General features: G+C 63.8%; 48 protein-coding genes and 1 pseudogene. 20 read left to right on the forward strand and 29 right to left on the reverse strand.

Annotated features, from left to right (window positions below):
* Both EN885_RS33940 and mutS read right to left on the reverse strand, forming a co-directional pair.
* Window positions 1–122 (reverse strand): annotated as a pseudogene (locus EN885_RS33940) (IS630 family transposase); the annotation flags it as partial.
* A 197-nt stretch (window positions 123–319) separates the two neighbouring features.
* A complete protein-coding gene (gene mutS, locus EN885_RS30635; protein WP_128244374.1) occupies window positions 320–3,070 on the reverse strand; it encodes a DNA mismatch repair protein MutS in 2,751 nt (916 codons plus the stop codon).
* A gap of 142 nt (window positions 3,071–3,212) precedes the next feature.
* Here mutS and EN885_RS30640 point away from each other — a divergent pair, with 142 nt between their 5' ends.
* Window positions 3,213–5,492 carry an NADP-dependent malic enzyme gene (locus EN885_RS30640; protein WP_126103860.1) on the forward strand — a complete coding sequence of 760 codons (2,280 nt, stop codon included), beginning with the start codon at window positions 3,213–3,215 and terminating at the stop codon, window positions 5,490–5,492.
* A gap of 90 nt (window positions 5,493–5,582) precedes the next feature.
* Here EN885_RS30640 and EN885_RS30645 read toward each other — a convergent pair whose 3' ends face one another.
* Both EN885_RS30645 and EN885_RS30650 read right to left on the reverse strand, forming a co-directional pair.
* Window positions 5,583–6,215, reverse strand: a complete 633-nt coding sequence (locus EN885_RS30645) for a hypothetical protein (RefSeq protein ID WP_128244373.1) — start codon at window positions 6,213–6,215, stop codon at window positions 5,583–5,585.
* A gap of 363 nt (window positions 6,216–6,578) precedes the next feature.
* Window positions 6,579–7,571: an adenosine kinase gene (locus EN885_RS30650; RefSeq protein WP_128243805.1), complete on the reverse strand. Its 993-nt coding sequence runs from the start codon at window positions 7,569–7,571 to the stop codon at window positions 6,579–6,581.
* A 222-nt stretch (window positions 7,572–7,793) separates the two neighbouring features.
* On the opposite strand from EN885_RS30650, the gene EN885_RS30655 reads away from it, so the two are divergent.
* A complete protein-coding gene (locus EN885_RS30655; protein WP_128243804.1) occupies window positions 7,794–8,489 on the forward strand; it encodes a sulfate transporter family protein in 696 nt (231 codons plus the stop codon).
* Window positions 8,490–8,636: 147 nt separating this feature from the next.
* On the opposite strand, the gene EN885_RS30660 is transcribed toward EN885_RS30655, so the two are convergent.
* The 6 genes from EN885_RS30660 to EN885_RS30685 all read right to left on the reverse strand — a co-directional run bounded on the left by EN885_RS30660 (window position 8,637) and on the right by EN885_RS30685 (window position 13,132).
* Window positions 8,637–9,632 (reverse strand): proline racemase family protein, encoded by a 996-nt coding sequence (locus EN885_RS30660; protein ID WP_126103857.1) that lies wholly within the window; start codon window positions 9,630–9,632, stop codon window positions 8,637–8,639.
* Window positions 9,629–10,432: an oxaloacetate decarboxylase gene (locus EN885_RS30665; protein WP_126103856.1), complete on the reverse strand. Its 804-nt coding sequence runs from the start codon at window positions 10,430–10,432 to the stop codon at window positions 9,629–9,631. The genes EN885_RS30660 and EN885_RS30665 overlap by 4 nt, the downstream gene beginning before the upstream one ends.
* A gap of 68 nt (window positions 10,433–10,500) precedes the next feature.
* Window positions 10,501–11,349: a hypothetical protein gene (locus EN885_RS30670; protein WP_128243803.1), complete on the reverse strand. Its 849-nt coding sequence runs from the start codon at window positions 11,347–11,349 to the stop codon at window positions 10,501–10,503.
* 86 nt (window positions 11,350–11,435) lie between these two features.
* Window positions 11,436–12,092, reverse strand: a complete 657-nt coding sequence (locus EN885_RS30675) for an HAD family phosphatase (RefSeq protein WP_164897949.1) — start codon at window positions 12,090–12,092, stop codon at window positions 11,436–11,438.
* Complete coding sequence (gene dut, locus EN885_RS30680; protein ID WP_128243802.1) at window positions 12,092–12,577, reverse strand: dUTP diphosphatase; 486 nt, start codon at window positions 12,575–12,577, stop codon at window positions 12,092–12,094. The genes EN885_RS30675 and dut overlap by 1 nt, the downstream gene beginning before the upstream one ends.
* Before the next feature lie 84 nt (window positions 12,578–12,661).
* Complete coding sequence (locus tag EN885_RS30685; protein WP_128243801.1) at window positions 12,662–13,132, reverse strand: Lrp/AsnC family transcriptional regulator; 471 nt, start codon at window positions 13,130–13,132, stop codon at window positions 12,662–12,664.
* Window positions 13,133–13,247: 115 nt separating this feature from the next.
* On the opposite strand from EN885_RS30685, the gene EN885_RS30690 reads away from it, so the two are divergent.
* Entirely contained in the window at window positions 13,248–13,463 is a 216-nt protein-coding gene (locus EN885_RS30690; RefSeq protein WP_095483023.1) for a DUF6356 family protein, read from the forward strand.
* Between the two features lie 221 nt (window positions 13,464–13,684).
* Window positions 13,685–15,058 (forward strand): amidase, encoded by a 1,374-nt coding sequence (locus EN885_RS30695; protein WP_128243818.1) that lies wholly within the window; start codon window positions 13,685–13,687, stop codon window positions 15,056–15,058.
* Here EN885_RS30695 and EN885_RS30700 read toward each other — a convergent pair.
* The gene (locus EN885_RS30700; RefSeq protein WP_128243800.1) at window positions 15,052–16,128 is read right to left on the reverse strand and encodes an FAD-binding oxidoreductase; all 1,077 of its coding nucleotides are present in this window, start codon (window positions 16,126–16,128) and stop codon (window positions 15,052–15,054) included. The two genes, EN885_RS30695 and EN885_RS30700, sit on opposite strands and share 7 nt — an antisense overlap.
* Before the next feature lie 142 nt (window positions 16,129–16,270).
* On the opposite strand from EN885_RS30700, the gene EN885_RS30705 reads away from it, so the two are divergent.
* Window positions 16,271–17,863, forward strand: a complete 1,593-nt coding sequence (locus EN885_RS30705) for a peptide chain release factor 3 (RefSeq protein ID WP_164897950.1) — start codon at window positions 16,271–16,273, stop codon at window positions 17,861–17,863.
* Window positions 17,864–18,110: 247 nt separating this feature from the next.
* Here the strand turns inward: EN885_RS30705 and EN885_RS30710 are convergent, their stop codons facing one another.
* Window positions 18,111–18,584, reverse strand: a complete 474-nt coding sequence (locus EN885_RS30710) for a VOC family protein (RefSeq protein WP_128243799.1) — start codon at window positions 18,582–18,584, stop codon at window positions 18,111–18,113.
* A 255-nt stretch (window positions 18,585–18,839) separates the two neighbouring features.
* Here EN885_RS30710 and ilvD point away from each other — a divergent pair, with 255 nt between their 5' ends.
* Window positions 18,840–20,684, forward strand: a complete 1,845-nt coding sequence (gene ilvD, locus EN885_RS30715; protein WP_095483018.1) for a dihydroxy-acid dehydratase — start codon at window positions 18,840–18,842, stop codon at window positions 20,682–20,684.
* 168 nt (window positions 20,685–20,852) lie between these two features.
* Here the strand turns inward: ilvD and EN885_RS30720 are convergent, their stop codons facing one another.
* Window positions 20,853–22,616 (reverse strand): ABC transporter ATP-binding protein, encoded by a 1,764-nt coding sequence (locus tag EN885_RS30720; RefSeq protein ID WP_128243817.1) that lies wholly within the window; start codon window positions 22,614–22,616, stop codon window positions 20,853–20,855.
* A 317-nt stretch (window positions 22,617–22,933) separates the two neighbouring features.
* Here EN885_RS30720 and EN885_RS30725 point away from each other — a divergent pair, with 317 nt between their 5' ends.
* The 3 genes from EN885_RS30725 (at window position 22,934) to EN885_RS30735 (ending at window position 25,659) form a co-directional block, all read left to right on the forward strand.
* Entirely contained in the window at window positions 22,934–24,220 is a 1,287-nt protein-coding gene (locus EN885_RS30725) for an amidohydrolase family protein (RefSeq protein ID WP_128243798.1), read from the forward strand.
* 120 nt (window positions 24,221–24,340) lie between these two features.
* Window positions 24,341–24,592, forward strand: coding sequence for a hypothetical protein (locus EN885_RS30730; RefSeq protein WP_127205404.1), 252 nt, complete (start codon window positions 24,341–24,343; stop codon window positions 24,590–24,592).
* Between the two features lie 146 nt (window positions 24,593–24,738).
* On the forward strand, window positions 24,739–25,659 hold the full coding sequence (locus tag EN885_RS30735) for a DMT family transporter (protein WP_127205403.1): 921 nt from the start codon (window positions 24,739–24,741) through the stop codon (window positions 25,657–25,659).
* A gap of 2 nt (window positions 25,660–25,661) precedes the next feature.
* On the opposite strand, the gene EN885_RS30740 is transcribed toward EN885_RS30735, so the two are convergent.
* On the reverse strand, window positions 25,662–26,564 hold the full coding sequence (locus EN885_RS30740; protein ID WP_128243797.1) for a phosphotransferase family protein: 903 nt from the start codon (window positions 26,562–26,564) through the stop codon (window positions 25,662–25,664).
* A gap of 160 nt (window positions 26,565–26,724) precedes the next feature.
* Between EN885_RS30740 and EN885_RS30745 the strand changes: the two genes are divergently transcribed.
* Window positions 26,725–27,357 carry a class I SAM-dependent methyltransferase gene (locus tag EN885_RS30745; protein WP_128243796.1) on the forward strand — a complete coding sequence of 211 codons (633 nt, stop codon included), beginning with the start codon at window positions 26,725–26,727 and terminating at the stop codon, window positions 27,355–27,357.
* A gap of 105 nt (window positions 27,358–27,462) precedes the next feature.
* Here EN885_RS30745 and EN885_RS30750 read toward each other — a convergent pair whose 3' ends face one another.
* Both EN885_RS30750 and EN885_RS30755 read right to left on the reverse strand, forming a co-directional pair.
* On the reverse strand, window positions 27,463–29,916 hold the full coding sequence (locus tag EN885_RS30750; protein ID WP_128243795.1) for an FAD-dependent oxidoreductase: 2,454 nt from the start codon (window positions 29,914–29,916) through the stop codon (window positions 27,463–27,465).
* A complete protein-coding gene (locus tag EN885_RS30755; protein WP_095483010.1) occupies window positions 29,913–30,797 on the reverse strand; it encodes a phosphotransferase family protein in 885 nt (294 codons plus the stop codon). Before EN885_RS30755 ends, EN885_RS30750 begins: the two co-directional genes overlap by 4 nt.
* Window positions 30,798–31,232: 435 nt before the next feature.
* Here EN885_RS30755 and EN885_RS30760 point away from each other — a divergent pair, with 435 nt between their 5' ends.
* Window positions 31,233–32,009 carry a DeoR/GlpR family DNA-binding transcription regulator gene (locus EN885_RS30760; protein ID WP_128243794.1) on the forward strand — a complete coding sequence of 259 codons (777 nt, stop codon included), beginning with the start codon at window positions 31,233–31,235 and terminating at the stop codon, window positions 32,007–32,009.
* On the opposite strand, the gene EN885_RS30765 is transcribed toward EN885_RS30760, so the two are convergent.
* Window positions 32,006–32,923, reverse strand: coding sequence for an NAD(P)/FAD-dependent oxidoreductase (locus tag EN885_RS30765; RefSeq protein WP_128243793.1), 918 nt, complete (start codon window positions 32,921–32,923; stop codon window positions 32,006–32,008). The two genes, EN885_RS30760 and EN885_RS30765, sit on opposite strands and share 4 nt — an antisense overlap.
* Window positions 32,913–33,362, reverse strand: a complete 450-nt coding sequence (locus EN885_RS30770) for an Rrf2 family transcriptional regulator (protein ID WP_095483007.1) — start codon at window positions 33,360–33,362, stop codon at window positions 32,913–32,915. Before EN885_RS30770 ends, EN885_RS30765 begins: the two co-directional genes overlap by 11 nt.
* 85 nt (window positions 33,363–33,447) lie before the next feature.
* On the opposite strand from EN885_RS30770, the gene EN885_RS30775 reads away from it, so the two are divergent.
* The 6 genes from EN885_RS30775 (at window position 33,448) to EN885_RS30805 (ending at window position 40,311) form a co-directional block, all read left to right on the forward strand.
* Entirely contained in the window at window positions 33,448–34,374 is a 927-nt protein-coding gene (locus EN885_RS30775) for a LysR family transcriptional regulator (RefSeq protein ID WP_095483006.1), read from the forward strand.
* Window positions 34,375–34,498: 124 nt separating this feature from the next.
* Complete coding sequence (locus EN885_RS30780) at window positions 34,499–35,653, forward strand: ABC transporter substrate-binding protein (RefSeq protein WP_095483005.1); 1,155 nt, start codon at window positions 34,499–34,501, stop codon at window positions 35,651–35,653.
* 181 nt (window positions 35,654–35,834) lie between these two features.
* On the forward strand, window positions 35,835–36,833 hold the full coding sequence (locus tag EN885_RS30785; protein ID WP_095483004.1) for an ABC transporter ATP-binding protein: 999 nt from the start codon (window positions 35,835–35,837) through the stop codon (window positions 36,831–36,833).
* 250 nt (window positions 36,834–37,083) lie between these two features.
* On the forward strand, window positions 37,084–38,049 hold the full coding sequence (locus EN885_RS30795) for an ABC transporter permease (protein ID WP_095483003.1): 966 nt from the start codon (window positions 37,084–37,086) through the stop codon (window positions 38,047–38,049).
* Window positions 38,039–38,854 (forward strand): ABC transporter permease, encoded by an 816-nt coding sequence (locus EN885_RS30800; protein ID WP_095483002.1) that lies wholly within the window; start codon window positions 38,039–38,041, stop codon window positions 38,852–38,854. Before EN885_RS30795 ends, EN885_RS30800 begins: the two co-directional genes overlap by 11 nt.
* A gap of 29 nt (window positions 38,855–38,883) precedes the next feature.
* Window positions 38,884–40,311, forward strand: coding sequence for a gamma-aminobutyraldehyde dehydrogenase (locus tag EN885_RS30805; RefSeq protein WP_095483001.1), 1,428 nt, complete (start codon window positions 38,884–38,886; stop codon window positions 40,309–40,311).
* A 135-nt stretch (window positions 40,312–40,446) separates the two neighbouring features.
* Here EN885_RS30805 and EN885_RS30810 read toward each other — a convergent pair whose 3' ends face one another.
* The 10 genes from EN885_RS30810 to EN885_RS30855 form a co-directional block, all read right to left on the reverse strand.
* Entirely contained in the window at window positions 40,447–40,761 is a 315-nt protein-coding gene (locus EN885_RS30810) for a hypothetical protein (RefSeq protein WP_095483000.1), read from the reverse strand.
* 10 nt (window positions 40,762–40,771) lie between these two features.
* Entirely contained in the window at window positions 40,772–41,134 is a 363-nt protein-coding gene (locus tag EN885_RS30815; protein ID WP_128243792.1) for a nuclear transport factor 2 family protein, read from the reverse strand.
* An 83-nt stretch (window positions 41,135–41,217) separates the two neighbouring features.
* A complete protein-coding gene (locus EN885_RS30820; RefSeq protein ID WP_095482999.1) occupies window positions 41,218–41,691 on the reverse strand; it encodes a carboxymuconolactone decarboxylase family protein in 474 nt (157 codons plus the stop codon).
* Between the two features lie 108 nt (window positions 41,692–41,799).
* Window positions 41,800–43,353 (reverse strand): alpha/beta fold hydrolase, encoded by a 1,554-nt coding sequence (locus EN885_RS30825; RefSeq protein ID WP_095482998.1) that lies wholly within the window; start codon window positions 43,351–43,353, stop codon window positions 41,800–41,802.
* Window positions 43,354–43,480: 127 nt separating this feature from the next.
* Window positions 43,481–43,786, reverse strand: coding sequence for a formate dehydrogenase subunit delta (locus EN885_RS30830; RefSeq protein ID WP_095482997.1), 306 nt, complete (start codon window positions 43,784–43,786; stop codon window positions 43,481–43,483).
* On the reverse strand, window positions 43,776–44,606 hold the full coding sequence (gene fdhD / locus EN885_RS30835; protein WP_128243791.1) for a formate dehydrogenase accessory sulfurtransferase FdhD: 831 nt from the start codon (window positions 44,604–44,606) through the stop codon (window positions 43,776–43,778). The genes EN885_RS30830 and fdhD overlap by 11 nt, the downstream gene beginning before the upstream one ends.
* Window positions 44,607–44,609: 3 nt before the next feature.
* Window positions 44,610–47,486 (reverse strand): formate dehydrogenase subunit alpha, encoded by a 2,877-nt coding sequence (gene fdhF / locus EN885_RS30840; protein WP_095483046.1) that lies wholly within the window; start codon window positions 47,484–47,486, stop codon window positions 44,610–44,612.
* Window positions 47,487–47,496: 10 nt separating this feature from the next.
* On the reverse strand, window positions 47,497–49,056 hold the full coding sequence (locus EN885_RS30845) for an NADH-quinone oxidoreductase subunit NuoF (protein ID WP_095482995.1): 1,560 nt from the start codon (window positions 49,054–49,056) through the stop codon (window positions 47,497–47,499).
* Window positions 49,053–49,532 carry a formate dehydrogenase subunit gamma gene (locus tag EN885_RS30850; RefSeq protein ID WP_095482994.1) on the reverse strand — a complete coding sequence of 160 codons (480 nt, stop codon included), beginning with the start codon at window positions 49,530–49,532 and terminating at the stop codon, window positions 49,053–49,055. Before EN885_RS30850 ends, EN885_RS30845 begins: the two co-directional genes overlap by 4 nt.
* A gap of 187 nt (window positions 49,533–49,719) precedes the next feature.
* Window positions 49,720–50,619 carry a LysR family transcriptional regulator gene (locus tag EN885_RS30855; RefSeq protein ID WP_095482993.1) on the reverse strand — a complete coding sequence of 300 codons (900 nt, stop codon included), beginning with the start codon at window positions 50,617–50,619 and terminating at the stop codon, window positions 49,720–49,722.
* Between the two features lie 166 nt (window positions 50,620–50,785).
* On the opposite strand from EN885_RS30855, the gene EN885_RS30860 reads away from it, so the two are divergent.
* Together EN885_RS30860 and EN885_RS30865 are read left to right on the forward strand one after the other, a co-directional pair.
* Entirely contained in the window at window positions 50,786–51,427 is a 642-nt protein-coding gene (locus tag EN885_RS30860; protein ID WP_095482992.1) for a DUF47 domain-containing protein, read from the forward strand.
* A gap of 3 nt (window positions 51,428–51,430) precedes the next feature.
* The gene (locus EN885_RS30865) at window positions 51,431–52,435 is read left to right on the forward strand and encodes an inorganic phosphate transporter (RefSeq protein ID WP_095482991.1); all 1,005 of its coding nucleotides are present in this window, start codon (window positions 51,431–51,433) and stop codon (window positions 52,433–52,435) included.
* 42 nt (window positions 52,436–52,477) lie between these two features.
* Here the strand turns inward: EN885_RS30865 and EN885_RS30870 are convergent, their stop codons facing one another.
* Window positions 52,478–52,855 carry a VOC family protein gene (locus EN885_RS30870; protein WP_095482990.1) on the reverse strand — a complete coding sequence of 126 codons (378 nt, stop codon included), beginning with the start codon at window positions 52,853–52,855 and terminating at the stop codon, window positions 52,478–52,480.
* 238 nt (window positions 52,856–53,093) lie between these two features.
* Here EN885_RS30870 and EN885_RS30875 point away from each other — a divergent pair, with 238 nt between their 5' ends.
* Window positions 53,094–54,299 carry an Mrp/NBP35 family ATP-binding protein gene (locus EN885_RS30875; protein ID WP_095482989.1) on the forward strand — a complete coding sequence of 402 codons (1,206 nt, stop codon included), beginning with the start codon at window positions 53,094–53,096 and terminating at the stop codon, window positions 54,297–54,299.
* Window positions 54,300–54,334 lie beyond the last annotated feature (35 nt).

The raw sequence follows: 54,334 nt of genomic DNA on the forward strand, positions 1-54,334 counted from the left end.
AACAGCTTCACCGCCGCCGAAGCCGAAATGCCGAACCGTTTGGCGGCAGACCGGCGGCTTTCACCACTCAAAACCGCCGCCACCACCCGCTCGCGAAGATCATTGGAAAGGGGTCGAGTCATCAGATGCTGGCCTCCACTCCAGCCAGCATCTTGAATCACAAAACCCACAAATCTGGAATCCCCTTCGATTCCATCAAGCCGTGAACCGCTCTAGAGAAAAGATGCTGTCTGCGAAGCTGCCAATCTCCCCCCAAGTGGGGGAGATGTCCGGCAGGACAGAGGGGGGCGCCGTAGAGCACTATCGGACGAGGCCAACTCTACTTCCCCGCCATTCCCTTCAACCGGTAAAGCGCCTCCAACGCCTCCCTCGGCGTCATCTCGTCGGGGTTGATCGCACCGAGCGCGTCGCCGAGCGCATCGTTTTTCACCGGCTTTTGCGCTTCCCGCCTCACCGCCACCGAAAACAGCGGCAGGTCGTCGACCAGCCGGTTTGCCTTGCCCGAAACCTCGCCCGCTTCCAGCTGGTGCAGCACTTCCCTGGCCCGCCCGACCACCGCTTCCGGCAGGCCGGCAAGCCGCGCCACCTGCACGCCATAGGAGCGGTCGGCGGCACCTTTGCCGACCTCGTGCAGGAAGACCACGTCGCCCTCCCATTCCTTGACCCGCATGGTGACGTTGTGCAGTCGAGCGAGTTTGCCGGCCAGCGCCGTCATCTCGTGGAAATGGGTGGCGAAGATCGCCCGGCAGCGATTCTTCTCGTGCAGATATTCGACCGCCGCCCAGGCGATCGACAGGCCGTCGAAGGTCGCGGTGCCGCGGCCGATTTCATCCAGGATCACCAGCGCGCGTTCGCCGGCCTGGTTGAGGATCGCCGCCGTCTCGACCATCTCGACCATGAAGGTCGAGCGGCCGCGCGCCAGATCGTCCGAGGCGCCGACACGCGAAAACAGCCGGTCGACGACGCCGATGTGAGCTGATGCCGCCGGCACGAAGGAGCCGGTCTGGGCGAGGATGGCGATCAGCGCGTTCTGCCTGAGGAAGGTCGATTTGCCGCCCATATTGGGGCCGGTCAGCAGCCATATCGCGCCGTTTTTGGCGTCACCTTCCGGCGACAGATCGCAATCGTTGGCGACAAACGGTCCTTCGCCCGAACGCCGCAGCGACTGTTCCACCACCGGATGTCGCCCGCCCGAAATCGCGAAGGCGAGGCTCGCATCCACCAGCGGCCGGCACCAGGCCTCGCTTTCGGACAGCAGGGCGAGGGCTGCCGACACGTCGAGCACGGCGAGCGCTTCGGCGCCGGCGCGGATCGCGTCCGCCTGGCCGACCGCTTCCGCCGTCAGCGTTTCGAAGGCGGCAAGCTCGATCGCCAGTGCCCGGTCGGCGGCATTGGCGATCTTCGATTCCAGCTCGGCCAGTTCCGTCGTGGTGAAGCGCATGGCATTGGCCATGGTCTGGCGATGGATGAAGCGCGCCTTCGCCCCGTCGCTGCCGGTCATGATCGCATGGTGGTTGGCGGTGACCTCGATATAGTAGCCGAGCACATTGTTGTGCCGGATCTTTAGCGAGCGGATGCCGGTCTCGTCGATCAGCGAGCGCTCCAGCCCGGCGATCACCTTGCGCGATTCGTCGCGCAGTGCCCGCATCTCGTCGAGTTCGGCGTGATAGCCGCCGCGGACGAAGCCGCCGTCGCGCTTGAGCAGCGGCAACTCGTCGCCGAGCGCCTGCGTCAGATGCTCGACCAGCGGGCGTGGCAGCGCCTCGATCGCCGCCAGCGCCGCCGCCAGTTCTTGTGGAAGGGTAGTCGCCCCAAACAGTTCGGCGATAGCACCGGCTGCCTCGAACCCCGCACGCAGCGCGCCGAGATCGCGCGGGCCGCCGCGGTTGAGCGCCAGCCGGGAAAGCGCGCGCGGCATGTCGGCGACGCTCTTCAGGCTCGTCCGCACCGCTTGGCACAGCCGCGTCTCGGAGCGGAAGAACGACACCGAGTCCAGCCTCGCGCCGATCGCCGCCGGGTCGGTCAGCGGCGCCATCAGCCGGTCGGCGAGCAGCCTTGCGCCGCCACCGGTCACCGTGCGGTCGATCGCCTTGAACAGCGAGCCTTCGCGGCTGCCGGACAAGGTGCGCAGCAGTTCCAGATTGGCGCGTGTCGCCGGGTCGATGAACAGCGTCGAGCCCTGCTCCTCGCGCTCGGGCCGCGACAGTGGCGGCCGCTCGGCCTTCTGCGTCTTCTCGACATAGGCGATCACACCCGAGATCGCCGACAGTTCGGCGCGCGAAAACGTGCCGAAACTGTCCGGCGTCGCCACTTCGAAGAAACGGGCGATGCGGCCGGCGGCCGACGCCGAGTCGAACAGGCTCGGCGGCTGCGGATTAGCGACGCGGCCGAGCACATCGAACACCGGTTTCAGCTCGGGATCGTAAAACACCGGCTCGGCGACGATCAGCTCGCGTGGGTCGACGCGAAAGACATCGGCGAGCAGCCGGTCGGCGGTGGTCTCGGCAACGCGGAAGGCACCAGTCGAGATCTCGATCCAGGCCAGCGCAAAACTTCCTTGGTTCCCTGTCGCGCTGCCGCGCTCCCCGCCTCTTGGCTCCGCTCCGCCCTTGACCCGGCTAAGCGCCATCAGGAAGCTCGATTCCGACGGCGCCAGCAATTTGTCCTCGGTGATGGTGCCGGGCGTCACCAGCCGCACCACGTCGCGGCGCACCACCGACTTGCCGCCGCGCTTCTTCGCCTCGGCCGGATCCTCGATCTGCTCGCATACGGCGACGCGGAACCCTTGTCCGATCAGCTTCTGCAGGTAGTCGTCGGCCGCATGCACCGGCACGCCACACATCGGGATGTCGAGGCCCTGGTGCTTGCCGCGCTTGGTCAAGACGATGCCGAGCGCCCGGCTCGCCTTCTCGGCGTCGTCGAAGAACAGCTCGTAGAAATCGCCCATGCGGTAGAACAGCAGCGAGTCCGGGTTCGCGGCCTTGATCTCGATATACTGCTCCATCATCGGCGTCGCCGGCGCAAAGGCCGGCGTAGCGCTGTCGCTGCGAATGGGCGTTTCGTCGTTCAAGAAGCTGCTTCCAAAATTTCCCAAGCCATCTGCTTGGCGGTTTACAGCGGCGAAGTGTAGCCTTAATCCCGAACGTTCCACAAAAGAAAGCATTGCACCCGTCTCAACGAGGTGCCGCACGGGCGAGGAAATCGAAAGCATCATGGCCAGGAAAACCGAAAGCAACGGCCCTTCCGTCAGCGCGCAGGAGGCGCTGGAATTCCACGCCATGGGCCGCCCCGGCAAGCTGGAGATCGTCGCCACCAAGCCGATGGCCACCCAGCGCGACCTCAGCCTCGCCTATTCGCCGGGCGTCGCGGTTCCCGTCCTCGCCATCGCCGAGGACCCCAGCCGCGCCTTCGACTATACGGCGCGCGGCAACATGGTCGCTGTCATCTCCAACGGCACCGCCATTCTCGGCCTCGGCAACCTCGGCGCGCTGGCCTCGAAGCCGGTGATGGAAGGCAAGGCGGTTCTGTTCAAGCGCTTCGCCGATGTCGATTCCATCGATCTCGAAGTCGACACCGAGGATGCCGACGAGTTCATCAATTGCGTGCGTTTCCTTGGGCCCTCCTTCGGCGGCATCAACCTTGAGGACATCAAGGCGCCGGAATGCTTCATCATCGAGCAACGGCTGCGCGAATTGATGGACATACCGGTCTTCCATGACGACCAGCATGGCACCGCCATCATCTCGGCCGCCGGCCTGATCAATGCGCTCAAAGTCACCGGCCGCGACATGCAGACCACGAAAATGGTCTGCAACGGGGCGGGTGCGGCCGGCATCGCCTGCATCGAGCTGATGAAGGCGATGGGCTTTACGCCTGAAAACATCATCCTGTGCGACACCAAGGGCGTCGTCTTCCAGGGCCGCACCGAAGGCATGAACCAGTGGAAGTCGGCGCATGCCGTCAAGACCGACGCGCGCTCACTTGCCGAGGCGCTGGACGGCGCCGACGTGTTCCTCGGCCTCTCCGCCAAGGGCGCGCTGACCACCACGATGGTGCAGTCGATGGCCAAGAACCCGATCATCTTCGCCATGGCCAATCCCGATCCGGAGATCACGCCCGAGGAAGTGGCCGAGATCCGCACCGATGCCATCATGGCGACGGGGCGTTCCGACTATCCGAACCAGGTCAACAACGTGCTTGGCTTCCCCTACATCTTCCGCGGCGCGCTGGATGTGCGGGCCACCACCATCAACGACGACATGAAGATCGCCGCAGCGCGTGCGCTGGCCGAACTCGCGCGCCAGGACGTGCCCGACGACGTTGCCGCCGCCTATCAGGGCAACCGGCCGAAATTCGGCCCCAACTACATCATTCCGGTGCCGTTCGACCCGCGGCTGATCTCGGCCATTCCGATCGCGGTCGCCAAGGCCGCGATGGATAGCGGTGTCGCCCGCAAGCCGATCCTCGATCTCGACCGCTACGCCCAGGAGCTTTCCGCCCGCCGCGACCCGATCGCTTCGACCCTGCAGCGCATCTACGACCGCGTGCGCCGCCAGCCCAAGCGCATCGTCTTCGCCGAGGGCGAGGAGGAGCAGGTCATGCGCGCCGCCGTCTCCTATGTGAATCAGCGGCTCGGCACCGCCATCCTGCTCGGCCGCGACGACATCATCAAGGAGAACGCCAGGAACGCCGGCATCGAGCTCGACAGGCAAGGCATCGAGATCATCAATGCCCGGCTGTCGCGCCGCAACGGCGTCTACACCGACTATCTGTACGAGCGCATGCAGCGCAAGGGCTTCCTGTTTCGCGATTGCCAGCGCCTGATCAACAACGACCGCAACCATTTCGCTGCCTGCATGGTGGCGCTGGGCGACGCCGACGGCATCGTCACCGGCGTCACCCGCAACTATTCGACCGCGCTCGACGACATCCGCCGCGTCATCGACGCCAAGCCCGGCCACCGCGTCATCGGCGCCTCGATCGTGCTGGCGCGGGGCCGAACCGTGATCGTTGCCGACACCGCCGTGCACGACATGCCGAATGCCGAGCAGATCGCCGACATCGCCGAGGAAGCCGCCGGCTTTGCCCGCCGCATGGGTTATGAACCAAGGCTCGCCATGCTCGCCTATTCCACCTTCGGCCACCCGCAGGGCGAGCGCTCCGAGCGCGTCCAGGAAGCGGTGCGCATCCTCGACAAGCGGCGCGTCGATTTCGAGTATGACGGCGAGATGGCCGCCGACGTGGCGCTCAACGCGCGCGCCATGGCGCAATACCCGTTCATCCGGCTCACCGGCCCAGCCAATGTGCTGATCATGCCGGCTTTCCACTCGGCCTCGATCTCGACCAAGATGCTGCAGGAGCTCGGCGGCTCGACCGTCATCGGCCCGCTGCTGGTCGGCCTCAACAAGCCGGTTCAGATCGTCTCGCTCAACGCCAAGGATAGTGACATCGTCAACATGGCGGCGATTGCGGCCTATACGGCGGGGGCGTGAGGAGATCGGAGTCCCGCTCCGCCTACAGCAGGCGAAAAAGGCCTCCCCCATGCGGGGGAGGCCAGACACCTCACCTAGCGATGGGACGGCTCATCTCCAGCCGCGGCAGCTCTGATAGGCATGCCGCCAGTAGCGCCAGCCGGTCGTCTTCCATTTCCAGAATTCATAGCCGCAGCCACCATGGTCGGAAGCGACGACCGTCACGCCGCCCCACGCCCAGGAGCCATGCTTGTGGTGGCCATGGTGATTGCCGTGGTGGCCGTCATGGTCCTTGCCGGGTTTGCATCCGAACACCTTGCAATGCAGCTTGGGCCTATGCTTCAGGATCGGCGGCTTGGCTTTGCAGCCAATCACGGCGCAGTTGATTTTCGCATTTATCCTGGGGCGCGACTGCTCGCGGGCGAGGCGCTTATGCGGCGACGCCGAGTTCTGCTTCACGGCCTGTGAAATACCTTGCTTTATCTTGAACTTGCCATCTTCGGCGCGGGCGCCGTTGGTGACGGCCATGGCTCCGATGATCGTCGCCAGCAGCAGGACGATGCCGGCGAGACGACCTTCGATCCTAAACATCGATGTCAGGCGCGCCATGCCTTTGGCGGGCACGGCCGATCTTTCCTGACGCGCGCGAGCCATCGCGCCGGTGTAGAGCTTTTCGTGCTGCGTCGGTGTCAACGCGCCGGGATCGACGCCGCTGAAAGCGTCGACTGTTACGGGAGTAAACATCTTCCTGATCCTTCAGTTGGTTAGCGGCCTCGACCGCGGAGCCGTCCCGACGGGTTCGCTCCATGGCGCGGTTTTTCGCTCCCGGTTGTTTCGGATGAATGCCGAAACTCGACTGAAGTGTTTCAATTGTTGCGGTTCGACCGCGCAGCGCGCCCAATGGCGACGTTGTCGGCGAATTCGGCGTCTAGCCGTCGCGCGCATTCCCCTTCTCCCCCTTGTGGGAGAAGGTGGCCGAGCACAGCTCGGTCGGATGAGGGGTGTTCCAGCTTGGCGCCGACGGCGCTCCGTCCAACACCCCTCATCCGTCTTGGCGCTGCGCGCCAATCCACCTTCTCCCACAAGGGGAGAAGGAAGAAAGGGTACCTAAATCAACCCTGCTTGCTCAGCCTCGTGGCGCAGATTCTGCCTCGGCCTTGGCCCGAGCTGCTGGATGACCAGTCCGGCCGCCAGCGAGCCGAGATCGCCGCACTCCTTCAGGCTGCGCCCTTGCGTGTAGCCGTAGAGGAAGCCGGCGGCATAGAGGTCGCCGGCGCCGGTGGTGTCGACCAGTTCCCGGATTTTTGTCGCGTCGACGGTGACGGTCTCGTCGCCGCGCACGATGACCGAGCCCATTTCCGAGCGGGTGACCGCGGCTATCCTGCAGTCCTTGCGGATTTGAGCCAGCGCCTCGTCGAACGAGGCGGTCTGGTAGAGCGCCTTGATCTCGTGGCTGTTAGCAAAGACGATGTCGACGGTGCCCGAGCGCATCAGATCCAGAAACTCGTCGCGGTAGCGGTCGACGCAGAACGAATCCGATAGCGTCATCGACACTTCGCGGCCGGCGGCATGCGCGAGCTTCGCCGTCTGCCGGATCGCTTCCTTGGCGCGCGGCGGGTCCCACAGATAACCCTCGAAATAGGTGACTGCCGCACCCGAAGCCTTGTCGGCCTCGACGTCCTCAGGCCCGAGCTCGATGCAGGCGCCGAGATAGGTGTTCATCGAGCGCTCGCCGTCGGGCGTGACGAAGATCATCGAGCGCGCCGTCGGCGGCTCGCCGTTGAGTGGCTTGGTATCGAAGGCAACGCCCTGCGCATGGATGTCATGGGCATAGATTTCGCCGAGCGGGTCGTTCGAGACCTTGCCGAAGAAGGCGGCGCGACCGCCGAAGGAGGCGACGCCCGCCGCCGTGTTGCCGGCGCTGCCACCGGAGGCTTCGATGGCCGGGCCCATGCGGCTGTAGAGCAGTTCGGCGCGCCTTGTGTCGATCAGGTTCATCGCGCCCTTGATGATGCCGTTCGTCTCCAGGAACGCCTCGTCGCACTGGGCGATGATGTCGACGATGGCATTACCGATACAAAGCACGTCATAGTTCGGCATCAATGATGTCTCCGCGAAAGAACCACCGGCTTTCTGCCACGCCGGCCGCGGGCGGGTCTAGCGATTTGATGCGGCTTTGCCTAGGTCGTGAATTTATCAATCGGGTCGAAATCGCGTGGCGCCGGATGTGGTGGCGCTTGTGACTTGTCGTGTCTCCGCCTATCTCGCAGATGTCTTGCCATGGGCCCGTTTGAGCCTGTTCAACATGGAATTGGAAACGCCGTGATCCCTAGCGCCGCCCGCGCCGCCGCCAGCCAGCTGTTCTCGCCCGAATTCCGCTCGGTGTTCGTGAAGACGCTCGGCCTGACCTTGCTGGCGCTCGCGGCGCTGTGGTTCGCGATTGAGGGCCTGTTCGAATGGCTGGCCTGGCCGTGGATCGACGCATGGTTGCCCGGCCTGCCGTCATGGGCCGGATGGCTGGGCGTCATCGTCGCCGGGATCGGTCTTGCGCTGGGTCTGGCGCTGCTCATCGCGCCGGTGACGGCAATCATCGCCGGCCTGTTCCTGGACGACGTCGCCGAAGTGGTCGAGCGCAGCGATTATCCCGATGAACCGCCTGGTCGCGCCACGCCGGCGCTGCGCTCGATGGTGCTGGCTTTCCGCTTCTTCGGCGTCGTCATACTCGGCAACATCGTGGCCTTGCTGCTTCTGCTGGTGCCGGGCATCAACATCGCCGCCTTCTTCGTCGTCAACGGCTATCTGCTGGGGCGTGAGTTTTTCGAATTCGCCGCCATGCGCTTTCGCCCGGAGGCCGAGGCCCGCGCGTTGCGCAAAAAACATGCTGTCACGGTGTTTCTCGCCGGGCTGGTTGTCGCTGCCTTCCTCGCCGTGCCGCTGCTCAACCTTCTGACACCGCTGTTTGCCGCCGCCATGATGGTGCATCTGCACAAGGCGGTCTCAGCGCGGGAAGCGGCTTAGGGTGCGCTGATATTCAGGTGATGCCGGCTTGCGAATGGCGGTTTCCTGCGCTTCCGGTACTCACGTACCCAAAAGTACGCTGCGTTCCGGTTCTCGGAGCCCACCATTCTCAGCGCGGCCTGACCTGAATCTCAGCACACCCCGGCGCTAGCGCAGCAGAAAGCCGCGCCCCAACTCGTCGTCGGGCTCGACGATGAATTCGGCCCGGCCGGAGTAGTAGGCGCGGCCACCGACGCGGGCGATGATGGCGTCATGCGGCCCGGCTTTCGCGGTCCTCGCCACGCTGCCGGAAAAGCGCGAGCCTGCAATACTCTCGAACAGCCGCGTCTGGCCGGCGATTTCGCCCTTGGCATGCATTGCCGCCAGCCGCGCGGTGACGCCCGAGCCGGTTGGCGAACGGTCGACCTCGGCCTCGGCAAAGACGCAGATGTTCTTGGTCGGGACATCGGAAAATACGTCCTGTCCGTCGGTCAGGATGGTGCCGTAGAGAAAGGCAAGGTCGGCATGGTCGGGATGCGACAGCGGGAACTCGGCCTTCAGTTTCTCCGTCAACGCCGTCGCCGCATCGACGAAATCGCGCACGCGGTTCTTGCCGAACTCCAGCCCGAACTGGCGGCAATCGGCGAGCGCATAGAAGGCGCCGCCATAGGCGATGTCGAAGCCGATCGCACCGAAGCCCGGCAATTCGATCTCCTGGTCGCGGGCGAACAGAAACGCCGGCACGCTTTCGAACGACACCGCACCGGCCTTGCCGTCTTGCACCTCGACCGAGGCGACGACCAGCCCGCACGGCGCTTCGATGTTGACCGTCGTCACCGGCTCCTGCCGCGCCACCAGCCCCTCGTCGACGGCGTAGCGGCCGAGCGCGACGATGGCGTGGCCGCACATGGTCGAATAGCCTTCATTGTGCATGAACAGCACGGCGAGGTCGGCGCCGGGCAGGTCGGGTTCCACCAGCAGCGCGCCATACATGTCGTAATGGCCGCGCGGCTCGAACATCAGGATTTTCCTGAGATGATCGAGGTGATCGCGCACATAGGCGCGCTTTTCCAGGATCGTTCCTTTCGGAATCTGCGGATAACCGCCGGTGACGATCCGCAGCGGCTCGCCGCCGGTGTGCATGTCGACGACGGTGAGCGTCATGCGTTGGATTCGGCAAACAACGCCTGCAGCTTGCCGAACGGCATGGCGGCGCGGGTGAAGCCGAAAGTGCCGTCCTGCTGGATCTCGCGCGCCGCCGTTTCCAGCATGCCGAAGGCGAAATTGGTCAGCCACGGCCCGAGCGAAATGCGCTTGACCCCTGCCAGGGCAAGATCGGCGATGGTGAAGCCGGGCCTTGCCATGACGTTGACCGGCTTGGTCAGCGCCGAGCAGACGGTCTGCACCGTCTCGATGTCGCCGATGCCCGGCGCATAGAGCACGTCGGCGCCGGCCTTCTCGAAGGCCTGCAGCCGCCTGATCGTGTCGTCGATGTCGGGCCTGCCCCACAGAAAATTCTCGGCCCGCGCGGTGAAGACGAAATCGTGTTTCAGCGCCCGTGCCGCCTCCGCTGCAGCGGCGACGCGCTCGACGGCATGCGAAAAATCGTAGATCGGCTTGTCGGGCTCGCCGGTGTGGTCCTCGATCGAGCAGCCGGCGAGGCCCGCCGCCTCGGCCGCGAAGACAGTCTCCGCGGCACTTGTCGCGCTGTCGCCCTTGCCCTTCTCGAGATCGGCCGAGACCGGCAGGCCGGTCGCCGCCGTCACCTCGCGGCAGTGATGGATCATCGCCTCGAAGGTCACCGCGCCGTCGGGCAGGCCGCGCGAAAAGGCAAAGCCGGCGCTGGTCGTCGCCAGCGCCTTGAAACCGAAGGAGGCCAGCAGTTTCGTCGTGCCGATATCCCAGGGGTTGGGCATGACGAAAATCGAGCTATGCAGGTCGCGAAAGATTTTTCCCTTGTCCATGGATGCTCCCAGAGTGCGAAGCACATTTTATCCCGCCACTGCCCGCCGGGCAAACGAATGCGGTTGGTTCAGAAGCGATTGGCGTTCTCTCCTGCCAATTTGTCCAGTGCGTCGGAATTCTTGACGTATCCGGCCCCGTCCCAATGGTAGGTGACGGAAATGTCGCGCGAGGAAGCCTTGGGCGCCGGATCGTCGCAGCTTTCGCCATTCGGCACCGTGGTATCGGTCACCGTCGCCTTGATGGCCGCATAGGGCTGGCCGTCCGCAAAGGTCCGAAAGGCCAGCTCCTGCGTGCGCTTATAGGCGCACAGCGACTCGTCGAATGTTTGGATCGTATCGATCAGCTCGAACCTGTCGTCGCGGACCAGAAGCAGGGGCGTGCTGACATAGCCCTGGCTCGAATTGAAATGCGTGCTCAGGGTGATGATGGCGTCGTCGCCGGGTCCAACCGGCAGCTTGCCCGGATCGCGGAAAGAGGTGCTCCGGTCGACGGCGACATTGACAGCGTCGAGCAGTCTCGGCTTGCCGGCAAGATCGTAAAGCGCCAGCACCGCGAACCCCTCGGCGCTGTCCGACGAGCTGCCAAGGTCGAACAGCATGGCCAGCCGATCCTTGCCGCCGGCCTTGACGGCGAGCACGCCGGCATTGGAAAGGCCCGACGTTTCGGGCGGCGAGCCACCGCGATCCGGGCCCTCGATATGGCGCATCTCGATCGGCATCGAGCCCCGGTAGAAGCCGTTCTTGTCCCCCGCCAGGTCGGGAATGACCATCCTGGCGAGATCGAGATAGGTCGTGCCCTCGTGGCCAGGAACGGCGCTGCCAAGGTCCGGGAAGCTGACGGCTTGCGCGCCGGCCGTCATCCACAGGCACGGCAGCAGCAAACAGGCGACGACGAAGCGAAGCAGGATGGAACTCATGCGCTGGGCGCCTCCCACTGTCGAGCGTTCGCAAGCTAGCACGAACGGCTGAGGCGTACAGCCGGATAAGAAGCCTGAATATCAGATCAGTGGATCGGCACCAGCCCGGCCAGTTCGCGCATGTCGTCGAACAGGATGCCGCCGGCCTCAGTCAGTCCGTCGCGATCGGTATGCGGGTCGCCGTGGTAGGAATAAACGCGCATGCCGGCGGCAATGCCGGCTAACGTCCCGGCGACGCTGTCCTCGATGACGATGCAGTCGGCAGGGGCGAAGCCCATCGTGCTTGCGGCATGCAGGAACAGGTCGGGAAACGGCTTGCCGCGCGAGACCATGGTCGAGCTGAACAGCGCATGCTCGAACAGCGGCAGCAGACCTGTCTGGCCGAGCGTGATGTGCATTTTCGACACCCGCGCCGATGAAGCGACGCACGTTGCGATGCCGGCCGCGTGCACGGCTTCGATGAACTCCCTGACATAGGGGACGGCTTCGACGCCATGCGCGAACAGGTCCGGCAGGCCGGCGTTCCAGCGTTCGACGAAATCGGCGCCGAGGCTGACGCCGGTCGCCTCGACCTCCTTCTGCACCGAGACCATGGAGCGGCCGGAGAAATTCTTGCGGCAATGTTCGAAGCTTGCCGGGTAGCCGGCTGCGGTTAGCCATTCGGCGAGGCGCCGATTGGCCAGGTTCTCGGTGTCGACCAGAACCCCGTCGCAATCGAAGATGACGAGTTTGGGTATTCTCATCAGGCCGTGCCGGTCGATCCGAACCCGCCGGAGCCGCGCGTCGTGCCGCCGGCCAATGTCCGCTCCTCGACGGTCGCCTGCGTCACCGGGGCGAAGACGATCTGGGCGATCCGCATGCCGCGCGTCACTGCAAAATCCTCGTCGCCGAGGTTGATCAGCAGCACCTTGACCTCGCCGCGATAGTCGCTGTCGATGGTGCCTGGCGTGTTGAGGCAAGTGAGCCCATGCTTGAAGGCAAGGCCCGAGCGCGGCCGGACTTGGCCTTCCACGCCCTCCGGGATCTCCAGGATCAGCCCGGTCGGCACCAGCGCGCGTTTTCCCGGCAGGATCAGCAGCGGCCGGTCGTCCGGCACCGCGGCGCGCAGATCCATGCCGGCGGCGCCCGCGCTTTCATAGGCGGGAAGCGGCAGGCCTTCGCCATGCGGCAGCCTGACGAAGCCGACGGCCGGACCGATGACGGAGGAAGTGTAGATGGCTGCGCGCATGATGCGGATCCTATCGCTATCAACGCCGATTCGGTCAACTCGGCGGCAATGCTATCAACGGCTTTCTTTCAGCGCAGTTCCGCTTCAGCGCAGTTCTACGGGAACGATCGTCGTCTCCTTTATCTCCTCCATGACGAAGGAGGCCGAAACGTCCGACAGCGCCACCTTGGCGATCAGCCGCTGATAGAGCCGGTCATAGGCCTTCACGTCGGCGACGCGGGCACGCAGCACATAATCAAGATCGCCGGACATGCGGTAGACGCCGGTGATCTCGGGAAAACCGGTTACTGCCGCCCGGAATTTTTGCAGCCAGTCCGGATCGTGATTGGAGGTCCGGACCAGGATGAACACCGAGAGGCCAAGGCCAAGCTTGTCCGCATCGACCAGCGCCACCCGGCCAGTGATGACGCCGTATTCTTCCAGCCGCTTGACCCGGCGCCAGCAGGCGTTGCGCGACAGCGACACCCTTTCCGACAATTGGTCGACCGACAGCGTGCCGTCACGTTGCAGTTCCCCCAGCAATCTTCGGTCGATTTCATCGATTTCCAGCGGCATGTGGGATTTTGTCCCAATAATTGGCCAAACACAAGGATGATTTGGGACCGATGAACCGGCGAGGCATGTCAAGATGCGAAAGATCGGGACTTCACGCGCTGAAAAGGGGACCAGCATGACCGCACGGCTCGCAAGACTTTTCACCTCTCATCCGGCATCGGTGGGCGAAACCTATTTCGGCCACATGGCTTTCGCCGCGTGGTTCTCGTCGCGGTTGTTCATGGCGGCATTCGCCGCGCTCATTCACGCCTTCCTGCCGTTCTTGTTCGATTCTACGGCAAGCCGGATCATCCGCGAGCTTTACGAGCGGACGCACAACAGGGGACGTTAGAGGCGAAGTGCGGGCCGGCGGCCTGTCTAGGCGAAGCGGTCTGCCTCGGCATGAGCATTCGCCCCTCTCTCGGGTCGCGGTGAAGCTGGCGCTGGTCGGCTAAGCTCTGCGCAATCCCGATCAAGCGATGCCGGCCCTCGAATGCTGAACTTGGCTTGAAGCCGCGCCGCAACCCGCCATTTGGTAAGACGAGCGCTGCCAGCTAGCCGGGAGCATTGGTCATAGACCTCGTCTTTTCCTCCACCACAGAATTGGCTGCCGCCATTCGCGACCGCAAGACTTCCGCAGTGGAGGCGCTGGACGCGCATCTGGCGCAGGTCGACAGGCACAATGAGGCGGTCAACGCGGTCGTCACGCTCGACAGGGAAGGGCCGCGGCAACGCGCCGAGAAAGCCGACGAAGCGCAGGCGCGCGGCGACGCTCTCGGGCCGTTGCACGGCGTGCCGTTCACACTGAAAGATATGCACCAAACATCGGGCATGAAGACCACGGTAGGCTTTCCGCCCTTTGCCGACTATGTGGCGAGAGAAGACAGCCCGGTCGTTCTCAGGTTGAAGGCGGCCGGCGGCGTGCTGGTCGGCAAGACAAATGTCGCAACGATGCTGGGCGACTGGCAGTCGAACAATCCGCTGTTCGGTCGCACCAATAATCCGTGGGACCTCTCGCGCACCGCGGGCGGTTCCAGCGGTGGCGCTGCCGCAGCGCTCTGCGCCGGGATGACGTCGTTCGAGGTCGGCACCGACATGCAGGATTCGATCCGCCTGCCGGCCGCTTTTTGCGGCGTCTACGGCCTCAAGCCGACAGAGCATCGCGTGTCCTTAGCCGGCGCCTTCCCCGATCCCGGTGGCGTACCGCGCGGCGTGCGGCTGATGTCCTGCATCGGTCCGCTAGCCCGCAATGTCGAAGATCTGGCGCTGATCCTGGCGATCATTGCAGGACCGGATGGCAGCGACACCGATCTTGCGCCGGTGCCGGTCGAGGGCATGCCGGAGCTTGACCTCAAGACCCTGCGCATCGTTTTCGCGCCGGCCTTTCCGGGTTTTCCGGTGGCCAGCGAAATCAGGGCCGCTGTCGAGAACCTGGCAAGGGAGCTTCAGTCTGCAGGCGCGGCCGTCGAGGAAGCAAGACTCCCGACGCTCGACTTGCATGACGATCTGACGCAAGGCGGCGCGCTGATCGGCATGATGCTGGAGGCAGCGCAGCCAGAGCCGCCAGAAGAACCGACACCGGTCTCGCGCTGGTTCGAGGCGCTCGGCCGCCGCGATCAGTCAATCCTTGCCTGGGAGCGTTTTTTCGAAGGCTGCGATGCCTTGCTGTGCCCGGTTGCCATGACCACGGCCTTTCCGCATTGCGAGCCAGGAATACCGATCAAGGTCGATGACAGGGAGCAGAGCTACTGGATGCTGCCGGCCTATGGCGCGGTGTTCAACTACAGCGGCCATCCCGCACTTTCGCTGCCGTACGCGCAGGATCGTGACGGCCTGCCCATTGGTCTGCAGCTGGTCGGCAGACGCTGGTCCGAATCGCGGCTGCTCGGCATCGCCAGGGCAATAGCGCTGCTGAGCAGCGGTTTTCGCCGTCCGCCCGGCTATTGAGCGAAGCGCGCCAGGTCATAAGGCTCGAGCAGCGGATCGCGCTCGCCGTCGAGGATTTCCCGGGCGGCGAACAGGCCGACGGCTGGCGCCAGAGTGATACCGGAATGCATGACCGCGACATAGAGCCCGCTGACGCCCTGAGCGCGCCCGATGATCGGAAAACCGTCGATCGGCGTCGGCCGGTAACCGACCGTGTGGAAATCCAGTTCCAGCCCGTCGGCGCCGCGCAACATGCTCTTCATCGCCGCAAACAGCTCGCGGGCGGTGGCTTCGGCATCCATGCCTGGATCGGCGCCGCCGAAATCCGAGCCGGCGATGATGCGGCCTTCCGCCGTCTGGCGCATGTGCAGCCGGTCGCCGATCACCAGCCCGTTGAGCAGCTTTTCGTAGGGGCGTGAGTGGACGATCAGGCCGGGCGGCGTCTCGATCGGCAGTTTTAACCCGGCCGTCGCCGCAATTGCCGGAGAGCCGGCGCCCGCCGCGATCACCACCTCGTCGGCGGCAATGCGTCCGCTTGACGTATCCACGCCGGCAACCCTGCCATTGGCCTGCACCAGTGCGATGACGGCCGTTCCAGTCAGCACCCGCACGCCAAGACGCTCGGCGTCGGCCAGCAGCGCTTGCGTGGTGGCAACCGGCTCGGCGACGCCTTCCTCGGCGACGTACAGGGCGAAATCGGGAAGCTCGGTCACGTTGGCCTCGATGCGTGCGGCTCGCGTGCGATCGACGCGCTCGATGCCGTAGCCCCAGCCGGAGTGCTCGGCGGCATAGGCCTCGAGCTCGGCCGCCGGCAGGTCCCAGCACAGGCCGCCGCACCAAGCTAGCGGAATGCCCGGCAGGTCCTGTGCCAGCCGCGTCCATTCGGCCATCGAACGGGTGCGCAGCCGGAAATACGGCTCTGGATTGCCCCAACTGGCATTGATCCAGGCAAAGGAATTCGGCGTGGCGACGCCGCCGGCGCCGCTGTCGGCAACGATTGTCACGTTCGCGCCGGCCTTCGCCAGATGCCAGGCGATGGACGCGCCGATGATGCCGGCACCGACGACGATGACTTGCTTGGCTGCGTTCACGGATGGTCCTTTGTCGAATCGGGTCTTCTGATGTCGTTGCGGCGATCCTATCTCAAGACCGGGTGAGGGCATCCGCCCAAAACTGTTCGACAGGCCACAAAAGCGCTGCTAAAAGCCCGCGCACCACATGGGATTCCATAAATTGGCTGAAGACATCACGAACGCGGTGGCGCGCCGCCGTACTTTCGCGATCATCGCGCATCCGGACGCCGGCAAGACGACGCTGACCGAAAAGCTGCTTTTGTTCGGCGGCGCCATCCAGCTTGCCGGCGAGGTCAAGGCCAAGAAGGATCGCATCCAGACCCGGTCGGACTGGATGAAGATCGAGCGCGAGCGCGGCATTTCAGTCGTCACCTCTGTGATGACCTTCGAGTATGAGGACAACGTCTTCAACCTGCTCGACACGCCCGGCCACGAGGATTTCGCCGACGACACCTATCGCACGCTGTCGGCTGTCGACGCGGCCGTCATGGTCATCGACGCCGCCAAGGGCATCGAGCCGCGCACGCTAAAACTGTTCGAGGTGTGCCGGCTGCGCGACATCCCGATCATCACCTTCGTCAACAAGATGGACCGCGAAAGCCGCGACCCGTTCGAAATCCTCGACGAGATCGAGCAGAAGCTGGCGCTGGACACCGCACCGATCACCTGGCCGATCGGCCGCGGCAAGACCTTTTCTGGCACCTATCATCTGGCGCTGAACGCCGTGCGCAAGGGCGATGCCGAGAAGGAGCGCACGCCGGTCAACGGTCCCGATTCCAACCGCGTCGCCGGCCTGTTGCCGGAGAACGAGCGCGAAGCCTTCATCGAGGAGCTGGAGCTGGCGCGCGAAGCCTGCCGTCCGCTCGACATCGACTCCTTCCGCGAGGGTCATCTGACGCCGGTCTATTTCGGCTCGGCGCTGCGTAATTACGGCGTGCGCGACCTGATCGAAGCGCTTGGCGCCTACGGGCCGCCGCCGCGCGCGCAGGAGGCCGACACGCGCAAGGTCGAGGCGACCGAGGACAAGATGACCTCGTTCGTCTTCAAGATCCAGGCCAACATGGACCCTAACCATCGCGACCGCATCGCCTTCGTCCGTGTCTGCTCGGGCAAGCTCGAGCGCGGCATGAAGGCCAAGCTGGTGCGCACAGGAAAACCGATGAGCCTGTCGGCGCCGCAATTCTTCTTCGCCCGCACCCGCGTCACTGCTGACGAGGCTTTTGCCGGCGACGTCGTCGGCATCCCCAATCACGGCACGCTGCGCATCGGCGATACGCTGACCGAGGGCGAGGAGATACTGTTCCGCGGTGTGCCGAATTTCGCGCCGGAAATCCTGCGCCGCGTCCGCCTCGGCGACGCGATGAAGGCCAAGAAGCTCAAGGAAGCGCTACACCAGATGGCCGAGGAAGGCGTCGTGCAACTGTTCTCGCCGGAGGACGGTTCACCGGCAATCGTCGGCGTCGTCGGTGCGCTGCAGCTCGACGTGCTGAAGGAGCGGCTGAACTTCGAATACACGCTGCCCGTCGATTTCGAGATGTCGCGCTTTTCCGTCTGCCGTTGGATATCGGCTGACGACAAGGCCGAGGTGCATCGCTTCATCGAGGCGCATCGCGGCGACATCGCCCGCGACCTCGACAACGACCCGGTGTTCCTGGCCCAGCACGCCTTTTCGCTCAACTACGAGGCCGAACGCTGGAAGGCGATCCGCTTCGCCGCGGTCAAGGATTACCAGGTCCGCGACAAGGCAGCCTGAGCTGCGCCGCTTTTCCTTCTCCCCTTGTAAGGGCCGCGGAAAACCGCTCTGCCGGCCTTCAAAAAGGGCCCCACTGACCACCGAACTCCACTTCGCTCCCCGTGCAAAGCCCTCCTTGTGGGAGAAGGCGACGGATGAGGGGTGTTCCAGGGAACGCTGACGCCTCATTCCGTCCAGCACCCCTCAACCGTCTTGGCCCTGCGTGCCAATCCACCTTCTCCCACAAGACAAGGGGAAGGAAGATCACTCACCCCCTGGCTGCCTCTTCGATCTTGGCGATGTCGATCTTGGTCATCTGCATCATCGCCCGCATCACCCGGTTGGCCTTGGCCTGGTCGGGATCAAGCAGCAGCCTGGGCAACTGCTCCGGCACGACCTGCCAGGACACGCCGAATTTGTCCTTCAGCCAGCTGCACTGGCTGGGCTCGCCACCGCCTTCGATAAGTCTGTCCCAGAAATAGTCGACCTCCTCCTGCGTCTTGCAGTCGATGGAGAGCGAGACTGCCTCGGTGAACTTGAATTGCGGCCCGCCGTTGAGCGCCTGGAACTGAACGCCGTCGAGCTCGAAATAGGTCACCAGAACCTTGCCCTCACTATCGCCGCTGCCCTCGGGCCAGCGCATCACGCTCAGCACCTTCGAATTCTTGAAGATGGACATATAGTGGTTCATGGCCTCCTCGGCCTGGTCGTCGAACCACAGGCAGGGGGTGATCTTTTGCATTTGCTTGCTCCTCGGCTGTTGCAGTTGGCTATCACGGTGAAACGGCCCGGCTTGGCGGTGGTGTTCTTTGCCCTGCCGTTTGCCAAAGGACGCCCGGGCGGCGCGCAATCCGACAGTGTCATCAAATTTTCTTGGGAAAATCTGGCGCATTGCAAAATTGTGGCCAGACCAGGCTTCAGCGTCTATAACGCCTGCGGTCCGAATTCAGCGCCGCCGCGCTCCCATCGAGCGCAGCCAGCCAGCCAAGGAAAATTCATGCCTGCCTATCGCTCCCGCACCACAACCCATGGCCGCAACATGGCCGGCGCCCGTGGCCTTTGGCGCGCCACCGGCATGAAGGATTCCGATTTCGGCAAGCCGATCATCGCCGTGGTCAACTCCTTTACCCAGTTCGTGCCGGGTCACGTCCATCTCAAGGATCTCGGCCAACTGGTCGCCCGCGAGATCGAAAAGGCCGGCGGCGTTGCCAAAGAGTTCAACACCATCGCCGTCGACGACGGCATCGCCATGGGCCACGACGGCATGCTCTATTCGCTGCCGTCGCGCGAGCTGATCGCCGACTCGGTCGAGTATATGGTCAACGCGCACTGCGCCGACGCCATGGTCTGCATCTCCAATTGCGACAAGATCACACCCGGCATGCTGATGGCCTCGCTGCGTCTCAACATCCCGACCGTCTTTGTCTCCGGCGGGCCGATGGAGGCCGGCAAGGTGGTGCTCGCCGGCAAGACGCAGGCGCTGGATCTGGTCGACGCCATGGTCGCGGCCGCTGATGACAAGATCTCCGACGAGGACGTCAAGACCATCGAGCGCTCGGCCTGCCCGACCTGCGGCTCCTGCTCGGGCATGTTCACCGCCAATTCGATGAATTGCCTGACTGAGGCGCTGGGTCTTTCCCTGCCAGGCAACGGCTCGACGCTGGCGACCCATGCCGACCGCAAGCGCCTGTTCGTCGAGGCCGGTCATCTGATCGTCGATCTCGCCCAGCGCTATTACGAGCAGGACGACGACACCGCGCTGCCGCGCAACATCGCCTCGAAGGGCGCCTTCGAGAACGCGATGACGCTCGACATCGCTATGGGCGGCTCGACCAACACCGTGCTGCACATTCTCGCTGCAGCGCATGAGGGCGAGATCAACTTCGACCAGGACGACATCGACGCGCTGTCGCGCAAGGTGCCGGTGCTGTGCAAGGTTGCCCCCGCCAAGGCCGATGTGCACATGGAAGACGTCCACCGCGCCGGCGGCATCATGGCGATCCTCGGCCAGCTCGACAACGCCGGGCTGATCAATCGCGACCTGCCGACTGTACATACGCGAACGCTGGGTGAAGCGCTCGACCATTGGGACATCTCCCGCACCACCAGTCAAAGCGTCCGCGACTTCTTTCTGGCGGCTCCGGGCGGCGTGCCGACGCAAGTCGCCTTCAGTCAGGACCGCCGCTGGGACGAGCTCGATCTCGACCGGGAGAAGGGTGTCATCCGCTCGGCCGAGCACCCGTTTTCCAAGGACGGTGGCCTTGCCGTGCTCAAGGGCAACCTTGCGCTGGACGGCTGCATCGTGAAGACCGCCGGCGTCGATGAATCGATCCTGAAATTCACCGGCCCGGCAAGAGTGTTCGAAAGCCAGGACGCCAGCGTCAAAGCGATCCTGTCCAACGAGATCAAGGCCGGCGATGTCGTCGTCATCCGCTACGAGGGGCCGCGTGGCGGCCCTGGCATGCAGGAAATGCTCTACCCGACCAGCTATCTCAAGTCGAAGGGCCTCGGCAAAGCCTGCGCGCTGGTCACCGATGGCCGCTTCTCCGGCGGCACCTCCGGCCTGTCGATCGGCCATGCGTCCCCGGAGGCGGCGGAAGGCGGGCTGATCGGGCTGGTGCAGGAGGGCGATACGATCGAGATCGATATCCCGAACCGTACCATCCGGCTTGCTGTCGACGACGCGGAACTGGTCGCCCGCCGCGCGGCGATGGAGGCAAAGGGAGCTGCCGCCTGGAAGCCCGTGGAACAGCGCAAGCGCAAGGTGACGATGGCCTTGCGCGCCTATGCCGCGATGGCAACCAGTGCTGCAAAGGGTGCTGTGAGGTACGTGCCGGAGTAGCGCGGTTCTTCCCTTCTCCCCTTGTGGGAGAAGGTGGCCTTGCGAAGCGAGGTCGGATGAGGGGTGTTCCAGGGAACGCCAGCGCCTCACTCCGTCCAGCACCCCTCAACCGTCTCGGCGCTGCGCGCCGATCCACCTTCTTCCACAAGGGGAGAAGGGAACAGAGCCCTACGGCATCAGCTGATATTCATAAAGCTTCTGGTAGAGCCCGCCTTGCCTAAGCAGCGTCCGGTGCGGGCCGCTTTCCACCACTTTGCCGGCTTCCAGAACCACGATCGTGTCGGCCTGGTGCACGGTCGACAGCCGGTGGGCGATGACGATGGTGGTGCGCCCGACCGTCAGCTGCTGTAGCGCGTCGCGAAACAGCGCCTCGGATTCGGCATCGAGCGCGCTGGTCGCCTCGTCCAGCAGCAGGATCTCCGCGTTGCGCAGCATGGCGCGCGCGATTGAGATACGCTGGCGCTGGCCGCCGGAAAGCAGCGCGCCGTTCTCGCCGACCTCCGTGTCGTAGCCATTCGCCATGGCGGTGATGAAATTGTGGGCGTTGGCTGCCTTGGCGGCGGCGATCACGTCCTCGTCGGGCGCGTCCTGCCGCCCGAGACGGATGTTGTGCATCACCGTGCCGGCAAACAGGAACGTGTCCTGGCTCACATAGGCGATCTTCTGCCGCAGTGAGGCGAGTGTGGCGTGCGCAATGTCCTGGCCATCGAACAGCACCTTGCCGCTCTGCGGGTCGTACATACGCATGATCAGGTTGAGGATGGTCGACTTGCCGCCGCCCGATGGCCCGACCAGCGCCGTCATCTTGCCTGCCGCCAGGGTCAGGTCGAACCCTTCGAACACCGGCGGGCTTTCCGGATAGGCAAAGCTAACATTGTCGAAACGGATTTCGCCCGGCCCCGGCCGCAGCGGCTTGGCGTCCGGCTTTTCGGCCAGCGTCAGCGGCCGGTCGGCGAGCTGGAACATCATGCGCACGCCGACGATGCCGGTTTCCAGCGAGATACGCACGCGGGCGAGGCGCTTTGCCGGTTCATAGGCAAGCAGCAGCGCCGCGATGAAGGCCATGATGTTGCCTGGCATCTGGCCCCCCTGCAGGACCAGAAGGCCGCTGACCAGGATGGCGCCGGAGATCGCCAGTCCGGCAAGCGTTTCCATCACCGGGCTGGTGGCAGCCTCCAGTGTAGCAATGTTGTTGGCGCGGTTCTCGACATCCGACACCGCCTTGTGCATGCGCTTGCGCATCGCGCCTTCGAGACCGAACGATTTGACGACACGCACGCCGATTGCCGTTTCCTGCATCACCTGCACGATCTGGCCTAGCGAGCGGAATTCCTGCGCGGCGATCTTGCGGACGCGCTTCAGGATGCGGTTGACGCCGTAGATGGCTATGGGCCCGATGACGAAGCAGATCAGGGACAGCGCAGGCTGCTGCCAGACCATGACCGCCACCAGGACAACCAACGTCACCAGGTCGCGCACATAGGACGTGACGACGAGGTCGAGCACGCTGCGAGCGGCCTGTGCATTGTTGGTCATGCGGGTGATCAGGTCGGATGACGAGGTCGAATGGTAGAACTCGATGCCTTGCGCCAGGATGCGGTCGTAGATCTTGCGCTGCCGTTCGGCGATGATGCTGTTGCCGACGCGGCTCATGAAATAGGCTTGGACGAAATTGGCGATGCCCTTGGCGATGAAGATCGCGGCGACCGCCGCGGCAATCCAGTTGATGCGCTCGACTCTTTTGTAGATCACGAACTCATTGGTGATTTCGCGCAGAATCCAGGCGCTGGCGCCCGTCATGGCGGCCACCACCAGCATCGACAGTATGGCGGCGCCGTATCCAAACTTGTGCTGGTGAAAGGATTCCCTGATCAGCCTTACGATAAGGCGCCGGTTCTCTTCCGAGCGTTCGTCACCTTTGAGGAACTTCAAGTTCACACTGGATTTCCGTGGTTGCGAATGTGGCGTTGAGCCCGAAGCCGATCGCTGCGCCGCGACACACGATGCGGATTCGCCTCAATGGACGAAAGGCGGCTTATAGAGCGAGTTGTGGTCGGATGGAACTGTTCGCTGCCGCGGAAAGAAACGGCTGCGGCAACCTGTCTTTTGCTCCACGATGCACACGGCCCCGGAAATCGGATTCGATTTTCGCTGGGGATCATGCGCAAAATCAAAGTGCTGCAGCGTCCTTTGCGCGTCCAAGAGGACGCGCGGCGCTGTAACGTGATTCTGAAAGAGGACGACGACAGATGAATTTCGACCTTATCGTCCGCGGCGGCATGCTGCCCGACGGCACAATCGCCGACATCGGCATCATCGGCGAGACGATCGCGGCCATCGAGCCAGAGTTGAACGTCACCGCGGGCACGGCGATCGACGCCCATGGCAATCTGGTCTCGCCGCCCTTCGTTGATCCACATTTCCACATGGACGCCACGCTCTCCCTGGGAATCCCGCGTATCAACGCGTCTGGCACGTTGCTGGAAGGCATTTCGCTTTGGGGCGAATTGAAGCCGCTGCTGACGCATGAGGCGGTGCGCGACCGCGCCCTCGCCTATTGCGACTGGGCGGTGTCGATGGGTCTGCTCGCCATCCGCACCCATGTCGATGTCTGCGACGACCGCTTGCTGGCGGTTGAAGCCCTGCTCGACGTGAAGAAGACGGTCGCGCCCTATATCGACCTGCAACTGGTCGCCTTCCCGCAGGACGGGTTTTACCGCTCGCCGACGGCGCGCGACAACACCATCAGGGCGCTCGACATAGGTGTCGACATCGTTGGGGGCATTCCGCATTTCGAGCGCACGATGGCCGACGGCACGCGGTCTGTGACGGAACTGTGCGAGATCGCGGCAAAGCGCGGCCTTATGGTCGACCTGCATTGCGACGAGACCGATGATCCGCTGTCGCGCCATATCGAGCAACTAGCCTATGAGACGCAACGCCTCGGCCTGCACGGCAGGGTCGCCGGCTCGCATCTCACTTCGATGCACTCAATGGACAATTACTATGTCTCGAAGCTGTTGCCGTTGATCGCCGAGGCCGGCGTCTCGGCGATCCCCAATCCGCTTATCAACATCATGCTGCAGGGCCGCCACGACACATCTCCCAAGCGCCGCGGCCTGACGCGGGTTAAGGAAATGCTTGCCCTCGGCATCCGCGTCGGCTGGGGCCAGGATTGCGTGCTCGACCCCTGGTATTCGCTGGGCACCGCCGACATGCTCGACGTCGCCTTCATGGGTCTTCACGTCGCTCAGATGTCGAGCCCGGCCGACATGGCGCGCTGCTTCGACATGGTCACCAATGTCAACGCCGCCATCATGGGCCTCGACGATCTCGGCCTGGCGGTCGGCAAGCGCGCCAGCCTCGTCGTCCTCGATGCCGGCGATCCGGTCGAGGCCTTGCGTCTGCGTCCCGAGCGCCTCTGCGTCATCGCCAGGGGCAAGGTGGTGGCCGAGCGGGCCAAGCAGGAAACGCGACTCTCGATCGCAGGACGGCCAGGAACTGTGAACCGCAGGCATCGCCCGCCCATTTCATGACCAATAATGGCAGGCCCAATAGGACATTGAACCTGCATCAAGCCGCGCGCTTCGATCAGATTGATAGGTCCAAACCTTAAGTCTACAATCAGGCTCCAGTTTTATGTCGAGGAGGACACCATGTGGCACAAGACGGCGATGGTGGTCGCGTTGGCGGCGATCTCAGGCTGCATGACGGCAGAAGACCGTCGTGCCGCGGACGAGGCGAAATGCCGGTCCTACGGCTTCGCCAGGAAGAATGATGCCTTCGCGGAATGTCTGCAGCGCATCGATCTCGCGCGGCGCGCGGAACTGAGAAGCGCGTCGGCTTTCGATCCCTGGGACCGGCCCGTGATCTATCGGCCGGTCATCCTTCGGCCACGGCCAAAGTAGGCCGTTCAAATCGGCGACTTTCAGTATAGGCCCAGCCGATTTCCGGCTCTGGTCTGGCCGGGTTCCCGATTTACGCTCGTCAAAGCGGCTGCTTGCGTCTACGACGCTGCTCACCGAGCTTTCATGCGGGAGGAAGCGACATCGGCATGGCACAGCCAACAGCCCAGAATTCGACGATCAGGAACGTGCTTTTGGCTGGCATTCTGCTGATGCTTGCCGGCGATTTCCTGTTTGCGTTGAACGATGCGATGGGCAAATGGCTGGTCGCCAGCTTTTCCGTCGGCCAAGTCGTGCTGATCCGCTCGATCGGCGCCTTTTTCGTGCTCGGCCCGATGATCGCGCGTCAAGGTACGGCCAAGCTGTTCCGCATGGAGCGACCTGAGCTGCAGGTCTTGCGCGTCGTTATGACAACGCTCGACACGGCGCTGTTTTATGCCGCTGTCGTCTACCTGCCGCTCGCCGACGTTATGAGTTTCTACATGGCGGGGCCGATCTACGTTGCGGCCTTGTCCCATCTGTTGCTCGGTGAAAAGGTCGGCTGGCGCCGCTGGATGGCGATCCTAGTCGGCTTCTGCGGCGTGCTGATCATGCTCAAACCGTCCTCGGCCGCGTTTTCGCTGTCGTCGACCTTTGCATTGGCCGGAAGCATTTCATTCGCCTTCGCCATCATCCTCAACCGGCGGCTGCGCGGCACCAGCGACACCTCGCTCGTGACCTGGCAAACCATCGGCACATTGCTAGTCGGCGCGGTGCTGACCATCGGCAACTGGCAGACGCCGTCCTCGCTCGATTTCGGCGCCATGCTGCTTCTCGGCATCGTCTCCTGCGGCGCGCATCTGATGATCACAAGGGCGCTGAAGCTGGCGCCCGCCTCGACGCTGGCGCCGCTGCATTACAGCCTGCTGCTGTGGGCCGTCATCTTCGGGCTGGCCTTCTTCGGCGACATGCCCGGCCCGCGCATCCTGATCGGCTCGGGCATCATCGTGCTGGCCGGCCTGTTCATCTTCCATCGCCAGAAGGTGGTCGACACTGTGCCGCCCGAAAACGTGCCGAAAGGCGTAAATTAGGTCTAACCCGCGCGCACCGCCGCCAGATGCCTTGAAAACTCCGGCGTCTCCATCAGCGCCTTGCAGCGCGAAAAACGCCCGTCGGCATAGGCGCGGAAATCGTCGGCCGGATTGCTATTGGCAAGCTGGATCAGCCCCCACAGCGTCCACAGCAGGTCGCACATTGCCTTGTAGATGACAACGCGGCCGCGCTCCGCCGGCGTTGGCTCGCCACCGAAATAGGCGAGCATCATCTCTTCCTCCTGCGCCGTATCAAACTGTCCTTCGACGCTGAGGTCGCCGAGATCCCAGAGCGGATCGTTCATGCCGGAATATTCCCAGTCGACGATCCACATCCTGTCGCCCGTATCGAGGAAGTTTTCGCACAGCGGATCGCAGTGGCAGGCGGCGAGGGGCAGGGGATGCGCGGCAAGGGCCGAGCGCACGGTTTCCGCCTCACGTACCACGTCGTGATAGCCGGTGGGCAGGGCGACGTCCTTGGTCGACAATACCTTCAGATAGTCGTCGATCATCGCAAAAAGCTCGAAGCGGAAGGGAAACACGGCGCCGGATGTATGCAATCTGCGGAAAGCTTCGCCGGCACGCGCCGGACTGCCCGGCCGGGTCCTGAATTTTTCCGGCGACATCGTCTCGGCTCCGACGACGAAACGCGTCATCATCACGCCTGTCTCGCCGTCGACATGCAGCACCTCGGGGCTGACGCCGGCCTTGGCGGCTTCCCGTGCCGTCACCGCCTCGTTGGCGCGGTTGATATACTCCTCTGTGCCCTTGCCGGGAATCCGGAGGCAGACATCTCCAGCCCTGAAGACGAGGTTGGTGAGGCCGCCAAGCCGCTCCAGCGGTCCCTCGTAGGCGGCCAGCATTGGAATGGCTGCAAGCGCCGCGCGTGCTTCCTCGTCCACCATCGCTTTCCGCCCCCTTTCGCGTCTTTATTTGTGGCGACGACGGTTCCACAAATTTCACCGTTTGGCTATCATCGCCGGCATGCGATTCACTCCAGCGCCGTGCGTCCCTGTTGGACGCGCAAAGGTCGCTGCAGCACTTGATTTTGCGGATAGGACTGCGATGGCGGACAGGAAAAATGAGGGTGCGCTCGCCGCAGCCTATGCAGCGCAGCGGCCAGAGGAGGTGGCGGCGCTCTACGACCGCTGGTCCGACACCTACGACGCCGACATGTTGGCGGCCGGTTACCGCCATCCAACCATCTGCCTTGCCTTGCTTGCCCGCCATTTGCCGCGCGGCGCGGCACCGCTCCTCGATGCTGGGGCCGGCACCGGGCTGATTGGCGAATGGCTTGCCATCACAGGCTATCCGCATGTTGAGGCGCTCGACATATCGGCGGGCATGCTGGCCAAGGCCGAGCGCAAGGGCGTCTATTCGGCGCTTCACTGCCTGGCGCTCGGCGGGCCGCTGCCTTTCGCGGATAATGCCTATGCCGGGATCATATCGGCCGGCGTCTTCACCTCGGGCCATGTCGGCGCAGAGGGGCTGGACGAACTGATCCGCATATGCCGGCCGGGCGGGGTGATCGTGCTGACGGTCAAGAACACGCTGTGGGACGCCGGCTTTTCCGCACGGATTGCCGAGCTCGAGGCGAAAGGCATCGTCACGCGCGCCGAGGAGACGTCGCCCTATGTGTCTATGCCAGGCGAGGCGGACACGGTGCCCAGCCGCGGCCTCGTTCTGCGCGTGAGCTGATCGAATGCATGTCGCCCAAAAGTGCGCAGCGGTTTTGGGATAACGACATGCATAAAAACAAGAACTTAAAGCGCGTCGCATGAATCCCTTCAGACGCGACGCGCTTTAGGCTCTGATCTTTTCTCCCGCCGGATCGTAAAGCGGCTCGAGGTGGATCTTTGCCGGTGTCCGCTCCATCGCGACCACCAGCTCGTAATCGCCGGAGGCGAGAAAATCGTCGCTGACGCCATCGGCGTTGCGCACGTAGCCATAGCCGATATTTTTGCCAATGGTGTAGCCATAGCCGCCGCTGGTCAGGTAGCCGACCGGCTCGTTGTTGCGCAATATCGTCTCGCGCCCGAGCAGCACGATCTCGCAATCGTCGACCGTAAAGCCGGCAAAGCGTTTTTTCGGTGCGGCGCCGCTGATGCTTTCCAGCGCCCGACGTCCGAGGAAATCCGTGTTCTTTCTGAGTTTCACCGCCCAGCCGAGACCGGCCTCCTGCGGCGTGTCGTTGGGTGTGATGTCGGAGCCCCAGGCGCGGTAGCCTTTTTCCAGCCGTAGCGATTCCAGCGCCCGGTAACCGACCGGGCGGATGTTGTATGTCCTGCCTGCGGCCATCAGCGTGTCGAAAATCTCGCCCGCTGCCGCGATCGGCACATGCAGTTCCCAGCCAAGCTCGCCGACATAGGTGATGCGCAGCGCCCGGATGGTGTGGGTGGCAATGGAGATTTCCCGCACATGGCCGAACGGGAAAGCGGTGTTCGACACATCCGCATCGGTCACCGCAGCCAGCACGTCGCGCGCACGCGGTCCCATCAGCGACAGCGTGCCGAAATCCTCGGTGACATCGGTGAGCGTCACATCGAGCTCCTTGCCGACATGGTCGCCGATCCACGAGAAATCATGCGTCCTGAAACCGGTGCCGGTGACGACGTAGAACCGTTCTTCGCCGAGCCGCGCCACGGTCAGGTCGGCCTCGATGCCGCCGCGCGTGTTGAGAAGCTGCGTGTAGGTCAACCGGCCGACCGGCTTGCTGATGTCGTTGGCGCAGATCCAGTCGAGCGCCTTCAGCGCGTCCGCGCCGTTCAGTTCATATTTGGCGAAGGACGACTGGTCGAAGATACCGACGTGTTCGCGCACGTGCCGGTGCTCGTCGCCGACCGGCGAAAACCAGTTCTGCCGGCCCATCGAATAGATGTCCTTCGGCTCGACACCTTCGGGCGCGAACCAGTTCGGCCGCTCCCAGCCGAGCTTCGAGCCGAACACAGCGCGATGCTTTTGCAGCCGTTCATAGAGTGGCGACACGATCCGCGGCCGGCCCGTGACATACTCCTCATGCGGGAAGCCGATCGTGTAGTGCTTGCCATAGGCTTCCAGCGTGCGGTCGCGGACCCATTGCCGGTCGCGGTGCAAGTCGGAAAAGCGCCTGATATCGACCACCCACAGGTCGAATGGCGCCTCGCCGCCGACCACCCATTGCGCCAGCACCCAGCCGGCGCCGCCGCCCGCCGCGATGCCGAAGGCGTTGAAGCCGGCGCCGACGAACATGTTGGCGCATTCGGGCGCCACGCCGAGGATGAAATTGCCGTCGGGCGTGAAACTCTCCGGCCCGTTGATCATCTGCTTGACGCCGACGGTTTCGAGCGCCGGAACCCGCGCGATCGCCTGGTTCATGTGCTGCTCGAAATGATCGTAATCGTCGTCGAACAGCCGGAACTCCCAGTCAGCAGGGACGTCGCCCCCGGGTAGTTCGGTCGTCCAGGCTAGCGGGTTCGGCTCATAGCCGCCCATAACCAGCCCGCCGACCTCCTCCTTGAAATAGGTGCGGCGGTCGGGGTCGCGGATCGTCGGCGCATCGGTCGCCAACCCGTCGATCTTTTCGGTGATTATATACTGGTGCTTCACTGGCTGCAGCGGCACGTTGATGCCGGCTAGCGCACCGACCTGCCGCGCCCATTGCCCTGCACAATTCACCACCTTGTCGCAGGCGATATCGCCCCTGTTGGTCTTTACCGCGGTGATGCGGCCATCCTTCAAATCGAAGCCGGTGACGCGCACATCCTCGAACAGTCTGGCGCCATGCATGCGCGCGCCTTTGGCCAGCGACTGCGTGATGTCGGAAGGGCTTGCCTGGCCGTCGGTCGGCAGCCAGCTGGCACCGACGAGATCGCCTGTTTCCAGCAGCGGCCACATTGTCTTGACCTCGGCCGGTGACAGCAACTGCATGTCCATGCCAAAGCTTTTCGCCGTCGTCGCCAGCCTCTTATACTCGATCCAGCGGTCGGCATTGGTGGCGAGCCTGAGGCACCCGGTCATCTTCCAGCCGGTGGCCAACCCGGTTTCGGCCTCCAGCCCCTTGTAGAGATCGACCGAATATTTGAGCACCCGGGTGATGGAGGCCGACGAGCGCAACTGTCCGACCAGCCCCGCCGCATGCCACGTGGAGCCCGAAGTCAGCTTGCCCTGCTCCAAAAGCACGACATCGGCCTTGTGGTCACGCGCCAGATGATAGGCCGTCGAACAGCCGATGATGCCGCCGCCGATGACGACGATCTCGGCATGGGCGGGCAATGTCATGATTTTTGTCCGTATTTTGTTCTGTAGTTTTCCAGCGCGGCATCGAGCCGCGTCAGGTTTTCGTCGGTATAGGCGACATAGTCGATGCCGGGCGCGTCGAGATAAAGTTCAGAAACCATGCTCCACATCGCCTCGCGCAGCAGCGATGCGCATTGCATGGCCGCATGCGAGCGGCGGATCGCCTCGTCCGGCTCCTTCATGAAATAGGCGGTCAGAAAGGCGAAGGACTCCTCGTCGCTCATGCCGGCGTTCGAGGCGACGCCGGCAAGGTCGAACATCGCCGTGTTGAAACCGGCATATTCGAAATCGATCAGCCACAGCCTGTCGCCGTCGTCGAGAATATTAGCCGGCAAAAGATCATTGTGGCCAAAGACGATCGGCAGCAGTTTCTGCGCCCGTTCGAGCTCGTCCGCAAGCGTCAGCAACCGCGGCAATTCGCTTCGCATGCGGCTGCCGCCTTCCTCCAGCGTGCGCGCATAGTCGCGGATGACATGGAACACCCAGAACATGAAGCCGGCGCCGGAGACATGATTGGGCATCTCCCGATGAAAGCCGCGCATCAGGGCGGCGACGCGGCCGATATTGGCGCGCACATCCTCCGCGACAAAGGTCCTGGCGCCGAGATACTCTGTCACTATGATGCCGGACTCGGTATGGCGTACGGCCGGCCCAAAGCCGGCGGCGTGAGCTGCGCGCGCGGTCATCACCTCACGCTCGCGAAAGACATGGTGGAACGGAAAGTCCTGACCGAAGCGCACGACATGCCGCCCGGCCGCATCCTTGACCAGATAGTTGGCGTTGCTCAGGCCGCCCGGCAGCGGAGCGATCTCGATGCTGCCGGTCCAGCAGGGCAGCGCGCGGATGCGGTCCTCGGCGGTCACAGGTTCATCCCTCGTTGGGCGGGTTCAAGACGCCGCGGGCGAGACAAAGATGGCGGCCGGCAGGAGGGAGCAATGCGAAGATCTCGTCGGTGCGGGATGCCAGGATCGGTATCCCGCACCGCACCGACGAGCCCCTGTGCCGGGTTCTTCGACGCCGGCATCCGCCCCCGCGGATTCGAAAGAATTCCTATCCCTTGCCCCGGACGATTTTCCAGACGTTCGGGTAAGCGAATTTTGATGCGGCTCTGCCATCGTTCTCCCGTGGCCGTTCCGAGCCTATCACCTAGCTAGTGTCGCGCCATGTGATCTGGCTTGTCAACGAAAACTTGTGGCTTTTTCTGTCTTCTTGCCCGGATTCGCAAGGATTCCTTGTGTACTGTGGCGAATTTGCCTTAGAAGCGGTCAGCAGCGCAACAATCCGATTGGCGAAGCTCGATGGTCCATTCGAAGCGGCATGGCGAAATCCTGCGTCTCCTGCAGGAGGAGGGCACCGTCACTATCGCCAGCCTGGCCGACCGGCTGGGCGTCTCGCTGGAGACCGTGCGCCGCGACGTCAAGCCGCTGACCAGTGACGGTTCGATCCTGAAGATGCATGGCGCCGTCGGCCTGCCGTCGATGGCCGGCGAGGCGCCATTCGAGCGGCGCATGCGCGAGAATGCCGATGCCAAGCGCGCCATCGCCCGCATGGTTGCCGCCACCATTCGCGACGGCGAATCGATCATGCTCGACACCGGCACCACCACCTCTTTCCTCGCTCGCGAGCTGCTCGGCCACCGGCGGTTGACGGTAGTCACCAACTCCTCCGACATCGCCCGCACGCTGGCCACCGTCAACGGCAACAAGGTCTACATGGCCGGCGGCGAATTGCGCAGCGATTCGGGCGCAGCCTTCGGCGTCTCGGCCATTGAGTTCGTCAGCCGCTTTTCCGTCAATCATGCGGTGATCTCCACCGGTGCGGTCGATGCCGTCACGGGCGTCATGGACTATGATCTGGAAGAGGCGGAAATCGCCCGCATGGTGCTGTCGCGCGGCCAGCGCTCGCTCGTCATCACCGACCACACCAAGTTCGGCCGCCAGGGCCTGGTTCAGGTCTGCGGCTTCGAGGGCTTTTCCGAACTTGCCACCGACCGGCCGCCGCCGCGCGATATCGCCGCGGCCCTTGCCCAGGCCGGCGCACGGCTCAGTATTGCGGATGGCAAGATCGGGATCTAATCGAAAACCAGCGATTGGTGGGCGCATACGCCCGCGAAGGCGCCACCTGATACCGCGAAGGCGATGTTGTGCATCGAACGTGCCGCATCTCCGGCGGCATAGACGCCGGGCACGGTCGTCTGCTGCCGGTCGTCGACGGTGATCACCGGGCCGAGAAAGCCTTCCGTGAAAGTACAGCCAAGCTGTTCGGCCAGCGGGCTCGCCATGGTGTTGCGCGGCGCGGTGAACAGCGCCTTGATGCCGGCTTTGCGGCCGTCTTCGAGACTGACGATCAGCCCGCCCGAACTATCCTTTTCCAGCCCCGCCACGCCGGCCGGCTCGAACCGTACGGTCCGCCTTTCCAGCGCAAGCATTTGTTCCGCGTCCGGCTCGAACATGCCGTTTGCGAACAGCGTGACGTCACCCCAGTCGGCGATCAATTGCGCCTGATGCACTGCCATCGGGCCGGTTGCCAGCACGCCAAGCGTCCCGCCGGCCACCTCGTAACCATGGCAATAAGGACAGTGCAGCACGCTCTTTCCCCAATGCTCGGCAAGCCCGGGGACATCCGGCAGGATATCGCGCACGCCGGTGGCAAGCACCAGCCGCGCCGCGCCGAATGTCTCGCCGCGATCAGTCATAATCTCGAAGCCGGAACCGGCGGCAGCGGCCTTGTTCGCCAATCCGACGACGACCCTGGCTGTCGGATAGGCCAGCAGCTGCCGTCTTGCGTCGTCCAGGATTGCGCCGGGCGCGCGCCCGTCCTGTCCCAGGAACCCGTGCGAATGTTCGGCAAAACGGTTACGCGGCTGGCCCGCGTCGATCACCAGGACGTTGCGCCGGGCCCGTCCTGCCTGGATGGCGGCGGACAGGCCGGCAAAGCTGCCGCCGACGACGATCAGATCATACTGCGTAGCTGGCAGATCATACTGCATGGCTGGTCACTCCAATCAACTCGTAACGGCGGTGGAAATCGGCGGCGAGATCGGCGAGCGTGATGCGACTGAGTTTTTCCGCCAGCAGCCTCTCGGCCTCGACGCGAAAATCATCGAGCGCCGCTATCACCGCTTGTTCGACAAGGCAGCCGGGACTTTCCGGCTCGGTGCCGAACGGCAGCAGCGTTTCGCCAAGGGCGGCGCTGATCTCGGCCAGCGAGATTTTCTCGGGCGCACGGCCAAGCTGCCAGCCGCCGCCATGGCCGCGCGACGAGGTGACGATGCCAGCGTCGCGCAAGCCAGCAATGGTCCGGCGGACGACGACCGGGTTCGTGTGGATGAATGTGGCGAGCTGCTCGGAGGTCAGCGCGTGCTCCTGCGTCTCGGCCATGTGGACGAGAATGTGCAGGGTCGAGGAAAGTCTGCTGTTTCGTTTCATGTAACTTACTTAGTTACGAGTCTCGCGGTCGTCAAGCGCCCGTCGCCCACTTCCCAGCGCCGCCTTCGCCGTGTTTAGTCCGGCCATGGCCTTCACCATCCGCCAATTGCAGTTCTTCATCGCCGTCGCCGAACAAGGCACGGTGTCGGGTGCTGCGCAGAACCTGTCGATCTCGCAATCGTCGGTCACCGAAGCGATCAAGGAACTGGAACACGATCTCGGCGTCGAGCTGTTCGAGCGCCACCCGCGCGGCTTGAACATCACCCACAAGGGCCATCAGTTCCTGCGCCACGCGACAAAGATTCTTGCCGACGTTTCCGATGCGCGCCGCGCCTTCTTCGGCGAGCAAGCGGCCGCAGGCGGCCGGCTCCAGCTCGGTGTCACCTCGCTGGTCGCCGGTTATGTGCTGTCCGACCTTCTCGCCCGCTATCGACGTGCCTACCCGGGCGTTGAGGTCTCGGCCATCGAGGACAATGGCGATTACCTTGAGCACCTCCTGATCGGAGGCAAGCTCGACATCGCCGTCATGGTCACCTCGAACCTGCGCGATCGCACCGCGCTGCAATCGGAAATTCTCGAAGTCTCGGCCTACCGGCTATGGCTGCCGCTCGGCCACCCGCTGGCCGGCGCCGACATCATCGGCATTGGCGACATCGCCTCGGAGCCGCTGATCATGCTGACCGTCGACGAGATCGAGGAGAACACCGGAAAACTGCTGGCGGCGATCGGCGCCAAGCCGCATGTCGCCTTCCGCACCCGCTCTGTCGAGGCGGTGCGCAGCCTCGTCGCCACCGGCGCCGGTGTGGCGTTGTTGCCCGACCTCGTCTACCGGCCATGGTCGCTCGAAGGCGACCGCATCGAATCGCGCGATATTTCGGGCTCTTTGCCGGTGGTGCAGGTCGGCATGGTCTGGCGGCGCGGCTCCGGCCTGCCGCAGGCCGCACGCGACTTCATCGGGCTTGCCCAATCGCAGCGCATGGTCCGTCAGCGACCGGAGAAGATTGGCCGCTGATCTATCGGAAAAACCGATATCGCCTTTCTGATAAATGAATTTGCGAAACCGGAAATTTCGCAGCACCTTCACGGTCGGGACCAAGCCGCCGCGACAGTGCGGCCCCTCAAATGGGAGATCGACGATGAATTCATTCCTGAAGTCATGCACTGCATTGACGGTCGCGCTGACCTTCTCCGGCCAGGCGATCGCTCAGGTCAAGGAACTCGGCAAGGGCGAAGGCCAGGTCAACATTGTCGCCTGGCCCGGCTACATCGAGCGCGGCGAAACTGACAAGGGCTACGACTGGGTCACGTCCTTCGAGAAGGACACAGGCTGCAAGGTCAACGTCAAGACGGCCAACACGTCCGACGAAATGGTCGCGCTGATGAATGAGGGCGGCTTCGATCTCGTCACCGCCTCGGGCGACGCGTCGCTGCGCCTCGTCGCCGGCAAGCGCGTCCAGCCGATCAACACCGATCTCGTCCCGAGCTGGAAGACGGTCGACGACCGGCTCAAGGATGCGCCGTGGTTCACGGTCGGCGGCGTCCACTACGGCGTCCCCTACCAGTGGGGCCCGAATGTGCTGATGTACAACACCGAGGTGTTCAAGGAAGCGCCGAAGAGCTGGAACGTCGTCTTCGAGGAGATGACCTTGCCTGACGGCAAGTCGAACAAGGGCCGCGTCCAGGCCTATGACGGGCCGATCCATGTCGCCGATGCCGCCAACTATCTGATGTTTCACAAGCCGGAGCTCGGCATCAAGGATCCCTACGAGCTGACCGAGGATCAGTACAAGGCCGCGCTAGATCTGCTGCGCGTCCAGCGCACGCTGGTCGGACGCTACTGGCATGACGCCGCCATCCAGGTCGACGACTTCCAGAACGAAGGCGTTGTTGCTTCAGGTTCATGGCCCTACCAGGTCAACACGCTGGTTGCCGCCAAGAAACCGGTCGCTTCGACTATTCCGCAAGAAGGCGTCACCGGCTGGGCCGACACCACCATGATGGAGGCCGACGCAGCCCACCCGAACTGCGCCTATATGTGGCTGGAACATTCGCTGTCGCCGAAAGTCCAGGGCGACATTTCCGCCTGGTTCGGCTCGTTGCCGGTGGTGCCGGCTGCCTGCAAAGGCAACGAACTGCTCGGCGAAGAAGGCTGCAAGACCAACGGCTACGACAATTTCGAAAAGATCAAGTTCTGGAAGACGCCAGTGTCGAAATGCGCCACCCAGAACGACCAGTGCGTGCCTTACTATCGCTGGGTGTCGGATTACATTGGCGTCATCGGCGGGCGGTGAGTTCGTCTCACTCGTTCTGAGAACGTATCACTGCCCTCACTCTCACCCTCTCCCCGACGGGAGAGGGAGGACGCCGGCGTTTAGGTAAGCCCCCTTCTCCCTGTCACTATACGGGGAGAAGGTGCCGGCAGGCGGATGAGGGCAGCGCCGTCGCCTGAATTTGATCAGCCTGGGACAGCCCATGACACCAGCCGTTTCGTTCGCCAAAGTCTCTCGCCATTTCGGCAGCGTGCGCGCCGTCGATATGGTCGATCTCGACATCGTGCCGGGCGAGTTCTTTGCCATGCTTGGGCCTTCCGGTTCCGGCAAGACGACCTGCCTGCGCCTGATCGCCGGCTTCGAGCAGCCGACATCGGGCTCGATCTCCATCTTCGGCGAACGTGCCGAAGGCGTTCCGCCTTACCGCCGCAACGTCAACACCGTGTTTCAGGACTACGCGCTGTTTCCGCATCTGAACGTGCTCGACAATGTCGCCTATGGGCTAATGGTCAAGGGAGTCGGGAAAGCCGAGCGGCACAAGGCAGCCGAGGAGGCGCTATCGCTGGTGCGGCTCCCGGGCTACGGCGCCCGCCGTCCCGGCCAGCTCTCCGGTGGCCAGCGCCAGCGCGTCGCGCTCGCTCGCGCGCTGGTCAACCAGCCCAAGGTGCTGCTGCTCGATGAACCGCTTGGCGCGCTCGACCTCAAGCTGCGCGAGAACATGCAGGAGGAGCTGAAGTCGCTGCAGAAGGCGCTCGGCATCACCTTCGTCTTCGTCACCCATGACCAGGGCGAGGCCCTTTCGATGGCCGACCGCGTCGCCGTCTTCAACGACGGCAAGGTCATGCAGATCGGCACGCCGGAGGACATCTACCAGCGCCCGAAGACGCGTTTCGTCGCCGATTTCGTCGGCTCGTCCAATGTGCTGCCGCCTGATTTCGTCCAGCGTTATTCCGGCCAGCATCGCTGGGGGAGCCTGCGTCCTGAATCCATTCGCATTGGTCGAGCGGCCAAGGGCGACGGCGTTGCCGCTCGCCTCGTCTCGACCAACTATCTCGGCGCCACGACAAGACTGGCGCTCGATGCCGACGGGCTGAGGCTGCACGCCATCGTGCCAGCGGGTGCGAAATTGCCGAGGGAGGGTGAGGCGGTCATGCTCACCTTCAACCGCGAGCATCTGCATCTGATGGACGAGCCCGGATGATGGCGCTGAAGGTAGCTAGTGGACTGAGTGAGGCGCTCCACGGCGCCCCCCTCTGTCCTGCCGGACATCTCCCCCACTTGGGGGGAGATCGGCAGCTTCGAGCTCGCCGCCAATCCTGCAATGTTGGAGATTTGCGAAAGCAGTCGCGACAGCTAATCTCCCCCCAAGTGGGGGAGATGTCCGGCAGGACAGAGGGGGGCGCGAAGGATCGCGGCCTCTCATATTTCCTCCGCCAAGACAGAGCGGCGTCATGACAATCGCCGTGCTCAACTCCAATCCCGCGCCCGCCATCCTGCCGGGAAGCGGCGGCATGCGTGGCGCCTTGTCCGACGTCTTCTGGCGCAAGCCGAAGCTGCTGCTGCTGTTGATGCTGCTGCCGCCGGTGCTGTGGCTCGGCATCGTCTATATCGGCTCGCTGTTCGCGCTGCTCTTGCAGAGTTTTTTCTCGATCGACGAATTCTCCGGCCTCATCAACCGCGAATTCACGCTGAAGACCTATGGCGATCTGCTGCAGGCCGCCAATCTCGACATCATCCTGCGCACGGTGACGATGGCGGCCCTGGTCACGCTCGCCTCGGCGGTCATCGCTTTCCCCATCGCCTATTACGCGGCGCGCTATGCGCGCGGCCGCTGGAAGGCGCTGTTCTATCTCGGCATCATGCTGCCGCTGTGGTCGAGCTATCTGGTCAAGATCTACGCCTGGAAGCTCATCCTCGCCAAGGAAGGCATCCTGACCTGGCTGCTCGCCAAGCTGCATCTTCTATGGCTTGTTGATGGTTGGCTGTTGCTGCCGATCGTCGGCGGCAATTCGCTGTCGGTGTCGTCCACCGGCACCTTCATCGTCTTCGTCTATGTCTGGCTGCCCTTCATGATCCTGCCGGTGCAGGCGGCACTCGAGCGCGTGCCGGGCAATCTGGTCGAGGCCTCGTCCGATCTCGGCGCCTCGCCCGGCCAGACCTTCCGCAACGTGCTGTTCCCGCTGGCACTGCCGGGCATCGTCGCCGGCTCGATCTTCACCTTCTCGCTGACGCTCGGCGATTACATCATCCCGCAGATCATCGGCACCTCGCGGCTGTTCATCGGACAGGCCGTCTATTCGCAGCAGGGCACCGCCGGCAACATTCCGCTTGCCGCCGCCTTCACCGTGGTGCCCATCGTCATCATGGGCTTCTATCTCTGGGGCGCCAAGCGCATGGGAGCTTTCGATGCGCTCTGATGGCTCACAACCCGCTCCTCTCGGCCTGAAGGTCGCCGCCGCCTGCGGCCTGCTGTTCCTGCATCTGCCGATCCTCCTGATCTTTATCTATGCCTTCACGACCGAGGAAAAGAGCTTCGTCTGGCCGCCGCCGGGGCTGACGACGCAGTGGTTCGCTGTCACCTGGAACCGCCCGGACGTTTGGCAAGCGCTGTCGCTGTCGGTCCGGGTCGCTGCCATCTCAACCGCCGTCGCCCTGGTCCTCGGCACGCTCTGCGCGGCCGCCGTGTCGCGAACACGGTTCTTTGGCCGCGAAACCATCTCGCTGCTGGTCATCCTGCCGATAGCGCTGCCCGGCATCATCACGGGCATCGCGTTGCGTTCGGCCTTTTCGCTGGCCGAGATTCCGTTCTCCTTCTGGACGATCGTGCTCGGCCACGCCACCTTCTGCGTCGTCGTCGTTTACAACAACGCCGTCGCCCGCTTCCGCCGCACCTCCGGCTCGATGATAGAGGCGTCGATGGACCTTGGCGCCGACGGCTTCCAGACGTTCCGCCATGTCGTGCTGCCCAACATCGCCACCGCCCTGCTCGCTGGCGGCATGCTCGCCTTCGCGCTGTCGTTCGACGAGGTCATTGTCACCACCTTCACCGCCGGCCAGCAACAGACGTTGCCGATCTGGATGCTGGAGGAGTTGATCCGTCCGCGCCAGCGCCCGGTCACCAATGTCGTGGCCATGGTTGTCGTGCTGGTGACGCTGCTGCCCATCCTCGCCGCCTACTACCTGACCCGCGACGGCGACCAGATCGCCGGTTCGGGCAAATGACGTCAAAAATCCATAAGGGAGAGACTTCCATGGACACAAAGATGCTGATCGGCTCGAAATTCGAGAAGGGCACCGAGACCGAGGAGCCGATCCTCAATCCGAAGACCGGGGCGACCATCCTCAACCTGCCTGAAGCCAGCCAGGCGCAGATCGAGGCAGCGGTGCTGGCGGCCGAAAAGGCTTTCGTCACCTGGTCGCGCACCACGCCGGCGCAGCGCGCGGGCTATCTCCTGAAGATCGCCGACCGCATCGAGGCCGACGCGAAGGATTTCGCCGCACTCGAGGCGCTCAATTGCGGCAAGCCGATCAATGCCGTGCTCAACGACGAGATCCCGGCGATCGTCGATTGCTACCGCTTCTTTGCCGGTGCCGTCCGCTCGATGCCCGGGCAGGTCGCCGGCGAATACATCCCCGGCCACACTTCGATGGTCCGGCGCGACGCCATCGGCGTCGTCGCTTCGATCGCGCCGTGGAACTACCCGCTGATGATGATGGCCTGGAAGCTGGCGCCGGCGATCGCCGGCGGCAATACCGTGGTTTTCAAACCGTCGGAGCAGACGCCGCTGACGGCGCTAAAGCTGGCGAAGATACTAGCCGAGATCCTGCCGGAAGGCGTCGTCAATGTCGTGCTCGGCCGCGGAGACAGCGTCGGCAACACGCTGATCAACCACCCGAAAATCAACATGATCTCGATCACCGGCGATGTCGCCACCGGCAAGAAGGTGCTGCAGGCGGCCGCCAAGTCGGTCAAGCGCACCCATCTCGAGCTCGGTGGCAAGGCGCCGGTCATCGTCTTCGATGACGCCGACCTGGGCGCGGTGATCAACGGCCTGCGCGCCTTCGGCTATTACAATGCCGGCCAGGACTGCACCGCCGCCTGTCGCATCTATGCCGGCAAGAAGATCTACGACAAGCTTGTCGCCGACCTTTCCTCGGCCGTCTCGACCATCAAGTACAACCGCCCCGACGACACCGAGAACGAGATCGGGCCGCTCATCTCACGCCGCCAGCGCGACCGCGTTTCGAGCTTCGTCGAACGCGCCTCCGAGTTGAAGCACATCGAGATCACCACCGGTGGCAAGCCGGGCGAGGGCTCCGGCTTCTTCTACCAGCCGACGGTCGTCGCCGGCGCCTTGCAGGAAGACGAGATCGTGCGCCGCGAAGTGTTCGGGCCGGTCGTCTCGGTCACTCGCTTTTCCGAAGTCGACGAGGCGGTGAGCTGGGCCAATGACAGCGACTATGGCCTCGCGTCCTCGGTGTGGACCAAGGATGTCTCGCGCGCCATGGCGACAGCCGCTCGGTTGCAATATGGCTGCACCTGGATCAACACCCATTTCATGCTGACCAACGAGATGCCGCATGGCGGGCTGAAACAGTCCGGCTACGGAAAGGACATGTCACTCTATGCCCTGGAGGATTATACCGCCGTGCGGCATGTGATGGTGGCACACGGCTAGCGCCTTCCCTTCTCCCCGCTCACGGGGAGAAGGTGGCCCGAAGGGCGGATGAGGGGCAGCACAAGCTTCTGCCAACTTGGCGCTGCCCCTTATCTGCCTGCCGGCATCTTCTTCCCGTTAACGGGCAGAAGAGCGCTACTCCACAATGCGATAGATGTTCCACAGGCTGGTGCCCGACACCACATAGGGCTCCATCTCCTTCCCCCATTTGGCGTGCGCGTCGATCTTGCCGATCTTGGCGAAGAATTCCTCCAGTTGTGCCAGGCTTTCGACCTGGTGGTGTGACTCGACCGTCGCCTCCCGTGCGCCGATCGAACCGGTCATGATCTGGAACTCAAGCTCGGCGAGACCGACCTGCGAGCCGATCTCGCGTTCCCATTTTTTCAACAAGTCGAGCACTGCCTGCTTGTGCCCGAACTTGGCGTCGATCTGCCATCTGGCGCTGAACATGGCCGCCTCCTCACTCGTCCCATGCCTGCACGACGGTCTGCCGCGCAATCTGGCCGTCCTTCAGCTCCAGCATCGCCGCGCAGAACACTTTTGTGCCGTCCGGGTAGTCGCAGGCCTGGGTGAAGGCGAGGTTGTCGCCGTCGGCGATGGTGGTGTCGACCTTGTGGGTCATCGCCCGGCTGCAGATGTCGTCCCAGAACGTGCTGATCGCCGCGCGCCCGCGGATTTCGCGCGGCTTGCTCGGCGGATTGTTGCGGTCGATTACCCGCACCAGCGCGTCGTCGGCAAAGAAGCTCGACAGCAATTTTCCGTCACGGCCTTCGATCGCTTTCTTGATCGCCGCGCCGTCCACGGCCTGTGTCTTGGTCACCATTGTATCCTCCATGTGCCCGTCTTCACGAGCGGGCGTTTGATTGATCGGCGCTGTCCGGCGTTCATCGCCGGGGAGTGATTTTTCTACTGTGACTTCGCCTTGACGGCGGCGAACACCTCATCGGCCTGCTGCTTGAAAGTCGCGAGATCGACCTGGCTGCCGTTGAGCATCGTCGACCAGTGGCGCACGATCGCGGCCATCGCCACCGCTTCCTTGATCTCCTCGTCGGTTGCGCCATTGAGCTTGGCTGCCTGCGTGTGGAAATAGATGCAGTACTGGCAGGGGATCTGCGCAGCGACAGCGAGGCCCATCAACTCCTTGGTCTTGCCATCGAGCGCGGTTTTCGGGTTGAGCTGCACCCCTTTGATCTCAGCCCAGGCGCCGGCGACCGCGACGTCCGGCAGTGTCCTGAACATGTCCGGCACCGAGCCGAGCGTCGCCTGGATATCCTTGTAGGCAGCCGTTGCCGAAGCATCCTCGGCCTTTGCCGGGGCAACAGTCAGGAGCGCACCAATGCCTGCTGCCATCACCAATGATTGGATCTTCCATTTCAACATTTCATCCTCCCTTCGCGGTGCCTTTTCTCGGCGACATCCGCCTGGCCTGCGGAGAGAATTGATACGCTTACGCTTCCGTGGCCGCTTCGCCCGAAAGCGCCATGGCTCTCATGGCCCGTCCGGGCCAGCGTGCCTGGCAGAAAACGCCGCCGCAGCCGCGCGCGACGGCAGATCCAGCTTGAGCAATATGTTGGCGACGTGGCGCTTGACCGTGTGCTCGCTCAGCCTGAGTTCGGCGGCAATCGCGGCATTGCTCTTGCCGTCGGCAATCAGGCTCACCACCTCGCTTTCGCGTGCCGTCAGCGCTGCCGGCTCGGTCATCCGGGCTTTGGGCCGGCAGGCGGGCTCCAGATGCTGTTCGGACGTCGCATGCACCAGGGCGAGCGGCTCATCGAGTTCGTCAAGCGCGATCCGCCCGGCATCGGTGAAATGAAGGCCCGAACCGGTTGCCAGATCGGCGACCAGCCGGGACGCGAGGATATCGCCGCTGCCGGCATGGGCGGCAAGCTGCATCGTCACGCGCCCTGTCAGCCCCGCCGGCGGTCCGCGCAACTCGATCTCGCCGACATGCGCACCTTGCGCTGTGGCCACGCCGATCTTCTGTGCCGCGTCGCGCAGCGCCGCCGCACAGCGTATGGCACGCGCCGGGGCGTCGAAGCGCGACATCATCAGCTCGCCATGCGTTCCAGCAGAGCGGCCACCATGGCGCCCGACCAGCAGCCGCCAAGTTTCCTGAAAACGCTGGCTGCGCTCGCTCCACATGCGGTCGCCGAGGCGCGCGGTATCGTAGATGCGGGTCGCTAGAAGTGCGGCTAGCACGCGCTCCGCCTCGGCGACAGCGCGCTCGCCGGTTAGAAACTCCTCGATCAGGTCGGCCACCCGGTCCACGTCGCCGGTCCAAATCGGGTGGTCGCGGCCAGGGATCACGACCAGGCGGGCATTCGGGATCTTTTTGGCCAGGAAACGACTGGCGTCGGGATCGACCCGCGCATCGTTGCGGCGATGGATCAGCAACGTTGGTGCGCTGATCGCCGCCAGCACGCCGCGCACGTCGATCCCCGCATTCATGCGCGCCAAGGCAGCTGCCGCCGTCGGGCTCGCCGATAGCCGCTCGAAGCGCCCCCACCATGTTGCAAAACGGGAATCGTCAACCCGGCCAGGCGCGAAATGAGGCAAGGTGGCGCCGGTGCCCCATGCGGTCTCCGCCATCTCGATGAAGGCGTCGAGGCGTTCCGGTGGCATCACCCATTTGTGGAAATGTGCATAGCCGCCATAGAGCACCAGCGCCCGGGTCCGCTCCGGATAGGTGGCGGCGAACAGCATCGCCATCGGCGCGCCTTCCGAAGCACCGAGCAATGCCGCACGGCCGCTGCCAGTGGCATCCATCACCGCACGCACATCGTCCATGCGGGTTTCGAGACTAGGCAGGTGATGCGCATCGACGCGATCGGACAGGCCGGTGCCGCGCTTGTCGAACAGGATCAGCCGCGAGAACTCTGAAAGCCGTTTCAGCAGACGGCTGTAACCCTCGTCTTCCCAGTGCAGATCGAGATTGGAAATGAAGCCCGGCACGAAAACGAGATCGAACGATCCCTGGCCGACCACCTGGTAGGCGATCCGCACGTCGCCGCTTCGGGCGTATCGAGTTTCGATCGGCCTCACGAGGTTTGTCCGCCCGGCCCGACGATTTCTGGTCGCGGGATCATAGCAGAGGCGCGCGGATTGCGGCAGATGCAACTTTAGAGAGGTTGAATGTAAGCCGGCGGCAGCTAAAGAGACGTTTGCTGGCCTATTTCTGTGACGCTGCGGCGATCTCGGCCCTCCCGTCCGCGCTAAAACCTGCGCCCTCCGGCGCACTCGGCCGCTTGATCCTCACCGAGGCGGCCACGACAAGCTCGTTGAAGCCTTCGCCACCGCTGTCCAGCATTTCGAACAATTGCCGCCGCATCCTCGGTTCCCAGAACTTGTTGATGTGCTCGGCGACGCCGGCAATGCCTTCCTCGCGCGGCTTGGAGTGAAAAAAGGCTGCGATCTGGTTGGCCATGCGGACCAGCTTCTCGCCGGTGCTCATGATGTGGCCTTCGTCATGCGACATGCTTGGCAACTCCAGAAACCACCCGTTCGGGGTGGGTGAAAATATCGAAATCATCGCCGCGTACGAGAGCCACCAGCGTCATGCCAGCCTCTTCTGCGGTGCGGATGGCAAGTGCCGTCGGTGCCGAGACGGCAATGATGAAGGCAGCACCTATCGCCGCCGTCTTCTGCACCATCTCAACCGAAACGCGCGACGTCACGACGACGGCACCCGAGGTGCCGTCGATGCCGGCTTTGGCCAGTGCGCCGGCCAGCTTGTCGAGCGCATTGTGGCGGCCGACATCCTCGCGCGCCATGACGATGCCCTTGCCGTGGATGTAAAAGCCGGCGGCATGCACCGCACCGGTCTCGGCGTGCAGCGGCTGCACCCTCGACAGAAGCTTGACCGAGCGGATGATATCTTCGGCCGCAAGCGTAAGTTTTGACGAACCGACGGCCTCGACCGAGCGCATCGCTTCCTCGATCGATTCGATGCCGCACAGCCCGCAGCCGACCGGTCCGGCCAGCCTTCTGCGCCGCGCTTCGAAGCGCGTATTGGCCTGGTCCTTCAAGCTGATCTGGATGTCGATGCCGGCGCCGTGATCTTCGATTTCGATCGCCGCGATTTCTTGGCGGTCGGCGATGATGCCTTCGGTCAGTGAGAAGCCGAGCGCGAAATCCTCGAAATCGGCGGGACTTGCCATCATCACCGCATGAGTGGTGCCGGCAAAGGAGAACGCCACCGGCGTCTCTTCCGGCACCATACGGTTGGCGGCCGCAGTGCCGCCGGCGCGGTGCGCCAGCCGCGAGATCTGCGTCGTGGCTTTGCGGCGCGCGCTCAAAGATTACTCCGCTGCTTCCAGCGTCGCGATGCGACGGCTGTTGCGGGCCTGCTCGTCATAGTCGATCTGCCATTCCGACGGTCCGTTGGACGCGCCTACCTGCACCGCCGTCACCTTATATTCCGGACAGTTGGTTGCCCAGTCGGAGAAGTCGGTGGTGATTACGTTGGCCTGCGTGTCGGGGTGGTGGAACGTCGTATAGACCACGCCAGGCGACACCTTGTCGGTGATCAGCGCGCGCAGCGTCGTCTCGCCGGAGCGGCTCGTCAGGCGGACCCAGTCGCCGTCGCGCAGGCCGCGGTTTTCGGCGTCATGCGGGTGGATCTCAAGCCGGTCCTCGCTGTGCCACATGATATTGTCGGTACGCCGGGTCTGCGCGCCGACATTGTACTGCGACAGGATGCGGCCGGTGGTCAGCAGCAGCGGGAAGCGCGGTCCCGTCCTCTCGTCGGTCGCAACATATTCGGTGCGGATGAACTTGCCCTTGCCGCGCACGAAACCGCTGATATGCATGATCGGCGTGCCTTCCGGCGCCTTCTCGTTGCAGGGCCACTGCACCGAGCCCATCTTTTCCAGATAGTCGTAAGAGACGCTGGCGAAGCTCGGCGTCGTCTTGGCGATCTCGTCCATGATTTCCGACGGATGCTGGTAATTCCAGGCAAGCCCCATCGTCTGTGCGAGCTTCTGCGTCACTTCCCAGTCGGCCAGCCCGTTCTTCGGCGCCATCACCTTGCGCACGCGGTTGATGCGGCGCTCGGCATTGGTGAAGGTGCCGTCCTTCTCGAGGAAGGTCGAGCCGGGCAGGAAGACATGCGCGTAGTTGGCGGTCTCGTTGAGGAAGAGGTCGTGCACGACCACGCATTCCATTGCCGCCAGCCCTGCGGCGACATGCTTGGTGTCGGGATCCGACTGCAGGATGTCCTCGCCCTGCACATAGAGGCCCTTGAACGAGCCGTCGACGGCGGCGTCCAGCATGTTGGGGATGCGCAGGCCGGGCTCATCGTCGAGCTTGACGCCCCACAGGCTCTCATAGATGTCGCGCACCGCGTCGCCGGAGACGTGGCGATAGCCGGGCAGCTCATGCGGGAACGAGCCCATGTCGCAGGAGCCCTGGACATTGTTCTGGCCGCGCAGCGGGTTCACGCCGACGCCCGGCCGGCCGACATTGCCGGTCGCCATGGCAAGGTTGGCGATGGCGATGACCGTGGTCGAGCCCTGGCTGTGCTCGGTCACGCCGAGGCCGTAATAGATCGCGCCATTGCCGCCGGTGGCAAACAGCCGAGCGGCGCCGCGGATCTCTTCGGGATCGACACTGGCAAGCTGACCGACCACTTCAGGGCTGTTTTCTGGCAGCGCCACGAACGACGCCCAGTCCTGGAACTCGTCCCAATCGCAGCGCTCGCGGATGAAGGCCTCATCGAACAGGCCTTCGGTGACGATGACGTGGGCAAGCGCGGTGACCACGGCGACATTGGTGCCGGGCTTCAGCGGCAGATGATGCTGCGCCTCGATATGGGCCGAGCGCACGATATCGGTGCGGCGCGGGTCGAGCACGATCAGCTTGGCGCCCTTGCGCAGCCGCTTCTTCATGCGCGACGCAAATACCGGATGTGCGTCGGTCGGATTGGCACCGATGATCATCACCACGTCGGTTTTCTCGATCGAATCGAAATCCTGGGTGCCGGCCGAAGTGCCGAATGTCTGGCCAAGACCATAGCCGGTCGGCGAATGGCAGACGCGGGCGCAGGTGTCGACATTGTTGTTGCGGAAACCCTGGCGGATCAGCTTCTGCACCAGATAGGTTTCCTCGTTCGTGCAGCGCGACGAGGTGATGCCGCCGATCGAGGTGCGGCCATACTGGTACTGGATGCGGCGGAACTCGTTGGCGGTATGGGTGAGCGCTTCTTCCCACGACACTTCGCGCCATGGATCGGTGACCTTTTCGCGGATCATCGGATTGAGGATGCGCTCCTTGTGGGTCGAATAGCCGTAGGCAAAACGTCCCTTGACGCAGCTATGGCCACGGTTCGCCTTGCCGTCCTTGTAGGGCACCATGCGCACCAGCTCGTCGCCGCGCATTTCGGCCTTGAACGAGCAGCCGACGCCGCAATAGGCGCAGGTGGTGACGACCGAATGCTCCGGCTGGCCGATCTTGATCACCGATTTCTCGGAGAGCGTCGCCGTCGGGCAGGCCTGCACGCAGGCACCGCAGGACACGCATTCGCTGTCGATGAACAGCTGATGCATGCCGGGCGAGACGCGGCTTTCGAAGCCGCGGCCCTCGATGGTCAGCGCGAAGGTGCCTTGCACCTCCTCGCAGGCGCGCACGCAGCGCGAGCAGACGATGCATTTCGACGGATCATAGGTGAAGTACGGGTTGGACTCGTCCTTCGCCATCCATTTGAAATTTTCTGCGCCGTCGTTCTTCTTGAAAACGTGGTTGTCGCCCTCATAGCCGTAGCGCACGTCGCGCAGGCCGACGACGCCGGCCTGCGTCTGCAATTCGCAGTCGCCATTGGCAGCACAGGTCAGGCAGTCGAGCGGATGGTCGGAGATGTAGAGCTCCATCACGCCGCGGCGGATGTCCTTCAGCCTTCCGGTCTGGGTATGCACCACCATGCCCGGCGCCACCGGCGTCGTGCAGGAGGATGGCGTGCCGTTGCGGCCGTCGATCTCGACCAGGCAAAGCCGGCAGGAGCCGAAGGCGTCGACCATGTCGGTGGCGCAGAGTTTCGGAATGGCGATGCCCGCCTCCATCGAGGCGCGCATGATCGAGGTGCCTTCCGGCACGGTGACGGTGAAGCCGTCAACCGTCAGCGTCACCTGCTTCTCGGAGGTCGAGGCCGGTGTGCCGTAGTCGATTTCCTGAACGAGACCCATGGCGAGACTCCTATTCTGCTGCTTCGGCGACCGGCGCCGGCTTGAAATCATCGCGGAAGTGGTTGATTGCGCTCATCACCGGGTAGGGCGTGAAGCCACCCAGCGCACAGAGCGAACCGAACTTCATCGTGTTGCAGAGGTCTGTCACCAGCTCGATCTGCTTTTCCGGCTCGATACCCCTGGCGATCTTGTCGATCGTCTCGACGCCGCGCGTCGAGCCGATGCGGCATGGCGTGCACTTGCCGCAGCTTTCGATGGCGCAGAACTCCATGGCGAAGCGCGCCTGCTTCAGCATGTCGGCGGTGTCGTCGAACACGGTGATGCCGGCATGGCCGATCAGCCCGTCCTTGGCGGCGAAAGCCTCGTAGTCGAATGGCGTGTCGAACAGGGCGCGGGGAAAATAAGCTCCCAACGGACCCCCGACCTGCACCGCCTTGACCGGACGTCCGGTCGCCGTGCCGCCGCCGATGTCATCGACGATCTCGCCAAGCGTCATGCCGAACGCTGCCTCGAACAGGCCGCCATATCTGACATTGCCGGCGATCTGGATCGGAATGGTGCCGCGCGAGCGGCCCATGCCGAAATCCTTGTAGAAGGCAGCACCCTTGTCCATGATGACAGGCACCGATGCCAGCGAGATGACGTTGTTGATTACCGTCGGCTTGCCGAACAGGCCCTGGATGGCCGGCAGTGGCGGCTTGGCGCGAACGACGCCGCGCTTGCCTTCGAGGCTGTTGAGCAGCGAGGTCTCCTCGCCGCAGACATAGGCACCGGCGCCGACGCGGATTTCCAAGTCGAAGGCGTTGGGCGAGCCCAGCACGTTGACGCCGAGCAGGCCCGCCTCGCGGGCGACCTCGACCGCCTTCTGCATCATCGCCACCGCATGCGGATATTCCGAGCGGATATAGACAAAACCCTTGGTCGCGCCGGTCGCGACGCCGGCGATCGCCATTCCCTCGATCAGCACGAAGGGGTCGCCCTCCATGATCATGCGGTCGGCGAAGGTGGCGCTGTCGCCCTCGTCGGCATTGCAGACGATATACTTTTTGTCGGCCGTCGTATCGAGCACCGTTTTCCATTTGATGCCGGTCGGGAAGCCGGCGCCGCCGCGACCGCGCAGGCCCGACTCGGTGACCTGCTTGACGATGTCGGCCGGCGCCATCGCCACGGCGTTCTGCAGGCCCTTCAGCCCGCCATGTGCCTTGTAGTGATCGAGCGACAGCGGATTGATGACGCCGCAACGCGCGAAGGTCAGGCGCGTCTGCCTGGCCAGGAACGGGATCTTGTCGGGCGCGCCCAGCCAGCGCTTGTGGTGACCGCCGGTGAGGAAGCCGCTGTCGAACAGTCCTTTGACGTCGGACGGCTTTACCGGCCCGTAGGCGACGCGGCCCTTGTCTGTTGTTGCCACTTCGACCATCGGCTCGAGGAAATAGGCGCCGCGCGAACCGTTGCGCACGATCTTGGCCTCAATGCCGCGATCGGCCAATTCTCTCTCAATCGCCTTGGCGACCTTTTCCGCACCCAGCGCCAGCGCGCCGGAGTCTCCCGGAATGTAGATGCGCGGGATCACGAGCGCACCTCGGCAACGATCTCGTCGAGCTTTTCGTCATCGAGCCGGCCGATCACCGCGCCGTCCAGCATCGCCGATGGCGCGCAGGCGCAAAGGCCGAGGCAATAGACCGGTTCCAGCGTCACCGAACCGTCGCGCGCCGTCTCGTGGAAACCGATACCCAGCAATTGCTTGAGCTTGGCGGCAATGGCATCCGAGCCCATCGACTGACAGGCTTCCGCCTGACAGAGCTTCAGCACATGCCGCCCGGCCGGGTGGCTGCGGTAGTCATGGTAGAAGGTTACGACGCCGTGCACCTCCGCCTTGGAGATGTTCAGCGCCTCGGCGATCACCGGCAGCGCGTCCTGCGGCACATGGCCGAACTCTTCTTGGATGCCGTGGAGGATCGGCAATAGCGGGCCTTCGAGGCCCTTCAGCTCCTGGATGATCGCCGCCGTGCGCGACGCGATCTCGGTACTTGCAGGCTGCATTGTCATGCAGCGCCCTCCCTGGTCGTTGCGATCCAATGCATGTCGCCCAAAAGTGCGAAACGTTCTTTTTGGGCAACGACATGCGATGTCGCTAAGTGTTTAGGAAATCAGAGGAAACCCGCCAAATCAATAAAGCCGATCCGTTGCTCGATAGAAATCTTCTATCGATCCCACTCATCCCGCAATCTCTAGCTCAACGGCGGGCGCGGAAATCGTCTGCCAGCGCCATCGCCTCGTCCAGCAGCGCCGAGACCAGCGGCGTGTGCGGCTCGCGCGGCGTCGCAACCAGCCCCACGGTGTGGCTGGCATCCGGCTCGACGATCGGTATGGCCCGGATCGGCTCGGAAAAGCCGAATGTTTCCGAGAGGTTGAGCGGCATGATCGACGACCATTTGCCGGTACGGATATGGGAGAACAGCACGATCATCGAATTGGATTCGAGTGTCGGCCGCACCTGCGTGCCGGCTTCGGCCAAATGCTGGTCGATGATGCGGCGGTTCTGCATGTCCGGCGTCAACAGGCAGAGCGGCAGCTGGCTGAGCTCCGCCCATGTCACTTTGTCGCGGTCGGAATAGGGGTTTCCGACGGCGGTGATCAGCTGATAGCGCTCGTCATAGAGCGGCACGCTGGTCACCCGCCCCAGTGGCTCGTTGTCGAGATAGGTGATGCCGGCGTCGATGTCGAAATTGCCGAGCAGCGACAGCACCTCGATCGAGGTGCGCGACAGCACCGAGAAGGTCACGCCGGGATGTTTTGCCCGAAAGGGTGTCGTCAGCCGCGCCACCATGGCCAGCGCCGTCGGGATGGCCGCGATGCGGATGCGTCCCGAAAGGCCGTGACGCGCCGCCCGCATCTCCTCGCGCATGGTGCGGGTATCGCCGACGATGCGGCGCGCCCACACCAGCACCTGTTCTCCCTCCGGCGTCAGCCCCTGAAAGCGCGAGCCGCGCAATACCAGCATCACGCCGAGCTGGCCCTCCAGCTGCTTGATCCCGGCCGAAAGCGTCGGCTGGGTGACGCCGCACACCTCCGCCGCCCGGCCGAAATGCTCTTCCCTGGCCAGCGCGATGAAGAATTCCAGCTTGTCGATCATGCCATCTGTCCGGTGCGTCCAGTGCCAAGGTCGGGGAAATTGCCTTCCGCCGCAAGCTGCATGTGCAATCGGCAGCATCCACACCTTTCAGCCGGCTTACTATTTCCCGCAGCGGCATGCGGCGCTATGTGGATAAGGCGAGGTCGTGGGGCACGGGAGATCGAACATGCTGGGCTGGTTCCGCAAGCTGCTGCCGCGCGAAGATCGCTTCTTCGACCTCTTCGAGCAGCACTCCCGCACCGTGGTCGATGGCGCCGAGGCGCTCGAGCAGCTCCTCCAGGGCAAGGACATCGATCGCTGGTGCCAGAAGATCATCGATCTTGAAGACCAGGCCGATCACATCACCGCGGAAGTCCTGCTTTCCGTGCGGCGCTCGTTCATCACGCCTTTCGATCGCGGTGACATCAAGGACCTGATCCAGTCGATGGATGACGCCATCGACATGATGCACAAGACCGTCAAGACGGTGAAGCTGTTCGACAAGAAGGAATTCGACCCGCTGATGCAGGAAATGGGCGGCGTCATCGTTATTGCAGCCAAGCTGGTCGCCGAGGCCATCCCATTGCTCAGCAAGATCGGCGCCCACAGCGTGCGCCTCAATGCGATCGCCGAAGAGGTCATGCGCGCGGAAGGCCGGGCCGACGATCTGCACGAGCAGGGCCTGAAGGACCTGTTCAAGAGGCATGGCCGCAGCGACCCGATGGCCTACCTGATCGGCAGCGAGATCTATGGCGAGCTGGAAAAAGTGGTCGACCGGTTCGAGGACGTCGCCAATGAGATCAGCGGCATCGTCATCGAGAACGTTTAGCCAATGGAAGCCGCCATCGCCTTTCCCGTGCTGGCCGGGCTCATCGCCGTTGCGCTGTTCTTCGATTTTCTCAACGGCCTGCACGATGCCGCCAACTCTATCGCCACCATCGTCTCCACGCGTGTGCTGAGGCCACACTATGCGGTGCTGTGGGCGGCCTTCTTCAATTTCATCGCCTTCCTGTTCTTCGGCCTTCATGTTGCCGAGACCTTGGGAACGGGCATCATCGACGCCAGCATCGTCACCCCGGGGGTGATCTTCGCCGCTCTCGTCGGTGCCATTGTCTGGAATATCGTCACCTGGCTCGTCGGCATCCCCTCCAGCAGCTCGCACGCGCTGATCGGCGGACTTGTCGGTGCCGGCGTTGCAAAGGCAGGCGGCGGCGCCATCGTCTGGACCGGACTCGGCAAGACCATTGCGGCCATCGTCCTGTCGCCGGCGACCGGATTTCTGCTGGCGCTTGTCCTGATCCTTACCGTCTCCTGGGCGTTCGTGCGCCAGACACCGTTCGCCGTGGACAACACTTTCCGCGTCATGCAGTTCGTTTCCGCCTCGCTCTATTCGCTCGGCCATGGCGGCAACGACGCACAGAAAACCATGGGCATCATCGCCGTGCTGCTCTATTCGCAAGGCATGCTCGGAGAGAATTTCTACGTGCCGCTATGGGTCGTCATCACCTGTCAGGCGGCGCTGGCGCTGGGCACATTGTTCGGCGGCTGGCGCATCGTCCACACCATGGGCTCGAAGATCACCCGGCTGAACCCGATGCAGGGGTTCTGCGCCGAGACCGGCGGTGCGATCACCCTGTTCGCCGCCACTTGGCTCGGCATTCCGGTGTCGACGACGCATACGATCACCGGCGCCATTATCGGCGTCGGCGCCGCCCGCCGCGTCTCGGCTGTGCGCTGGGGCATCGCCGGCAACATCGTCATCGCCTGGATTGTCACTCTGCCGGCCACCGCCGCGATTTCGGCCCTCACCTACCTCGCGGTCAGCCTGGCGGCGTGACGTGAGTGGCACCTGAAATCGTATTGTGCGGCAGCGCGAAATCTACCTGTCCACAAGGTTCAGGATGTTACCGTCCGGATCCTTGAACCAGGCAACCTTCATGCCGTGACCGACGTGGATGTCGCCTTCCAGCGTCAGGCCCGGCATCTCGTAGTGCTCGAAGACCACGCCCTTCGATTTCAGCGCCTTGACGACGGTGTCGATCTCGTCGCCGACCATCCAGGTCACCGCTGTTGCCTTGTTGGTGCCGGCGAACTTCGAGTGGTACACATTGATGCTGGTGTCGCCGCTTTTGTAGACGATCAACTCGCCACCCTCATTGTGTACCTCTGTCAGGCCGAGCGTTCCCTCATAGAAAGACCTGGCCTTCGCCAGATCTTTCACTGCGAGATTGGCCGTTGCGTTGCTGTTTGCGAGCATGATTGTCTCCTTCCTTGCTGGCGAGCACGCCCGAGCCCTGCAGGAAAATAGGGCTGCTTTGCCTTCTGGCGACCGCAGCTCGCGCGATCGGCGTGCCTCTTCCTAAGACGTTTCGATTGACGCAAATCCCTACAAGTGGACGCAAGTTTTTGAAGCCATGCCACTGCGCGTGCCGTTCCGCCGCTTGGTTCTGTTCGGGAACTGCATTATCTGATGCGGAAAAGCAGAGGAAAAGCTGATGCCCGCCGTCCAGGAAAACGTCACCAAGGAAATCGTCATCGAGCGCCTGAAGACGGTCAATGGGCCGGATTTCACCGGCAACATCGTCGACCTCGGCATGGTTTCCGAGATTTTCATTGCCGATGCCAAGGTCTTCTTCTCGATCACCGTTCCTGCCGCCCGGGCCCAGGAGATGGAGCCGTTGCGCGCCGCAGCCGAACGGGTCGTCAAGGCGATCCCCGGTGTCGCCGGCGCCGTGGTCGCGCTGACGGCGGAAAAGAAGGGTGGCGGCATGGAGGCTCCGGTTCCGCAAAGACCCGCTCCCAGGCCCGCCCCAAGGCCCACACCTGCGGCCGCACCCGCTGCCGCGCCACGCCCGGCTCCGCATGCTCCGGCCTCGCACAGCCAGGGCAAACGCGGCGTGCCCGGCATCGAGGCGATCATCGCTGTCGCTTCCGGCAAGGGCGGCGTCGGCAAGTCGACCACCGCCGTCAACATCGCTCTTGGCCTCGCCGCTAACGGCTTGAGGGTTGGTGTGCTTGACGCCGACATCTACGGCCCGTCCATGCCGCGGCTGCTCAACATCCATGGCCGGCCGCAGACCGTCGACGGCAAGGTCCTGAAGCCAATGGAGAATTACGGGCTGAAGGTCATGTCGATGGGCTTCCTCGTCGATGAGGAGACGCCGATGATCTGGCGCGGGCCGATGGTGATGTCGGCGCTGACGCAGATGCTGCGCGAGGTCGAGTGGGGTCCGCTCGACGTGCTCGTCGTCGACATGCCCCCCGGCACTGGCGACGCGCAGCTGACCATGGCCCAGCAGGTGCCGCTCGCCGGCGCCGTCATCGTCTCGACGCCGCAGGATCTGGCCCTGATCGATGCGCGAAAGGGCCTCAACATGTTCAAGAAGGTGGACGTGCCGCTGTTGGGCATCGTCGAGAACATGAGCTACTTCCTCGCCCCCGACACCGGCAAGCGCTACGATATCTTCGGCCACGGCGGCGCGCGCCGCGAGGCCGAGCGCCTCGGCGTCACCTTCCTCGGCGAAGTGCCGCTCGAGATGGGCATCCGCGAAAGCTCGGATGCCGGCACACCGGTGGTGGTCTCGAAGCCCGATGGCGCCGAGGCAAAAATCTACCGCGACATCGCTTCTAAGGTCTGGGACAGGGTCAATGAAGAACGCGGCGCGGCGGAAGCCGCGGTGCCGAGCATCGTGTTCGAGTAACGCGGATATCCCTCTCCCTTGAGGGGAGGGTGCCG

The organism is Mesorhizobium sp. M6A.T.Cr.TU.014.01.1.1 (genome assembly GCF_004022765.1).
Taxonomy (GTDB): Bacteria; Pseudomonadota; Alphaproteobacteria; order Rhizobiales; family Rhizobiaceae; genus Mesorhizobium; species Mesorhizobium mediterraneum.

Coding starts and splice junctions, on each gene's coding strand:
- EN885_RS30640 (WP_126103860.1), top strand. CDS start 3,213: ATGGCCAGGAAAACCGAAAGCAACGGCCCTTCCGTCAGCGCGCAGGAG.
- EN885_RS30645 (WP_128244373.1), bottom strand. CDS start 6,215: ATGTTTACTCCCGTAACAGTCGACGCTTTCAGCGGCGTCGATCCCGGC.
- EN885_RS30650 (WP_128243805.1), bottom strand. CDS start 7,571: ATGCCGAACTATGACGTGCTTTGTATCGGTAATGCCATCGTCGACATC.
- EN885_RS30660 (WP_126103857.1), bottom strand. CDS start 9,632: ATGACGCTCACCGTCGTCGACATGCACACCGGCGGCGAGCCGCTGCGG.
- EN885_RS30665 (WP_126103856.1), bottom strand. CDS start 10,432: ATGGACAAGGGAAAAATCTTTCGCGACCTGCATAGCTCGATTTTCGTC.
- EN885_RS30670 (WP_128243803.1), bottom strand. CDS start 11,349: ATGAGTTCCATCCTGCTTCGCTTCGTCGTCGCCTGTTTGCTGCTGCCG.
- EN885_RS30675 (WP_164897949.1), bottom strand. CDS start 12,092: ATGAGAATACCCAAACTCGTCATCTTCGATTGCGACGGGGTTCTGGTC.
- dut (WP_128243802.1), bottom strand. CDS start 12,577: ATGCGCGCAGCCATCTACACTTCCTCCGTCATCGGTCCGGCCGTCGGC.
- EN885_RS30685 (WP_128243801.1), bottom strand. CDS start 13,132: ATGCCGCTGGAAATCGATGAAATCGACCGAAGATTGCTGGGGGAACTG.
- EN885_RS30690 (WP_095483023.1), top strand. CDS start 13,248: ATGACCGCACGGCTCGCAAGACTTTTCACCTCTCATCCGGCATCGGTG.
- EN885_RS30710 (WP_128243799.1), bottom strand. CDS start 18,584: ATGCAAAAGATCACCCCCTGCCTGTGGTTCGACGACCAGGCCGAGGAG.
- ilvD (WP_095483018.1), top strand. CDS start 18,840: ATGCCTGCCTATCGCTCCCGCACCACAACCCATGGCCGCAACATGGCC.
- EN885_RS30725 (WP_128243798.1), top strand. CDS start 22,934: ATGAATTTCGACCTTATCGTCCGCGGCGGCATGCTGCCCGACGGCACA.
- EN885_RS30730 (WP_127205404.1), top strand. CDS start 24,341: ATGTGGCACAAGACGGCGATGGTGGTCGCGTTGGCGGCGATCTCAGGC.
- EN885_RS30735 (WP_127205403.1), top strand. CDS start 24,739: ATGGCACAGCCAACAGCCCAGAATTCGACGATCAGGAACGTGCTTTTG.
- EN885_RS30740 (WP_128243797.1), bottom strand. CDS start 26,564: ATGGTGGACGAGGAAGCACGCGCGGCGCTTGCAGCCATTCCAATGCTG.
- EN885_RS30745 (WP_128243796.1), top strand. CDS start 26,725: ATGGCGGACAGGAAAAATGAGGGTGCGCTCGCCGCAGCCTATGCAGCG.
- EN885_RS30750 (WP_128243795.1), bottom strand. CDS start 29,916: ATGACATTGCCCGCCCATGCCGAGATCGTCGTCATCGGCGGCGGCATC.
- EN885_RS30760 (WP_128243794.1), top strand. CDS start 31,233: ATGGTCCATTCGAAGCGGCATGGCGAAATCCTGCGTCTCCTGCAGGAG.
- EN885_RS30765 (WP_128243793.1), bottom strand. CDS start 32,923: ATGCAGTATGATCTGCCAGCTACGCAGTATGATCTGATCGTCGTCGGC.
- EN885_RS30770 (WP_095483007.1), bottom strand. CDS start 33,362: ATGAAACGAAACAGCAGACTTTCCTCGACCCTGCACATTCTCGTCCAC.
- EN885_RS30775 (WP_095483006.1), top strand. CDS start 33,448: ATGGCCTTCACCATCCGCCAATTGCAGTTCTTCATCGCCGTCGCCGAA.
- EN885_RS30780 (WP_095483005.1), top strand. CDS start 34,499: ATGAATTCATTCCTGAAGTCATGCACTGCATTGACGGTCGCGCTGACC.
- EN885_RS30785 (WP_095483004.1), top strand. CDS start 35,835: ATGACACCAGCCGTTTCGTTCGCCAAAGTCTCTCGCCATTTCGGCAGC.
- EN885_RS30795 (WP_095483003.1), top strand. CDS start 37,084: ATGACAATCGCCGTGCTCAACTCCAATCCCGCGCCCGCCATCCTGCCG.
- EN885_RS30800 (WP_095483002.1), top strand. CDS start 38,039: ATGCGCTCTGATGGCTCACAACCCGCTCCTCTCGGCCTGAAGGTCGCC.
- EN885_RS30805 (WP_095483001.1), top strand. CDS start 38,884: ATGGACACAAAGATGCTGATCGGCTCGAAATTCGAGAAGGGCACCGAG.
- EN885_RS30810 (WP_095483000.1), bottom strand. CDS start 40,761: ATGTTCAGCGCCAGATGGCAGATCGACGCCAAGTTCGGGCACAAGCAG.
- EN885_RS30815 (WP_128243792.1), bottom strand. CDS start 41,134: ATGGTGACCAAGACACAGGCCGTGGACGGCGCGGCGATCAAGAAAGCG.
- EN885_RS30820 (WP_095482999.1), bottom strand. CDS start 41,691: ATGTTGAAATGGAAGATCCAATCATTGGTGATGGCAGCAGGCATTGGT.
- EN885_RS30830 (WP_095482997.1), bottom strand. CDS start 43,786: ATGTCGCATGACGAAGGCCACATCATGAGCACCGGCGAGAAGCTGGTC.
- fdhF (WP_095483046.1), bottom strand. CDS start 47,486: ATGGGTCTCGTTCAGGAAATCGACTACGGCACACCGGCCTCGACCTCC.
- EN885_RS30850 (WP_095482994.1), bottom strand. CDS start 49,532: ATGACAATGCAGCCTGCAAGTACCGAGATCGCGTCGCGCACGGCGGCG.
- EN885_RS30855 (WP_095482993.1), bottom strand. CDS start 50,619: ATGATCGACAAGCTGGAATTCTTCATCGCGCTGGCCAGGGAAGAGCAT.
- EN885_RS30860 (WP_095482992.1), top strand. CDS start 50,786: ATGCTGGGCTGGTTCCGCAAGCTGCTGCCGCGCGAAGATCGCTTCTTC.
- EN885_RS30865 (WP_095482991.1), top strand. CDS start 51,431: ATGGAAGCCGCCATCGCCTTTCCCGTGCTGGCCGGGCTCATCGCCGTT.
- EN885_RS30870 (WP_095482990.1), bottom strand. CDS start 52,855: ATGCTCGCAAACAGCAACGCAACGGCCAATCTCGCAGTGAAAGATCTG.
- EN885_RS30875 (WP_095482989.1), top strand. CDS start 53,094: ATGCCCGCCGTCCAGGAAAACGTCACCAAGGAAATCGTCATCGAGCGC.